The sequence below is a fragment of the Clostridium sardiniense genome, assembly GCF_016907995.1.
In the GTDB taxonomy this organism is placed as follows: Bacteria; Bacillota; Clostridia; order Clostridiales; family Clostridiaceae; genus Clostridium; species Clostridium sardiniense.
This window is the reverse complement of the sequence record NZ_JAFBDA010000017.1, coordinates 1-57,671: the sequence shown is the minus strand read 5'-3', so window position 1 is coordinate 57,671 and position 57,671 is coordinate 1. Positions and strand designations below refer to the sequence as shown.

50 protein-coding genes, 1 pseudogene and 2 riboswitches are annotated in these 57,671 nt (G+C 30.0%); of the genes and pseudogenes, 44 read left to right on the top strand and 7 right to left on the bottom strand.

Annotated features, from left to right (window positions below; translation table 11 throughout):
- The first annotated feature begins 1 nt into the window (after position 1).
- Positions 2 to 170, top strand: a riboswitch (SAM riboswitch).
- An 84-nt stretch (positions 171 to 254) separates the two neighbouring features.
- Positions 255 to 1,559, top strand: a complete 1,305-nt coding sequence (locus JOC62_RS13440) for a Na+/H+ antiporter NhaC family protein (RefSeq protein ID WP_204595793.1) — start codon at positions 255 to 257, stop codon at positions 1,557 to 1,559.
- A gap of 36 nt (positions 1,560 to 1,595) precedes the next feature.
- On the opposite strand, the gene ispF is transcribed toward JOC62_RS13440, so the two are convergent.
- A complete protein-coding gene (ispF, locus tag JOC62_RS13435) occupies positions 1,596 to 2,063 on the bottom strand; it encodes a 2-C-methyl-D-erythritol 2,4-cyclodiphosphate synthase (protein ID WP_204595792.1) in 468 nt (155 codons plus the stop codon).
- A 294-nt stretch (positions 2,064 to 2,357) separates the two neighbouring features.
- Between ispF and JOC62_RS13430 the strand changes: the two genes are divergently transcribed.
- The 4 genes from JOC62_RS13430 to JOC62_RS13415 all read left to right on the top strand — a co-directional run bounded on the left by JOC62_RS13430 (position 2,358) and on the right by JOC62_RS13415 (position 6,736).
- Positions 2,358 to 3,458: an anti-sigma factor domain-containing protein gene (locus tag JOC62_RS13430; RefSeq protein ID WP_204595791.1), complete on the top strand. Its 1,101-nt coding sequence runs from the start codon at positions 2,358 to 2,360 to the stop codon at positions 3,456 to 3,458.
- 26 nt (positions 3,459 to 3,484) lie between these two features.
- The gene (gene rluF / locus JOC62_RS13425; RefSeq protein ID WP_204595790.1) at positions 3,485 to 4,366 is read left to right on the top strand and encodes a 23S rRNA pseudouridine(2604) synthase RluF; all 882 of its coding nucleotides are present in this window, start codon (positions 3,485 to 3,487) and stop codon (positions 4,364 to 4,366) included.
- Positions 4,367 to 4,606: 240 nt separating this feature from the next.
- Complete coding sequence (locus JOC62_RS13420; protein WP_204595789.1) at positions 4,607 to 5,326, top strand: DUF3298 and DUF4163 domain-containing protein; 720 nt, start codon at positions 4,607 to 4,609, stop codon at positions 5,324 to 5,326.
- Positions 5,327 to 5,359: 33 nt separating this feature from the next.
- Entirely contained in the window at positions 5,360 to 6,736 is a 1,377-nt protein-coding gene (locus JOC62_RS13415; protein WP_204595788.1) for an aldehyde dehydrogenase, read from the top strand.
- 46 nt (positions 6,737 to 6,782) lie between these two features.
- On the opposite strand, the gene JOC62_RS13410 is transcribed toward JOC62_RS13415, so the two are convergent.
- Together JOC62_RS13410 and JOC62_RS13405 are read right to left on the bottom strand one after the other, a co-directional pair.
- Positions 6,783 to 9,422 carry a cation-translocating P-type ATPase gene (locus JOC62_RS13410; protein ID WP_204595787.1) on the bottom strand — a complete coding sequence of 880 codons (2,640 nt, stop codon included), beginning with the start codon at positions 9,420 to 9,422 and terminating at the stop codon, positions 6,783 to 6,785.
- Positions 9,423 to 9,898: 476 nt separating this feature from the next.
- The gene (locus tag JOC62_RS13405; RefSeq protein WP_204595786.1) at positions 9,899 to 10,351 is read right to left on the bottom strand and encodes a GlcG/HbpS family heme-binding protein; all 453 of its coding nucleotides are present in this window, start codon (positions 10,349 to 10,351) and stop codon (positions 9,899 to 9,901) included.
- A 500-nt stretch (positions 10,352 to 10,851) separates the two neighbouring features.
- Between JOC62_RS13405 and JOC62_RS13400 the strand changes: the two genes are divergently transcribed.
- The 20 genes from JOC62_RS13400 (at position 10,852) to JOC62_RS13305 (ending at position 32,659) form a co-directional block, all read left to right on the top strand.
- Positions 10,852 to 13,395, top strand: coding sequence for a glycyl radical protein (locus JOC62_RS13400; RefSeq protein WP_204595785.1), 2,544 nt, complete (start codon positions 10,852 to 10,854; stop codon positions 13,393 to 13,395).
- A gap of 64 nt (positions 13,396 to 13,459) precedes the next feature.
- Positions 13,460 to 14,380 (top strand): glycyl-radical enzyme activating protein, encoded by a 921-nt coding sequence (locus tag JOC62_RS13395; protein WP_341534812.1) that lies wholly within the window; start codon positions 13,460 to 13,462, stop codon positions 14,378 to 14,380.
- A gap of 29 nt (positions 14,381 to 14,409) precedes the next feature.
- Entirely contained in the window at positions 14,410 to 15,198 is a 789-nt protein-coding gene (gene pduB / locus JOC62_RS13390; RefSeq protein WP_204595784.1) for a propanediol utilization microcompartment protein PduB, read from the top strand.
- 49 nt (positions 15,199 to 15,247) lie between these two features.
- A complete protein-coding gene (pduA, locus tag JOC62_RS13385) occupies positions 15,248 to 15,526 on the top strand; it encodes a BMC domain-containing protein (protein ID WP_204595783.1) in 279 nt (92 codons plus the stop codon).
- Positions 15,527 to 15,660: 134 nt separating this feature from the next.
- The gene (locus JOC62_RS13380; RefSeq protein ID WP_204595782.1) at positions 15,661 to 16,416 is read left to right on the top strand and encodes a hypothetical protein; all 756 of its coding nucleotides are present in this window, start codon (positions 15,661 to 15,663) and stop codon (positions 16,414 to 16,416) included.
- An 80-nt stretch (positions 16,417 to 16,496) separates the two neighbouring features.
- On the top strand, positions 16,497 to 16,991 hold the full coding sequence (locus JOC62_RS13375; RefSeq protein WP_204595781.1) for a BMC domain-containing protein: 495 nt from the start codon (positions 16,497 to 16,499) through the stop codon (positions 16,989 to 16,991).
- 45 nt (positions 16,992 to 17,036) lie between these two features.
- Positions 17,037 to 17,300 (top strand): EutN/CcmL family microcompartment protein, encoded by a 264-nt coding sequence (locus tag JOC62_RS13370; protein ID WP_204595804.1) that lies wholly within the window; start codon positions 17,037 to 17,039, stop codon positions 17,298 to 17,300.
- A gap of 41 nt (positions 17,301 to 17,341) precedes the next feature.
- Positions 17,342 to 18,673 carry an aldehyde dehydrogenase family protein gene (locus JOC62_RS13365; protein ID WP_204595780.1) on the top strand — a complete coding sequence of 444 codons (1,332 nt, stop codon included), beginning with the start codon at positions 17,342 to 17,344 and terminating at the stop codon, positions 18,671 to 18,673.
- A gap of 19 nt (positions 18,674 to 18,692) precedes the next feature.
- A complete protein-coding gene (locus JOC62_RS13360) occupies positions 18,693 to 19,814 on the top strand; it encodes a 1-propanol dehydrogenase PduQ (RefSeq protein WP_243425076.1) in 1,122 nt (373 codons plus the stop codon).
- A gap of 63 nt (positions 19,815 to 19,877) precedes the next feature.
- Positions 19,878 to 21,173, top strand: a complete 1,296-nt coding sequence (locus JOC62_RS13355; RefSeq protein ID WP_204595778.1) for a sensor histidine kinase — start codon at positions 19,878 to 19,880, stop codon at positions 21,171 to 21,173.
- A gap of 4 nt (positions 21,174 to 21,177) precedes the next feature.
- Positions 21,178 to 22,197: a response regulator gene (locus JOC62_RS13350; protein ID WP_204595777.1), complete on the top strand. Its 1,020-nt coding sequence runs from the start codon at positions 21,178 to 21,180 to the stop codon at positions 22,195 to 22,197.
- Between the two features lie 31 nt (positions 22,198 to 22,228).
- Entirely contained in the window at positions 22,229 to 23,428 is a 1,200-nt protein-coding gene (gene metK / locus JOC62_RS13345; RefSeq protein WP_204595776.1) for a methionine adenosyltransferase, read from the top strand.
- Positions 23,429 to 23,466: 38 nt separating this feature from the next.
- Entirely contained in the window at positions 23,467 to 24,105 is a 639-nt protein-coding gene (locus JOC62_RS13340) for a phosphate propanoyltransferase (protein WP_204595775.1), read from the top strand.
- A gap of 12 nt (positions 24,106 to 24,117) precedes the next feature.
- On the top strand, positions 24,118 to 24,936 hold the full coding sequence (eutJ, locus tag JOC62_RS13335) for an ethanolamine utilization protein EutJ (RefSeq protein ID WP_204595774.1): 819 nt from the start codon (positions 24,118 to 24,120) through the stop codon (positions 24,934 to 24,936).
- A gap of 25 nt (positions 24,937 to 24,961) precedes the next feature.
- Positions 24,962 to 26,380: an aldehyde dehydrogenase family protein gene (locus JOC62_RS13330; RefSeq protein ID WP_204595773.1), complete on the top strand. Its 1,419-nt coding sequence runs from the start codon at positions 24,962 to 24,964 to the stop codon at positions 26,378 to 26,380.
- Positions 26,381 to 26,579: 199 nt separating this feature from the next.
- Positions 26,580 to 27,647, top strand: a complete 1,068-nt coding sequence (locus JOC62_RS13325) for a mannose-1-phosphate guanylyltransferase (RefSeq protein WP_204595772.1) — start codon at positions 26,580 to 26,582, stop codon at positions 27,645 to 27,647.
- A 224-nt stretch (positions 27,648 to 27,871) separates the two neighbouring features.
- On the top strand, positions 27,872 to 28,612 hold the full coding sequence (locus tag JOC62_RS13320) for a M15 family metallopeptidase (RefSeq protein ID WP_204595771.1): 741 nt from the start codon (positions 27,872 to 27,874) through the stop codon (positions 28,610 to 28,612).
- Between the two features lie 412 nt (positions 28,613 to 29,024).
- On the top strand, positions 29,025 to 29,603 hold the full coding sequence (locus JOC62_RS13315) for a zinc dependent phospholipase C family protein (RefSeq protein WP_243425075.1): 579 nt from the start codon (positions 29,025 to 29,027) through the stop codon (positions 29,601 to 29,603).
- A 467-nt stretch (positions 29,604 to 30,070) separates the two neighbouring features.
- Positions 30,071 to 30,430: an ArsR/SmtB family transcription factor gene (locus JOC62_RS13310; RefSeq protein WP_204595770.1), complete on the top strand. Its 360-nt coding sequence runs from the start codon at positions 30,071 to 30,073 to the stop codon at positions 30,428 to 30,430.
- 15 nt (positions 30,431 to 30,445) lie between these two features.
- Positions 30,446 to 32,659, top strand: coding sequence for a heavy metal translocating P-type ATPase (locus tag JOC62_RS13305; RefSeq protein ID WP_204595769.1), 2,214 nt, complete (start codon positions 30,446 to 30,448; stop codon positions 32,657 to 32,659).
- Positions 32,660 to 32,751: 92 nt separating this feature from the next.
- Here JOC62_RS13305 and JOC62_RS13300 read toward each other — a convergent pair whose 3' ends face one another.
- On the bottom strand, positions 32,752 to 33,594 hold the full coding sequence (locus tag JOC62_RS13300) for a phosphatase PAP2 family protein (protein ID WP_204595768.1): 843 nt from the start codon (positions 33,592 to 33,594) through the stop codon (positions 32,752 to 32,754).
- A 397-nt stretch (positions 33,595 to 33,991) separates the two neighbouring features.
- Between JOC62_RS13300 and JOC62_RS13295 the strand changes: the two genes are divergently transcribed.
- The 9 genes from JOC62_RS13295 to JOC62_RS13255 all read left to right on the top strand — a co-directional run bounded on the left by JOC62_RS13295 (position 33,992) and on the right by JOC62_RS13255 (position 42,540).
- Positions 33,992 to 34,636: a redox-sensing transcriptional repressor Rex gene (locus tag JOC62_RS13295; RefSeq protein ID WP_204595767.1), complete on the top strand. Its 645-nt coding sequence runs from the start codon at positions 33,992 to 33,994 to the stop codon at positions 34,634 to 34,636.
- A 270-nt stretch (positions 34,637 to 34,906) separates the two neighbouring features.
- Positions 34,907 to 35,689, top strand: a complete 783-nt coding sequence (locus JOC62_RS13290) for a short-chain-enoyl-CoA hydratase (protein WP_204595766.1) — start codon at positions 34,907 to 34,909, stop codon at positions 35,687 to 35,689.
- Between the two features lie 64 nt (positions 35,690 to 35,753).
- Positions 35,754 to 36,893 carry an acyl-CoA dehydrogenase gene (locus tag JOC62_RS13285; protein ID WP_204595765.1) on the top strand — a complete coding sequence of 380 codons (1,140 nt, stop codon included), beginning with the start codon at positions 35,754 to 35,756 and terminating at the stop codon, positions 36,891 to 36,893.
- Positions 36,894 to 36,909: 16 nt separating this feature from the next.
- Positions 36,910 to 37,692, top strand: coding sequence for an electron transfer flavoprotein subunit beta/FixA family protein (locus JOC62_RS13280; protein WP_204595764.1), 783 nt, complete (start codon positions 36,910 to 36,912; stop codon positions 37,690 to 37,692).
- 20 nt (positions 37,693 to 37,712) lie between these two features.
- A complete protein-coding gene (locus tag JOC62_RS13275) occupies positions 37,713 to 38,711 on the top strand; it encodes an electron transfer flavoprotein subunit alpha/FixB family protein (protein WP_204595763.1) in 999 nt (332 codons plus the stop codon).
- A gap of 33 nt (positions 38,712 to 38,744) precedes the next feature.
- The gene (locus JOC62_RS13270; RefSeq protein ID WP_204595762.1) at positions 38,745 to 39,593 is read left to right on the top strand and encodes a 3-hydroxybutyryl-CoA dehydrogenase; all 849 of its coding nucleotides are present in this window, start codon (positions 38,745 to 38,747) and stop codon (positions 39,591 to 39,593) included.
- A 147-nt stretch (positions 39,594 to 39,740) separates the two neighbouring features.
- Complete coding sequence (locus JOC62_RS13265) at positions 39,741 to 40,937, top strand: phospholipase C (RefSeq protein WP_204595761.1); 1,197 nt, start codon at positions 39,741 to 39,743, stop codon at positions 40,935 to 40,937.
- 272 nt (positions 40,938 to 41,209) lie between these two features.
- Positions 41,210 to 41,623, top strand: coding sequence for a C-GCAxxG-C-C family (seleno)protein (locus tag JOC62_RS13260; protein ID WP_204595760.1), 414 nt, complete (start codon positions 41,210 to 41,212; stop codon positions 41,621 to 41,623).
- A 17-nt stretch (positions 41,624 to 41,640) separates the two neighbouring features.
- Positions 41,641 to 42,540, top strand: a complete 900-nt coding sequence (locus JOC62_RS13255; RefSeq protein ID WP_204595759.1) for a DNA-3-methyladenine glycosylase family protein — start codon at positions 41,641 to 41,643, stop codon at positions 42,538 to 42,540.
- Between the two features lie 316 nt (positions 42,541 to 42,856).
- On the opposite strand, the gene JOC62_RS13250 is transcribed toward JOC62_RS13255, so the two are convergent.
- The gene (locus tag JOC62_RS13250) at positions 42,857 to 43,153 is read right to left on the bottom strand and encodes an HNH endonuclease (protein ID WP_204595758.1); all 297 of its coding nucleotides are present in this window, start codon (positions 43,151 to 43,153) and stop codon (positions 42,857 to 42,859) included.
- 156 nt (positions 43,154 to 43,309) lie between these two features.
- Here JOC62_RS13250 and JOC62_RS13245 point away from each other — a divergent pair, with 156 nt between their 5' ends.
- From JOC62_RS13245 to guaA, 7 genes are all read left to right on the top strand, one after another.
- A complete protein-coding gene (locus tag JOC62_RS13245; RefSeq protein WP_204595757.1) occupies positions 43,310 to 44,803 on the top strand; it encodes a 4Fe-4S dicluster domain-containing protein in 1,494 nt (497 codons plus the stop codon).
- Between the two features lie 219 nt (positions 44,804 to 45,022).
- Complete coding sequence (groES, locus tag JOC62_RS13240) at positions 45,023 to 45,307, top strand: co-chaperone GroES (protein WP_204595756.1); 285 nt, start codon at positions 45,023 to 45,025, stop codon at positions 45,305 to 45,307.
- Positions 45,308 to 45,319: 12 nt separating this feature from the next.
- Positions 45,320 to 46,945, top strand: coding sequence for a chaperonin GroEL (gene groL, locus JOC62_RS13235; protein WP_204595755.1), 1,626 nt, complete (start codon positions 45,320 to 45,322; stop codon positions 46,943 to 46,945).
- A 145-nt stretch (positions 46,946 to 47,090) separates the two neighbouring features.
- Entirely contained in the window at positions 47,091 to 47,528 is a 438-nt protein-coding gene (locus JOC62_RS13230) for a type IV pilin protein (protein ID WP_204595754.1), read from the top strand.
- A 98-nt stretch (positions 47,529 to 47,626) separates the two neighbouring features.
- A complete protein-coding gene (locus JOC62_RS13225) occupies positions 47,627 to 48,394 on the top strand; it encodes a prepilin peptidase (RefSeq protein WP_204595753.1) in 768 nt (255 codons plus the stop codon).
- Between the two features lie 316 nt (positions 48,395 to 48,710).
- Positions 48,711 to 48,808: riboswitch (purine riboswitch) on the top strand.
- 162 nt (positions 48,809 to 48,970) lie between these two features.
- Positions 48,971 to 50,425 (top strand): IMP dehydrogenase, encoded by a 1,455-nt coding sequence (guaB, locus tag JOC62_RS13220; RefSeq protein WP_204595752.1) that lies wholly within the window; start codon positions 48,971 to 48,973, stop codon positions 50,423 to 50,425.
- Between the two features lie 240 nt (positions 50,426 to 50,665).
- Positions 50,666 to 52,198 (top strand): glutamine-hydrolyzing GMP synthase, encoded by a 1,533-nt coding sequence (guaA, locus tag JOC62_RS13215; RefSeq protein WP_204595751.1) that lies wholly within the window; start codon positions 50,666 to 50,668, stop codon positions 52,196 to 52,198.
- Positions 52,199 to 52,271: 73 nt separating this feature from the next.
- Here the strand turns inward: guaA and JOC62_RS13210 are convergent, their stop codons facing one another.
- On the bottom strand, positions 52,272 to 53,951 hold the full coding sequence (locus JOC62_RS13210) for a hypothetical protein (RefSeq protein ID WP_204595750.1): 1,680 nt from the start codon (positions 53,949 to 53,951) through the stop codon (positions 52,272 to 52,274).
- Positions 53,948 to 54,973, bottom strand: a complete 1,026-nt coding sequence (locus tag JOC62_RS13205) for a dsDNA nuclease domain-containing protein (protein WP_204595749.1) — start codon at positions 54,971 to 54,973, stop codon at positions 53,948 to 53,950. Before JOC62_RS13205 ends, JOC62_RS13210 begins: the two co-directional genes overlap by 4 nt.
- A gap of 631 nt (positions 54,974 to 55,604) precedes the next feature.
- On the opposite strand from JOC62_RS13205, the gene JOC62_RS13200 reads away from it, so the two are divergent.
- From JOC62_RS13200 to JOC62_RS19380, 3 genes and pseudogenes are all read left to right on the top strand, one after another.
- On the top strand, positions 55,605 to 56,408 hold the full coding sequence (locus JOC62_RS13200; protein ID WP_204595748.1) for a DUF2971 domain-containing protein: 804 nt from the start codon (positions 55,605 to 55,607) through the stop codon (positions 56,406 to 56,408).
- Positions 56,409 to 56,484: 76 nt separating this feature from the next.
- Entirely contained in the window at positions 56,485 to 57,252 is a 768-nt protein-coding gene (locus JOC62_RS13195) for a hypothetical protein (protein ID WP_204595747.1), read from the top strand.
- A 180-nt stretch (positions 57,253 to 57,432) separates the two neighbouring features.
- Positions 57,433 to 57,519 (top strand): annotated as a pseudogene (locus JOC62_RS19380) (GMP synthase (glutamine-hydrolyzing)); the annotation flags it as partial.
- Positions 57,520 to 57,671 lie beyond the last annotated feature (152 nt).

The following is a 57,671-nucleotide window of genomic DNA, read 5'->3' as shown; positions in this document are numbered from 1 at the left end:
AGTCTTATCAAGAGTGGTGGAGGGACTGGCCCTATGAAACCCGGCAACCTACTAATAATTAAAGTGGGAATGACTGTAAGAGAATCAATGTATAACATGCATTGATTGTTTGTCATTTTTAATTATAGAGTGTGGTGCTAAATCCAGCAGTGAAAACTGATAGATAAGTAGTATTTATAGAGTGTGTATAAAGCTTCTGATTTCTATCAGAAGCTTTTTTATTTTGTGTATAGGAACTTTAGGGAGGGCAAAAAATGAACAAAGAGAATAAAGGGAATTGGTGGGCGCTTTTACCATTAATAGTGTTTGTGGTTGTATATGTTGGAATTGCAATAATTGCAAAGGATTTTTATGCAGTTTCTGTGATAATACCATTTTTAATTGCATCAGTTGTGGCTTTAGTTATGAATACTAAAGTTAGATTTGAAGAAAAATTACAGATTTTCTGCAAAGGAGCAGGAGATACTAATATAATCTTAATGATTTTAATATTTATATTAGCAGGAGCATTTGCAGCTGTTGCTAAATCTATGGGGGCAGTTGATTCAACTGTAAACTTAGGGCTTTCAGTATTACCACCAAATCTTTTGGTAACAGGAATATTTATAGTTGCATGCTTCATAGCATTATCAGTTGGAACATCAATGGGAACAATAGTTGCGCTTGTACCAATAGCACTTGGAGTATCTGAAAAGACTGGAATAGCTGTAGCCTTAGTAGTTGGAGCTGTTGTAAGCGGAGCAATGTTTGGGGACAACTTATCAATTATATCTGATACAACAATAGCAGCAACAAGAACACAGGGCTGTGATATGAGAGATAAGTTTAGAATGAACTTTAAAATAGTATTACCAGCTGCAATAATTACAGCAATTATTTTTATGGTTATAACTAGTGGAACGGAAGCTATTAGCTTAGGTAGTTATGATTATAGCTTAATAAAAATTGTTCCATACATAGGTGTTTTAGTTGCAGCACTTGCAGGAATAAATGTTATATTTGTTTTAGCATCTGGAATAATTTTAGCAGGGACTATCGGAATTGGGACTGGAAGTTTTGATATTATAGGACTTTTTAAAAGTATGGCAGAAGGTATAAATGGTATGAGTGAATTAATAATAATATCATTATTAATAGCTGGTATGGTTGCAATTATAAAATACAATGGAGGAATTGACTTTATACTTCATAAGGGATTAAAAAACTTTAAAACTAGAAGAGGTGCAGAGCTTGGAATTGGAGCTTTAGCAAGCTTAGTTGATATATGTACTGCAAATAATACAATAGCAATAGTTACAGTAGGACCAATTGCTAAAGACATATCAAATGAATTTGATTTAGAGCCAAAGAGAGTTGCAGGTATTATGGACATGTTCGCATGTGCATTCCAAGGGATAATACCTTATGGTGCTCAGCTTATATCAGCAGCAGGACTTGCGGCAATATCACCTATTGAAATAATGCAATATCTGTTCTACCCATATCTAATGGGTATATCAGCGGTAGTTGCTATAATATTTTACTGGAGTAGAAGAAAAGAAGAAAATAGAGTAAAATAAAAAAGCCCGAGTTTGGGCTTTTTTATTTTAGTACATCTAGTTTACTAGGCATATGCATTGGGATGAGATTCCAAGACCTTCTCCAGTAAATCCAAGACCTTCTTCTGTAGTAGCTTTAATGTTTATTTGATTAAACTCTATGTTTAATGCCGCTGCTACATTACGTCTCATTATCTCTATATAAGGAGCCATCTTTGGCTTTTGTGCAATTATTGTTGCATCTATATTACCTATCTTATAGCCATGAATTTCTAAAAGATTTCCAACTTCTTTAAGAAGAGCTATGCTTGATATTCCTTTATACTTTGGGTCAGTATCAGGGAAATGTGTACCTATATCACCTAATGCTGTAGCGCCAAGTAGTGAGTCCATAATTGCATGAAGAAGAACGTCGGCATCAGAGTGACCTAATAATCCAAGTTCATAGGGGATTGTAACGCCACCTAAAATCAAATCTCTACCTTGAACTAAACGATGTACATCATAACCTAAGCCAATACGCATATCTTTCACCTCTCTAATATTTCTTCTATAAGTTTAACATAAAAATATAGTATAAAGAAGTAAACGGTATTAACCTCGCGACGCTTATACTTAAAATCAACATAAATAACATTTGATTTCATAAAAAAATCACCGATACAATTAGTGCTTTTTATAATATATTACAAAAGTATTTAATAAATGATTATTAATTTGTAATTTCATTTAAAAAAAACAGGTATTTAGGTATAATTAAATATAAGAATAGATATTATTTGACAAAAATAATGTCGACATAGGGGGGAGCGTATAGATTTGGAGATATTCGATAGAAATAAATATAAATTTTCAGATATACCAAGTTTAGTAGAGATAAGTGATGAGGTAAATAAAGCTAGAGCGGAGCAGATATCTTTGATGGAGAAAGAACTTTATTCTTATAAAGTTCTAATACAAGATTTATTTGCGTACTCTCCAAGTGATAAGGATAGAAATACAATATTAAATATAGCTTTTTACATAATAGGGGAAGTAGAGTTATTAGAGTTTATACAAGATAAGAAAAAATTACCTCCTAATATATTATCTAAGAAGACTATGCAGCCAAGAAAGTTTATAGAGGAATGGAATGATTATATAATTACATACACTATTATATTTTCAAATCCTAATTATAAACTTATACAAGATTATATTAGGATTGAAGAGTCAAAAGATGAGGTAGAAATACCAAAGGAAAAGCAATCTAATAAGACTGTGATTAAGAAAGTAATAATAGAGAAAACTAATGAAGAAATTAGTGTAGATGAAAATGATAAAGAAGAAGAATCAAATGTAGTTTCAATAAACAAGAATTCAAAACCGGAGTTAAGAGGAGTAATAGTAAAATCCTTTAAACGTAGTGCATGTATACTAACTAGCAGAGGGGAATTTAAGAAGGTAAAGCTAGAAGGTGATATGAGTGTAGGTGAAGAGGTAACAGCTGCAGCAAAAAAAGGGATAAAAGATTATAAACTTCAAATAGGAATTATTGTGATTGCAATTGTTGTGGCTTGTGGTGCATTTTTATATAAATATTCAGAAATAGATAGAACTATATTAATTAACACAACATCGCAAGTAAAGGTAGATGTTAATTCATTTAATAAGATAATAAGTGCGTATTCTCCAACAAGTAAGGGAGAAGAGATGGTTAAGAGTTTAAAGTTAAACAATGTGAAATTAGATAAAGGTATAGAAGCAATATTAAACTATGCAAATAATAATTCAATGATACCATCTGGTAATATATTAATTACTGTAACTGGAGATCCTCTAGAGTATGGAACTTTAGAAAAAACAGGTGAATTTGCATCAAGTCATAAGATAAAGCTAATAATAAATAATGCTGGAAATGAGCAAAAATTATCTAAGTAAAAGATAGAATTAAAAGGAAGATAAGAATGAAAAAAAACTCAAATAGAGAAAATGATAGATTTAAAAATATCAAAAAAAAGAAAAGTAATAAAGATTATAAAAAGCCTAATTTAGATAAGGGAAAAAAGAAGAAAGAAGTATTAAATAATAATAGAAACATAATTAATCATGAAGATAGAGGCGATGAAACACGCCTAAATAAATATATTAGTGAAACTGGAATATGTTCTAGAAGAGAGGCTGATAAGCTTATAGAGTCTGGAAGGGTTACTATTAATGGAGTAACGGCTACAATGGGAACTAAGGTATCTAAAGGACAGGTAGTAAAAGTGGATGGAAAAAAGATATCTAAGGAAGAAGAGTTAGTTTATATAGGTTTAAATAAGCCTGTTGGTATTACATGTACTACTGAAAGTAAGATAAGAGGTAACATAGTTGATTTTGTAGGACATAGTAAGAGGATTTTTCCAATAGGGAGATTAGATAAAGATTCTCAAGGATTAATATTACTAACTAATGATGGAGATATAGTAAATAAGATTTTAAGAGCTGGAAATAACCATGAAAAAGAATATATAGTAACTGTAGATAAAAAGATAACTAATGAATTTATAAAAGGTATGAGTAGTGGTGTTAGAATACTTGGAACAATTACTAAAGAATGCTTTGTTAAAAAGGAAGATGATTATACATTTAGAATCATTTTAACCCAAGGGATGAATAGACAGATAAGAAGAATGAGTGAAGCCTTAGGATATGAGGTCAAGAAACTTAAGAGAATTAGAATAATGAATATTAATTTAGGAGATTTAAAGATAGGTAAGTGGAGAGATTTAACTAGAAAAGAACTTGTAGGTCTAAATGATTTAATTCAAAGTTCTAAGAAGACAAAAGAAATTGATGAATAGAAAATGAGTATTCGCAAACAAATTATTATTTGCGAATACTCATTTTTTTATTTATATTTACTAGAAATAAAATTAAAAATTTTCTAATATGTGAAATATTACTAACATAATCCACATGTCCCTGTGGATAACTTGTTATAAACTTGTTGATATAGCTGTAGATAATTTCTTGTATTTTGAAGAATACTATTAAAAAATGATATATTTTTTGAAAAAATGTTGGAAAAGGTAGGAAATGAAATGGCAAGAAGTAGTATTTTAAAGGGTTTAGGCCTATTGGGGATAACTTTCATAATTATAAGTTTTGCACATGGGGTGTGGATAAGTACAAAAGAGTATCAGGAGAAAAGTGGACTTACTGAAGGAGTAGAGATAAAACATAAGGATAAGTGCCTTGAGATTAATGTTAATTATCCTAAAATAATTGATAAAGAAAGTAAAAATATAAATAATGAAATAGTCACATGGACAAATTCCTGGATTAAAGAGGTGGAAGATGTACTTGAAGATTATAAAAAGAGTGGATACATATGCAACGTACCATATCAATTATTCTCAAATTACTATATAACAAAGGAAAGCAATGATATATTGAGCTTTTACATAGATTATTATCAATTTACTGGTGGTGCACATGGAAGTACTACAAGGAAAGGTTATGTTATAGATAGAAAGATAGGAAAAAAATTAGTTATCAAGGAATTATTTAAGAAAGGATATGATTATAAAACTGTTATAGATAAAGAGATAAAAAAACAAATAAGTGCAGATAAGGAAAGGTACTTTGATGAGGGAACTACATATAAAGGAATAGCAGATGATGTTAAATTCTATATAAAGGGAGAAAATTTAGTTGTATATTACGGTCAGTACGAAATAGCTCCATATGCCTCAGGGATACCTGAGTTTAATATACCTTTAAGTAAGTTTAATGGAAATCTAGTATATGATAAAATCTAAGTAGAGAATTAAAGTACTTAGAGGTGATAGAGGATGGGGAAGTTAGAAGAGGTATTAAAGAAACAAAAAGAGTTCTTTGCTACTAGAAAAACTAAAGATATTGATTTTAGAATAAGCAATTTAAAAAAATTAAAAGATATATTAAAAAAGAATGAGGATAGAATACTTGAGGCACTTAAAGATGATTTAAATAAATCATATTTTGAAGGATATTCAACAGAAGTTGGAATTGTATATGAAGAAATAAATATGCAAATAAAACATTTAAGAAAATGGGCTAGGAAAGAGAGTGTATCTAGTTCTATAGTATTTTTCCCAAGTAGAAGTTATATTTATAAAGAACCATATGGAGTATCATTAATTATTGGACCATTTAATTATCCATTTCAATTAGTAGTAGCACCATTAATAGGTGCAATAGCAGCCGGAAATTGTGCTGTAATGAAACCGTCAGAGTATTCAATAAATACTTCAAAGACATTAGAAGATATTATAAATAGCAATTTTGATGATGGATATATTAAAGTTGTTGAACCAGAGGGTGGCAGAGAGTCTGTAACAGAGTTGTTGACTTTAGATTTTGATTATATTTTCTTTACTGGAAGTGTAATGGTTGGGAAAATAGTTATGGAAGCTGCATCTAAAAAACTTATTCCTGTGACTTTAGAACTTGGTGGAAAGAGTCCCTGTATTATTGATGAAGATGCTAATTTAAAATTAAGTGCAAAAAGAATCGTATGGGGTAAACTTTTAAATGCAGGTCAAACTTGCGTGGCACCAGATTATTTAATGGTACACAAGAAAGTTAAAGAAGAGTTTTTAAAATTATTAGTTCAAGAGATTGAAGACCAATATGGAAAAGATATAGGAAAGAATGATGAATATCCAAGAATAATTAGAGAACGTGATGTAGAAAGATTAAGTACTTATTTAGATGATGGTAATGTATATTTTGGTGGTGATTATGATATTAAAGATAGATACATGATGCCAACTATACTTACAGAGGTTGATATAAATAGTGAAGTTATGACCAATGAAATATTTGGACCAATATTACCTGTATTGGAATTTGATGATACAGATAAAGTGATAAATTTTGTTAATAGTAGACCAAAACCATTAGCACTATATTATTTTTCAGAAAGTAAGAAGAATATAGAATATATATTAGAAAATACTAGCTCAGGTGGAGTTACAATAAATGATACTGTACTGCAAGCTGGATATAAAAATCTTCCTTTTGGTGGAGTTGGAAATAGTGGTATTGGAGAGTATCATGGTAAAGCAAGCTTTGATACATTTACTCATAGAAAGCCTGTTGTTAAAAGAGGCACATATATAGAGTTCCCATTCAGGTTTGCACCTTTTGGAGATAAGATTAAATTAATAAAAAAATTTATGAAATAATATTATAAAAACCTCCCTGTTTAGGGAGGTCTTTTAATAAAATTTATTATATTGCAGCCTTTTTATCTTCTTCTTGTGAATCTTTTACGAAGGCTTCTTTAAATACTTTAATACCTTGTATTATAACTGTTGGTAAGAAAGCTAATAAATAAATTAAGCCAACTTGAGTCCATGAAAGAGTAGCAACCTCAAATAATTTTTGTAATGGTGGTACAAATAAAACTAAGTTTAGGAGTATAGCACCAGTTAAAAATGCATATATTGAATACTTGTTAGAGCCTAAACCAAGTTTGAATATTGAAGCTTTACCACGACAGTTAAATCCATGGAACAGTCTTCCAAGACAAAGTGTTGAGAATGCCATTGTACTAGCAACAGCAGGGCCAGCTTCAAGTCCAATATGGAAAGCAACTATAGTAAATACTGCAATAATTAAACCCTCGATAGCAATATCTAAAATAAAATCTTTAGTTAAAATAGATTCTTTGCTATCTCTAGGTTTTTCTTTTAGAAGATCCTTAGTTGGATTTTCAACACCAATTGCTATAGCAGGTAAACTATCAGTTAAAAGGTTAATAAACAATAAGTGTACTGGCATAAATGGTACAGGTAGTGCCATTATTGAAGCATAAAGTACAGCAAGTATACCAGAAGTATTACCTGAAAGTAAGAATTTAATTGAGTTCTTTATGTTTGCATAAACATTTCTTCCATTAGTAACAGCTTTAACAATTGTTGCAAAGTTATCATCTGTAAGTATCATTGATGCAGCATCCTTTGAAACCTCTGTTCCAGTGATCCCCATAGCTATACCTATATCAGCTTGTTTAAGTGCAGGAGCATCATTAACACCATCACCAGTCATAGCAACAATTTTACCTTTGTTTTGCCATGCACTTACTATTCTAATTTTATGTTCAGGTGAAACTCTAGCGTAAACTGATATATGATCAAGCTTTCTCATAAGTTCTTCTTCACTCATCTTATCAAGTTCTAAACCAGTAACAGCCATATCTCCATCTTGAAGAATACCTATTTGTTTAGCAATAGCAGAAGCAGTGATTTTATGGTCACCAGTAATCATTATTGGTTTGATTCCAGCAGTTATACAATCTCTAACAGCTTCAGCTGATTCAACTCTTGGAGGATCAATCATTGAAACTAATCCAAGGAAAGTATATTCATTTTCATCTTCTAAAGTTAAATCACGAATTTCTGGAAGTTCTTTATAAGCAAAAGCTAAAACTCTTAAGCCATTTTGAGAAAGTTCCATATTAGTATCTATAATTTTTTGTTTATCATCTTCAGTTATAGGTCTTACACCATTTGAAGTTTTAATAGAAGTAACTCTGTTTAAAAGTACATCAAAAGCACCTTTTGTGAACATTATGTTTTTGCCATCAATCTGATGAACTGTACTCATAAGCTTTCTATCTGAATCAAAAGGAATTTCTTTTAATCTTTCAAATTCTTTTCTTATGGCATCTTCTTTTAAGTTATAAATATGAGCAAGATTTACTAAAGCAACTTCTGTTGGATCACCTATTTCTTGTCCATCAATTGAAGTTGAGTCATTACATAAAACTGCACTATTTAATAAGTACTGCTCAGCTTCATTAGTTAAATCTAACTTTTCAGAAGCTATAAGTTTTCCGTCAACGTATATTTGCTTAGTTGTCATTTTATTTTGAGTAAGTGTACCAGTTTTATCTGAACAGATTATTGATACAGAACCTAAACCTTCAACAGCTTTAAGGGATTTAATTATTGCATGTTCTTTTGCCATTTTTTGAGTTCCTATAGCAAGAACAATTGTAACAATAGAACTTAAAGCTTCAGGAATAGCAGCAACAGCAAGGGCAACAGCAAACATTAATGAATCAAGTATTGGGGTATTTCTATAAACACTTAAACCAAATACAATAGCACAAATTACTAGAATTACTATAGCAAGCTTTTTAGAAAAATCATCTAAACTTATTTGTAGTGGAGTTTTCTTTTCTTGTGTTTGATCCATAAGTGTAGCGATTTTACCAAGTTCAGTATCCATACCAGTAGCAGTAACAATAACTAAAGCACGTCCATAAGTAACAAGGGAACTAGAAAATACCATATTTTTTTGATCGCCTAATGCTATTTCATCTTTAGCTATAACATCAGAAGTTTTAGTAACACTTTCAGATTCACCAGTTAAAGAGCTTTCATTAACTTGAAGAGAGTAATTTTCGATAATTCTACCATCAGCTACAACTAAATCTCCAGCTTCAAGGACTAATATATCACCAGGAACAATATCCTTTGAAGGAACTTCAGTTTTGACACCGTTTCTAAGAACCTTAGCATTAGGTGCGGATAGTGCTTTTAAACTGTTTAGTGATTGTTCAGCTTTAACGTGTTGAACAGTACCTAGTATTGCATTTAAGATTATAACTGCAAATATTACAATTGTACTTTCAACATTTCCAGTAGCGATAGATACAATACCTGCAATAATAAGGATAATAACTAATAAATCCTTAAATTGCTCAAAGAATACTTGTATAGTGCTCTTTTTTTTCTTTTCGCTTAGTACATTTTCACCATACTTTTCTCTGTATAGATCTACTTCAGTATCTTTAAGACCTTCCTTGGTGGTGCCAAAGTTATGAAGTACATCTTCAGTAGTTTTGTTAAAAAAGTTTTTCATTTAAATAGGACCCCTTTCATACTTTAATATCTTATATTTTTTAATAAAAAAAGACTCTTAATATAAACTACGAATTTAAAAAATCATAATCTATATTAAAAGTCTCGTAACCGCTAGGGTATATAACACCAGACATGAAATCATGCCGAGAATGTTGACGTTATATTTAAAACTACTCCCTCTTAAGTTATTTAGTTGTTAATACAAGAATATATCTATGAGATTAGAAAGTCAATAGATAATAATACATTATATTATTATTTAACATAGAATGAACATAAATCTTACATAGAATTTATAAACATAATGGTATATTTATAAAATAGTATATCAAGCTATTTGATTTTAGGTCTAAATAAGTTACTTGATTATAGATATAAATACAGAAAATAAAATAGTCTGTTCAAACTCCATTATATGGTAAATTATCATAGTGAAGATTGAGCAGACTATATTTTAGAATTAAAATATTTTTGTTATTTTAAAGCTGTTTTAGCTATAAGCACATCTTCATCTATACTACCTCCGCTAACACCAATAGCGCCGATGAATTTGCCATGATTTATTATTGGTATTCCACCACCCAAAGTACAAAGTTTGCCAGGATGTATATTTTCTAAACCATAAAATGGGCCACTGGGAAGTATTAGCTCATGAACTTTTTCTGTATCCATTTTTAGGGCAATAGCAGTATATGCTTTATTTAGAGCGGCAGTAATACTTATTAGCAAAGCATTGTCCATTTTATGTTGAGCAATAAGATTTCCGCCTTCATCAACTATTGCAATAGTTACGGAGATATTAATTTCTTTAGCCTTAGCCTCAGCTTTATTAAGGATTTCCTTAGCTTTATTTAAAGTAATAGTGTTATCTTTCAAAGATGTTATTATATTTTCTGTAATTTTATGGGCTATATCATTATCTATCATTTTTAATCACCTCATTAAACTTATGATAATAAAAATTAATTTATAATATAGAAATAGTATATTGTCTTATCTCAATCAATACTTGTAAATTACAATTAGCGATTATGTAAATTTAAAACTAGAGTTACGGTAATAATAATTTACTTAAGGTTAGTATTATTATTTTAAATGAAGTTTGGATTTTACAAGAATTATTAAAATGACAACATAAAGGTTTTAATTTTACCTTTTGTAATGACGCTATTTAATATAGAAAATATTTATGTAGAAATAGAATATTTTTAAGGTTATTAGGTTGTAGTTTTTAGATATAAAAGTAAATTGAACTTTAAATATTACTTTTATATCTTTTTTTAATTTAAATCAATTTAATATACAGCCCGATATGGTTTTAATATTACTTTAATTAAGTTTGAAAAGTATTATAAGAAATTTATGTAGCTAATTTATAATAAAGCTACAGCAAATAAATTTAAACGATTTCTTAAGGGGGAATAAAAATGATAGCCAAAGGTTTTTCAGAACCAACTGAAAGAGTTAAAAGATTAAAAAAAATGATTGTTGATGCAATTCCATACGTTGAATCAGAAAGAGCAGTTCTTGTAACAGAATCATATAAAGAGACAGAAGGTTTATCTCCAATACTAAGACGTGCTAAGGCTGTAGAAAAAATATTTAATAATTTACCTATAACTATTCGTGAAGATGAGTTAATAGTAGGGGCAATAACTAAAAATCCTCGTTCTACTGAAATTTGTCCTGAATTTTCTTATGATTGGGTTGCTAAAGAGTTTGAGACTATGGGAACAAGAATTGCAGATCCATTTCAAATTCCAAAGGAAACAGCAAAAGAATTAGAAGAAGCTTTTAAATATTGGGAAGGCAAAACTACAAGTTCACTTGCTGACTCTTATATGTCTAAAGAAGCGAAGGATTCTATAGCAAATGGAGTCTTTACAGTAGGAAATTATTTTTATGGTGGAGTAGGACATGTTTGCGTAGATTATGGGAAGATATTAAAAAAAGGATTTAAAGGAGTTATTGCGGAAGTTGTTGAAGCTATGAGCAAGATGGATAAGAAAGATCCAGACTATATAAAGAAACAACAATTTTATAATGCTGTAATTATTTCATATACTGCTGCAATTAACTTTGCACATAGATATGCAAATAAAGCAAGAGCTATGGCCGAAGTTGAGACTAATAATATAAGAAAAGAAGAATTATTACAAATTGCAGCTAATTGTGATAGAGTTCCAGAGAATGGGGCTACTAATTTTTATGAAGCTTGTCAAGCTTTCTGGTTTGTTCAAATAATGGTTCAAATTGAATCAAGTGGACACTCAATATCTCCAGGGCGTTTTGACCAATATATGTATCCTTACTTAAGAGATGATAAGAAAATTTCAAAAGAATTCGCTCAGGAGTTAGTAGATTGTATTTGGGTTAAACTTAATGATATTAATAAGACACGTGATGAGGTGTCAGCTCAAGCGTTTGCAGGATATGCTGTTTTTCAAAACCTTTGTGTTGGAGGACAAAATGAAGAGGGAATTGATGCTACAAATGAGGTTTCATATATGTGTATGGAGGCAACAGCACATGTTAAACTACCAGCACCTTCTTTCTCAATTCGTGTATGGCAAGGAACTCCAGATGAGTTTTTATTAAGGGCGTGTGAGCTTGCAAGATTAGGTCTAGGTGTTCCAGCTATGTATAATGATGAAGTTATAATTCCAGCATTAATTAATAGGGGTCTTACACTTAGAGATGCTCGTAATTATTGTATTATTGGTTGTGTTGAACCTCAATGTCCTCATAAAACAGAAGGATGGCATGATGCAGCATTCTTTAATGTAGCGAAGGTGTTAGAGATTACATTAAACAATGGTAAGGTGAATGGAAAGCAACTAGGTCCTGTTACAGGAGATGTAACAACTTTTAAGACAATAGAAGAATTATATGATGCATTTAAGAAGCAAATGGAATATTTTGTGCAATATCTTGTTGAAGCAGATAATTGTGTTGATTATGCGCATGCGGAGAGAGCGCCACTTCCATTCTTATCAGCTTTAGTTGATGATTGTATAGGAAGAGGTAAATCAGTTCAAGAGGGTGGAGCAATTTATAACTTTACAGGACCTCAAGCTTTTGGTGTTGCTGATACAGGAGATTCAGTATATGCAATACAAAAACATGTATTCGAAGATAATACAATTTCTATGAAGCAATTAAAAGAAGCATTAGATGCGAACTTTGGACATTCTGCAGAAGGCAATAATGCATCTTGTAATAATACAAGTAGCTCAGAAATTAGTGAAATGCAAATTTATGAAGCGGTGAAGAAAATATTAATTAATTCAGGTTCCATAGATCTTGCAGACATTCAAAATAAAATTGTATCTGAATTACAACCATCTAATAATACAGTAGCTTCAGGTGATTTTGAAAACATAAGAAGGATTTTAGATAATACACCGGCTTTTGGTAATGATATTGATGAAGTGGATATGGTTGCTCGTAAATGTGCACAAATTTATTGCTTTGAAGTAGAAAAATATACTAATCCACGTGGAGGACAATTCCAAGCAGGTGTTTATCCAGTTTCTGCAAACGTTTTATTTGGTAAGGATGTTTCAGCACTACCTGATGGTAGACTAGCTAAGACACCACTTGCAGATGGAGTTTCACCAAGAGCTGGTAAAGATGTTAATGGTCCAACTGCTGCAGCAAATTCTGTAGCTAAATTAGATCATTTTATAGCATCAAATGGAACTCTTTATAATCAAAAATTCTTACCATCTGCTGTATCAGGAGATAATGGACTGCAAAACTTTGCTTCCGTAGTAAGAAGTTATTTTGACCATAAAGGTATGCATGTTCAATTTAATGTAATAGATAAGCAAACTTTAATAAATGCACAAAAAAATCCAGAAGAGTATAAAGACCTTGTTGTTCGTGTTGCTGGTTATAGCGCTCAATTCGTTGTTCTTGCAAAAGAAGTACAAGATAATATTATAGATCGTACTGAACATTCAATGTAGTTTTTAATATTCCGATTATAATCATACTAAATTAATAATTATAAATGAAGGTAGGGAATTATGGATGATGGATACTATTAATTATGGTATGGAGGGACTTGTGTTTGATATACAAAGATATTCTATACATGATGGGCCAGGAATTCGTACAATAGTTTTTTTAAAAGGATGTCCTCTATCATGCAGATGGTGTAGTAATCCTGAGTCTCAAGAACTAAAGCCATCTATAATGTATCAAAAAAGTAATTGCATTCATTGTGGAAAGTGTATTTCTGCATGTAAAAGAGGTGCTATAAATCCTGATAATAAGGAATTTATTAATAGGGAACTTTGCACAGCCTGTGGTGAATGTGTAAATGTATGTTTAGCTAGTGCATTAACCTTAAAAGGAAAGAAAATGACTGTTGAACAAATTATAAAAGAACTTAAAAAGGATTCAATTAATTACAGAAGGTCAGGGGGAGGGGTAACTTTATCAGGAGGAGAGCCACTAGTACAGTCTGTATTTGCAAAGGAAATTTTTAAGGCTTGCAAAGCACAAGGATGGCATACAGCAATTGAAACTACTGGGTATGCAAGACAGGAGGTTATTGATATGGTATTTCCTTATGTTGATTTAGTACTTATGGATATAAAGAATATAAGTTCAGATATTCATAAAGAAGGGACTGGAGTATCAAATGAAATTATCCTTAAAAATGCGAAAAGAATTTCTGAAATAACTAAAATGGTTGTTAGAGTGCCTGTAATACCTAGATTTAATTCTAGTCGGGAAAATATTTTAGAGATAAGTAAGTTTGCGAAAACTTTAAATAGAATAGATACAGTCCACTTATTACCATATCATACTTATGGTGAAAATAAATATGAGCTTCTTGGAAAGAATTATCTTATGAAAGAATTTCAATCATTAAATGAAGATGAAATTGATAGTTTAAAGGATATAGTTCAAGGACAAGGGCTTAAATGTGTTATTGGTGGATAAAAATTAGATATTAGAATGGAGGTTTTAGAATGGATCAAGAATTAATTGAAAAAGTAATGAGACAAGTCTCTAATGAATTGGGTATTTCAACTCAAAATAAAAAAGATGAATGTAAAGAGAGATGCACGCAAAGTATAGGGGTTACTGAATTTGTAGGTACTGCAATAGGAGATACAATAGGACTAGTTATTGCAAGTGTAGATCCAATGCTAACAGAAATCATGAAACTAGGCAAGTATCGTTCAATTGGTATTATTGGCGCTAGAACTGGAGCAGGTCCACAGATAATGGCTGTTGATGATGCTGTTAAAGCTACAAATACAGAAATTATATCAGTTGAATTACCTAGAGATACTAAAGGTGGAGCAGGTCATGGAAGCTTAATTTATATAGGTGCTGATGATGTATCTGATGCTAGACGTGCAGTTGAAATTGCACTATCAAGTGTTGAAAAATATTTTGGAGATGTCTATGGAAATGATGCAGGTCATTTAGAATTTCAATATACAGCTAGAGCAAGCTATTGCTTAGAAAAAGCTTTTGGAACACCACTTGGTAAAGCTTTTGGAATGGTTTGTGCAGGACCTGCTGCAATTGGAACTGTATTAGCAGATAGTGCTGTAAAAGCAGCAAATGTTAATGTGGTTAGTTATGCTTCTCCAGGAAGTGGGACTAGTCACTCAAATGAAGTGATTTTAACATTTAGTGGAGATTCGGGCGCAGTTAGACAAGCTGTGAAATCAGCTATTGAAGTCGGTACAAAGTTATTGGGGGCATTAGGTGATGAGCCTAAGTCAACGACTACACCTTATATTTAGAATTTTAAGTATAAATGAAAATATTATAAGAAATTAGGAGGTTTTTAATATGAATTCAGAAGCGTTAGGAATGATTGAAACTAAAGGGTTAGTTGCTGCAATAGAGGCGGCAGATGCTATGGTTAAGGCAGCAAATGTTAATTTAATAGGATATGAGAAGATTGGGTCAGGTCTTGTTACAGTTATGGTAAGAGGTGATGTTGGCGCAGTTAAGGCAGCAACTGATGCAGGGGCTGCTTCAGCAAAACAAGTTGGAGATGTTGTTTCTATACATGTTATTCCACGTCCACATACAGACACAGAAAAGATTCTTCCTAAATTTGTATAAGGAATATTAAAAGCAGTCAATGGGTGATGTACACTGTTAATTTAAATCACAATTAATAATCTATTTTTGTTAGTTTTAAGGTTTTGATAATTAATGGGGTTCTAGCCCATTGAAAATTTAACAGGAGGGATAATGTGGAGATAGATGATAAGGTAATTAGAGAATTAGTAATTAAAGCTATAAAATTGATACAGTCAGAAAACTCTACGAAAAGTTTATCTATTCCTAAGAAGAAGCTTTATGTAATTTTTACTGAAGAATGGAACAGTAAGTATTGGGGATTTTTTGAAAGCTTAAATAAAATAAATAAATATGATGTTTATGCTGTTATACCATCTCGGATAACTAATAATATTCATGTTAATAATCTAAAAAAATTTCAGGTATGCAAAGGCATAATTGAGGAAAAGGATGTAAAGTTTGATGATTTAGAAGATTATATAACTGTATTTCCTATAATACCAAGAAGCCTCGTAGCTAAAGTAGCATTATGTATAGATGATACATTTGAGGCAAAGTGGATATTTAAAAATATGGAAAAAGGGCAAAGAACTATTCTATGTAGATCGGGTCTTGCCAAAATGACTGGCAAAGAGCCATCAAGTTATGTAAATAAGATATTAGGTTATTACAGAACCTTATTAGAGTTTAATATAGAAATATCTGATGAATTTTTTGATATGAATAAAGAGATTTTATCTATAGATATTGATGAACCATTAGATAAATTAAATGAAAAATATAAACAGAGCTCTAAAAAAGTCATAACTGAGATTGATATAGAAAAATATGTACAGGATAGAAAAATAATTTTAAATAAGGGAGATATTATAACAGAATTAGCTAAAGATAGGGCACGTAGTTTAAATATCTCTATATTAAAAATGTAGTTTATATAATACATTTAATACCAATTAATTATTATTACTTTTTAAAATTTTAGTTTATAAAGTAAAAGTGAGGTGACAGGATGGGAGAATCATTAGGATTAATAGAAGTAAGTGGATTGACAACAGCTATTTTAGTGGCAGATACAATGGCTAAAACAGCTAATATTAAAATATTAGATATTGAAAATACAAAGGGGCTTGGATATATGACAATAAAAGTATGTGGAGATGTTGGAGCAGTAAATTCTGCAGTTGCATCTGGAAAGCAAATTGCTATAGAGAAGGGTGTTCTTGTTTCTTCAAAGGTTATTCCAAGATGTTCTAAGGAGGTAGAGTTAGCCTTTTATCCACATGAAGAGAAAAAAGATGATGTAATTAATAAAAAAGAAAAGGAACAAAATATTGAAAGTATTCCTGTAGAAACACTAAAGGAAGTTAATCATAAACAAGAAAAAAATACAAAAAAACTTATAGATGATAAGGTTATTGATAAAAATTTGAAGATAGATGATTTTAAGCCTAAGGAGAAGAAAACAAGAAAAAACAGCAAAAAATCTGAAACTAAAAAAGAATAAATACATCTAGAGAAGCTATTAAAGCAAGAAAGGACTGTGATTAAGATGTATATGGCTAAGGTTATTGGTAATGTTGTAGCAACAAGAAAAGATGAATCGTTAGTAGGATATAAATTAATGGTTGTAAGGCGAATAGATGATAACTATGAATTTATTGGACATGAAGAGGTTGCAGCAGACTATACTGGAGCAGGTATAGGTGACTACGTTTTATTATGTAAGGGATCAGCTGTTAGGGTTGAAGAGAGAAAAAAGAATGTTGCTATAGATATGGCTATTATCGGAATTATAGATACTATTGATGTTTAATGATATCTTAGTATTTTTCTAGATAAAGAAAGGAGGAGAGAATGAACAAAGGTTATAGGTTAAAAAGCGGTATTTTTCCTTCAGTAAATGATGCAGTTCTATCTGCATTAGGTGCATATAATCAATATGCCAAACTTAATTTAAATGAGCGTAGAGAAGTTATTGAAGTTATAAAGAGACGACTTTTAGCAAATGTTGAGGAAATTGCAAATATGGTTGTTGAAGAAACTGGGATGGGAAATGTACATGATAAAATAATAAAACTTGTTTTATCTATAAATAAAACTCCAGGAATTGAGGATTTAATTACTGAAGTAAAAACAGGTGATAATGGAATGACATTATATGAATTATCTTCTTATGGTGTTATTTGTGCTATTCATCCATGTACTAATCCATGTGCAACATTAATTAGCAATACAATTGGTATGTTAGCAGCGGGAAATGCAATTGTTCATTGTCCACATCCAAGAGCAATAGAGGTATCAAAATATGTCACTGAAATAATTAATAGGTCAATAGTAGAAATATGTGGTATTGATAATTTAGTTGTAACACTAAATGAAAGCTCAATGGCTTCTACTAGTGAAATTATGAGCCATCCTGATATTTCTATGATTGTAACAACAGGAGGAATCAACGTTTTAAGACGTGCAATGATTTCAGGAAAAAAAGTTATTGGCGCAGGACCTGCAAATCCTACTGTAATTGTTGATGAGACAGCTAATCTTGAAAAAGCTGCGAGAGATATAGTTAATGGTGCTTCCTTTGATAATAATGTTATGTGCATATCAGAGAAAAGCATAGTTGCAGTATCATCAATAGCAGAGAAATTAATAGAAGAACTTATTAAAAATGATGTTTACTATGTAAATAGTGATGAGGAAATGTTAAGACTTACAGTTGCGACAGTAACGAATGATATGACGATAAATAAAGCACTTGAAGGAAAAAGCGCAAATGAGATTTTATCAGCAGCCGGAATTCAATGTGATAGGAAGATTAGGCTTATTGTAGTTGATACAATAAAGCAACATCCTTTTACAACACTAGAAATGCTTATGCCTTTAATACCTTTAATAAGAGTAGAGAATTTTGAAAAATCCTTAGAGACAGCTTTAGAAATAGAACAAGGATTTAAGCATACGGCAATAATTCACTCTCAATCAATTGAAAGACTAAATATTGCAGCAAAAGAGATGCAAACATCAGTATTTGTTAAAAATGGTGCTTCATTAGTTGGAATTGGTGTAAATGGGGAAGGAGACACTAGCTTTACCATTGCTACTGCAACTGGAGAAGGAACAACTACTGCAAGACACTTTACTAGAAGAAGACGTTGTTCACTTACAAGTGGTTTTTCAATTCGCTAGTGCGACAAGGAGGTTAAAGTTGTTACATGAAGTTTATATAAAAACAAAGATTTATTTTGGAGAAAACTCATTAAGTAGGTTAGAGAAATTTAAAAATGAAAACATATGGATAATATGTGATGGGTTTCTTGTTAGAAGTGGAATAGTTAAAGGTATATTAAAGTTTATAGATAGTAGCAATAATGTTTCTATTTTTGATAAAGTTATTCCTGATCCACCCTTAACAGTTATAGGAAGTGGTGTTGCTATTATTAAAAAAATTAACCCAAGTGTTGTTATAGCATATGGTGGGGGATCGGCAATTGATACTGCAAAAGGTATTCTTTACTTTGCGAGAGAAAAAAATATAATTGATAAAGTTAATTTTATTGCAATTCCAACAACAAGTGGAACAGGTTCAGAGGTTACAAATGCAACTATCATAACCGATACAGAAACTAAAATTAAACATGCTATATTTGATGATAGTCTTTTACCAGATGAAGCAATTTTAGATTCTAATTTAACTCTATCTGTGCCAGCAGATATAACTGCTAATACAGGAATAGATGTTTTAACTCATGCATTGGAAGCTTATGTTTCTAATAAAGCTAATTCTTATTCAGATGCTTTAGCAGAAAAAGCAGTTGAACTTGTTATAGAATCATTAGTTAAGTGCTATCACAACGGGAAAGATATTGAAGCAAGAAGTAAGATGCATGAAGCCTCTAACTTAGCTGGTATAGCATTTAATATTTCTGGATTAGGCATAAATCATAGCCTTGCGCATCAGTTAGGTGGCAGATTTAAGATTCCACATGGCTTAGCCAATGGATTACTTTTAACTAATGTAATTGATTATAACAGTCATGGTATTAATACTCTTAAAAAATATGCAAAGCTTGTATATAAAACTGGAATGGTAGATAAAACAAAGGGAGATGAATTTGCAGTAAAAGTATTAAAAGAGTACATTAACTCAATAATGAAAATTATGAAAATGCCAATGAAATTAAAAGAACTAAATATAGATAAGGATGATTTTCATAAAGTAAAAGCATTAATGGCACAAAATGCATTAAAAGATGGGTGTACTGAATTAAATCCAAGAAAGGTTAATACAATTGAGCTAGAGAATTTAATAGGGAAAATATACCAATAAAGTGCTTTATATGGTAAAATACATTAAGAAATGTATTCTATAGTATATAAAGGAGTGGAATAAATGAATAAGTTCCATGGAAATAATGGTATTAAAATAATTGATGATAACTTAATAAATAAATTTAATATCACTAGTTTATTTGGCAAGAAGACATTAGAAAGCATTCAAGAAAAAATAGCAAAGGCTACAGGGCTTGCGTTTGTTACAGTTGATTTTAAAGGTGAACCAATAACTGAAATGACATCGTTTACTAAGTTTTGTGTAGAAAGAAGAAAGCGAATGGATACCGCATGCAATTGTAAGGCCTCAGATGCTTTTGGAGGGATTCAGGCAGCAGTAACACAAAAGAATTGCGTATATCTTTGCCCTTGTGGTTTGTTAGAGATAGCTATGCCAATTATAGTGAGGGGACATTATTTAGGAGCGTTTATTGGTGGACAAGTAAGGTGTATAGATACACCAAATCATATTAGTAGACTAGAGAATTTAATTACTGATTCAAAGGACTATAAAAAAGAAAAATACATGAAAGAATTATTTAATGATATACCTATATACAAATATGAAAAGTTTGTAAGTGTGGCTGAATTAATTTCACTTATTATAAATCAAATGGGTGAAAAAGAGGCTTATGAAATAATAAAAAATGATACATTAAAAAAAGAACTAGAAGAAATTAATAATGAGAAAAAGAAACTAAAGTTAGAGAATGATTTAAAAAATATTGAGATTTCTAATTTAAAAGCAAAAATTAATCCATATTCTTTGATTAATATACTAAATTCAATTTCAAGTTTAGCTATAATTGAAGACTCACCAAGAACTAATGATATGATCATACTGTTCTCTGAATATCTAAAACAGAATTTTAGTAGTGAAAAAAGTTACAAAAGTTTAAATGATGAATTTGATAGAATAAATACTTATTTAATGATGCAAAAGATTAAGTATGGAGAGTTATTAAATTATACAATTGATATTTCTGAAATAATCAGTATACAAAGGATTCCTTGTGATATTATTATGCCATTTGTTGAAAATTCCGTTTTCTATGGGATAACAACAAATAATATAGATTGGAAAATAGAAATAGATGCACATTATGAAAATAATGATGTTGTTATTTGTATCCGTGATAATGGGTTAGGTCTTAGTGATAAAGAAATATCAAAGAAGTTTAAAATATTTAAAGATAATTATGAAGGGCATTCTATAAAGGTTGGTATTAGAAATGCAAGAGAAAAACTTGTAATGCTATTTGGGAAAAAATACGATGTTTTTATTGAAAACATTCATGAAAAAGGAACAACAAGTATCATTAGGTATCCAAGAAATTTTGATGAAAGGAATGTTTAGGTAGATGTATCGTATATTAGTTGTAGATGATGATCCACTTATGAGACAAGCTCTTAACTTAATAATATCAAAAGTAGATGGGTTTGAAGTTGCCTTTTCAGTTGGATCAGGAGAAGAAGCGGTAGAATTATGTAAAAACAATAAAATTGATATAGTGTTTATAGATATTATGTTACCTGGTGAGTCAGGAATTGAATCCAGTAAAAAAATTTATTCATACAATCCTAAAACTACAATCTATATAATGTCGTCATATAGTAGCTTTGATTTTGCAATAGAAGCTTTGAAAATTAAAGTTAAAGCTTATATTTCAAAACCTATTTCTTCCTCAAAAATAAGAGATTTATTAGATGATTATTTACTTGAAAATAAAGAAGTAGGTGAAAGTAATTTTATTAGTGAAGAGCCTGAACTAGAAGAACTTTTTAAAATAATAAGTGAAAAAGATTTCAAAAATGCATATTACAATATACCTAAAATTATTAATAAAATTTATGAGAAAGAAGATGTAGATGAAATATATTTTCAAAAGTATTTTAATGATTTAGGTAATAAATTAGTTGCTCCAATAGAAATATTAAAAAATGAAAACATTGATATTAATAAGATATTTCCAATTACTAATTTCTTTATTTTAAATAAAAAGAGTTTTGAATTGTGGTTATTTAATGTTGTGAACTATATATTTAAAGAGCAAAGTATAAAAAAATATAATTTACTAGAAAATGTTTTTGACTATATTGAAGAAAATATAGAAGAAGAAATCGGATTAAATGATGTAATAAAAAATTGTACAATAAGTCAAGGATATTTAAGCCGTATATTTAAGAGACAATTTAATGTAAGTATTATGGAGTACATACATATGAGAAAAATATATATGGCAAAATACTATTTTTCTTTTACGGATTTAAATGTTACAGATATTGCATTTAAGCTTGGATATAATGAAAGTGGATATTTTAGTAAAGTATTTAAGAGATATGAAAATATAACAATTCATCAATATAAAAAGATGCTATAAGGTTTCTAATTAGAAGTAGGTGATTAAAAATATGAATGAATATTTTGTTACATCAGAATCTGTTACGGAAGGACATCCAGATAAGATTTGTGACCAAATATCAGATGGAATTTTAGATGCATATTTAGCAGATGATAAATATTCGAGAGTGGCAATTGAAACAATGGTATCTAAAAATACAATTATGATTGCTGGAGAAGTTAGGTCAAAAGCAAAGATAAATATTGTAGATATAGCAAGAGAAGTTGTAAAAGATATTGGATATACAAAGGAATCTATTGGGTTTGATTATAAGAATTGTTTAATACTTACTAATATAAATGAACAATCAACAGATATTGCGTTAGGTGTTGATAAGCTAACACAAAATGAGAAAAAATATAAAGAAATAATTGGCGCCGGAGATCAAGGCATAATGTATGGATATGCTTGTGATGAGAGTGAGAATTATATGCCGTTAACATGTGATTTGGCAAATAAATTAACAATGAAATTATCAGAAATCAGAAAAAAAAGAGGGGCCTTTTGGTTACTTCCTGATGGAAAAGCACAGGTTACTATGAAATATGATAAGAATGGGAATCCACTTAATATTACTAGTATAGTAATTTCAGCACAACATGAAGCCAATATTGAGTATGACTATATCAAAAGTGTTATTGACTATGATGTTATTAGAACTGTTGTTGATGATAAGTGGATAAATTATGATACAAAAATATATATAAATCCTACTGGAAGATTTGTAATAGGTGGACCAGCTGGGGACACAGGGTTAACAGGGAGAAAAATAATGGTAGATAGCTATGGGGGTATAGCTAAGCATGGTGGAGGAGCATTTTCAGGTAAGGATCCAACTAAAGTAGATCGTTCTGGAGCCTATATGGCAAGATATGTAGCAAAAAATATTGTAGCTGCTAAATTGGCTAAGAGAGCTGAAGTTGCCTTATGTTATGTTATTGGATCTGAAGAACCAGAAGCTATAAATATTAATACATTTGGAACAGCAAAAATTAGAGAGGAATATATATCTGAAATTGTAAAGAAAATATTTTCGTTTTCTGTTGCTGATATTTTAGAAGAACTAGATTTAAGAAAACCTCAGTTTCTAAAAAGTGCAGCTTATGGGCACTTTGGAAGAGAAAATGAGAATTTTAAATGGGAAGAATTGGATAAGGTGAAAATTTTAAAAGAAGAGGCTATGAGATATATTTGTGAAAGTTTTAAATAATATTTTTCTTTAATATAGTTAGAAGGTGAATAAGGTAAATGCAGACAGAAGAAACAATAAAATTGGTTACTAAGTTAGTTATGGATAAATTAAATGACTTAGAAAAATATAAGATACCAGTAGGTATATCTAATAGACATGTTCATGTTAGCCAAGAGGATTTAGAGGAATTGTTTGGAAAGGGATATAGCTTAACTAAAAAAAGCGACTTAAAGCAACCAGGACAATTCGCTACTAATGAAACTGTAACTGTAAGAGGTCCAAAAGGTGAATTTGAAAAGGTGCGTATACTTGGACCTGTTAGAGAGAAGAGCCAGGTTGAGATTTCTTTAACAGATAGTTTTCGGTTAGGAGTAAAAGCTCCAATAAAAGAGTCTGGGCATTTAGAGAATACTCCAGGAGTTGAGTTAATAGGACCTAAAGGAAAAGTGAAAATTGAACAAGGAACAATTGTAGCTTTAAGACATATTCATATGACTCCAGAATATGCTAAGAAAATAGGTGTTAAAGATAAGGAAATCGTTGAAGTTGAAACCTTGGGTGAAAGGGAAGGCATTTTAGGGAATGTTCTAGTTCGTATTTCTGATAAGTTTTCTCTTGAAATGCATGTTGATATTGATGAAGCTAACGCATGTGCTTTAAAAAATAATGATTTTGTAATCTTACGTAAAATTTAAGGAGATACAAAAATGGTAATACACAATGAGAGTTTAGAGAAGTTTTCTAAATTAATTGCTAATAATCAGTGTAATAAGTGCGATGGCGAGCTAAAGATAGGAGTAGATTTAGGTACAGCGAATATAGTTATCTCTGTTACTGATGAAAATAATATTCCTGTTGCAGGTGCTACATTTCCATCAACAGTTGTTAAAGATGGGGTTGTTGTAGACTTTGTTGGTGCCATAAACATCTTAAAAAAGTTGAAATCTGATATTGAAAAAGCTATTGGAAGAGAATTAAGGTATGCAGCTACAGCTGTCCCTCCAGGGATAATTTCAGGAAATGTTAAGTGTATAGCGAATGTTATAGAAGCGGCCGGTTTTGATGTAATAAATGTTGTGGATGAACCGACAGCAGCGGCTACTTTACTTGGGATTAAAGATGGAGCTGTTGTTGATGTTGGCGGAGGAACAACAGGGATTAGTCTTTTAAAAGATGGAAAGGTTATATTAACTGCTGATGAAGCAACTGGTGGAAGCCATATGACATTAGTAATTGCAGGTTATTATAGAATTTCTATTGAAGAGGCTGAAAAATTAAAGAAGGATCCTAAAAAAGATAAAGAGATTTTTCCGATTATTAAGCCTGTAGTAGAAAAAATGGCTTCAATAGTAAAAAGTTATTTGAAAGGCTATGATATACCACAGATTTATGTTGTTGGTGGTGCATGTTGCTTTGAAGAGTTTAATGATATTTTTGAAAAAGAAATTGGTATAAAGACAATAAAAACTAATGAATCTTTACTTGTAACACCATTAGGTATTGCAATGAATTGTAATAGAGAGTAAAAAATGAGATGAGGTGCAATTTAAAATGAGTATAGATGCTATGTTGGTAGAAAAAATAGTTAGACAAGCAATTGAAGAAGTAAAAAAGGAGAGAATTGTAGACTTTAACAAACTAAGTAATGAAAAAAAATATGGTGTTTTTGATACAATGGAAGCAGCAGTTGAAGCATCAGATATTGCACAAAAGCAATTACTAAAGTCTTCAATGGCTCAAAGACAGAAATATGTTAATACAATAAAGGCTGTTATTTTGAAAAGAGAAAACTTAGAGTTAATTTCTAGAATGTCTGTTGAAGAAACTGAAATTGGTAAGTATGAACATAAGCTAATTAAAAATAGAGTTGCAGCAGAAAAAACTTTAGGAACAGAGGATCTAACAACAGAAGCAATAACAGGAGATAATGGAATTACTTTAGTTGAGTATTGCCCATTTGGAGTAATTGGAGCTATTACACCTACTACAAATCCAACGGAAACAGTTATTTGTAATTCAATCTCAATGATTGCAGGAGGTAATACAGTAGTATTTAGTCCTCATCCAAGGGCAAAAGGTGTCACTATAAAATTAATTACAATGATAAATAAGGCTTTAGAAGAGGCAGGAGCTCCAGAAAATCTAATTACTACTGTTAAGGAACCATCAATTGAGAATACAAATATTATGATGGAGCATCCTAAAGTTCGAGTATTAGTTGCTACTGGAGGGCCTACTATAGTAAAAAAAGTTATGTCCACTGGAAAAAAAGCAATTGGGGCAGGGGCTGGTAATCCTCCAGTAGTTGTTGATGAAACCGCAGATATTAAAAAGGCGGCAAAGGACATAGTAGATGGATGTAGCTTTGATAATAATGTTCCGTGTATTGCAGAAAAAGAAGTTTTTGCAGTTGATGAAATATTTGAGCATTTAGTTCATAACATGAAGTTAAATGGCGCTTATGAAATAAGAGATAGAAAATTAATAGAAGAACTTTTGCAATTGGTTACTAATGGAAAAGGTGGCCCGAAAGTTGAATTTGTAGGTAAAAGTGCACAATATATCTTAAATAAGCTTGGGATCAATGTTAATGAGGATATAAAGGCAATAATTATGGAAGTTGATAGAAATCATCATTTTGTTTTAGAGGAAATGATGATGCCGATATTACCAGTTGTAAGAGTTAATAACGTGGATGAAGCCATTGAATGTGCTTATGTTGCTGAACAGGGAAATAGGCATACAGCTATAATGCATTCAAAAAATGTTGAAAAGCTTACAAAAATGGCTAGGCTTCTTGAAACAACAATATTTGTTAAAAATGCACCATCTTATGCAGGAATAGGTGTAGGAGGAGAAGGATATACAACATTTACTATAGCAGGTCCTACCGGTGAAGGTTTAACTTCTGCTAAATCTTTCTGTAGGAAGCGTAGATGTAGTATGGTAGATGCATTTCATATAAGATAAAATGAATGTATTTTATTAAGATAAAAGCTATTAATTGAAGAAGAGAAATAATTTCATATCATAGATGATATTTGTAGAAATAAAAGTAATATTTAGGATTTAAAGTCGCGCCGTATAAATAGGTACGGCTTTTTTTATTGCACAAAGTTCTAAAAATTAACATAGAATACACTAAAGTATTACATGGAGTTGAAAAGATGTGATATACGGGCTTATTTTAGCTGGTGGTAAAGGAAGTAGATTGTATCCTTTGTCTAGAGCAGAAAAACCTAAGCAATTTCTAAAAATCATTAATGATAAAAGTTTTTTAGTAAATACTGTAGACAGAATAGCTCCTTTAATAGACAAGAAAAACATCTACGTAGTTACAAACCAAAATTATAGAGAAAAGATAGAAGAAGAACTTAGTGATATCGAAAAGGATAATATTATTACAGAACCTATGAACAAAGAAACTGCAACATGCATAGGTCTTTCAGCAGTTAGACTTTTAAAGAAAGATAGAGATGCGGTAATGATAGTGCTACCATCAGATCACTATATAGAAAATGAAAAGGAATATATAGAAACTCTGGCCCAAGCCGTAGAATTGGCAAATAGGAGAAGATGTATAGTAACCTTAGGGATAGATCCTACAAGACCAGAAACTGGTTATGGATATATTGAGATGGGCGACAGGATTAGCGGAAATAGACCAGCTTATAGGGTAGCAAGATTTACTGAAAAACCTAATCTTGAAGTAGCAAAAGATTTCATTTATAAAGGGACTTATTTATGGAATTCGGGCATGTTTGTATTTAGAGCAGATGTAATACTAAGAGAAATTGAAAAATATCTTCCATTAATGCACAAGCCACTTATGGAGATATATAAGCATATAGGCGGAGATGATGAAGAGAAAGTAATAGAGGAACAATATAAATTAATAGATGGAATATCTATAGATTTTGGAGTAATGCAAAAAACCAGAAAAGCGTATGTTATTAAATGCGATTTCTCCTGGGATGATATTGGAAGCTTTAATGCACTTAGTAGATTCTTAGATGCCAGTAGAAGTAATGCAGTATCTAAAAATGTTTATTTAGAAGAGTGTGAAAACTGTTCAGTATTTGGAGGGAAAAATCTTATAATAGGCTTAGGCGTTAAGGATCTAGTAATAGTAGATGCAGGAGATGTACTTCTTGTAATGGATAGAGATAAAGATCAGGAAATAAAGCACTTATTAAATGATTTGGATAGAGCAAATGATTATAAAAAATATTTGTAGTTATAAAAAGCAAGCTTAATTTTAAATTAGGCTTGCTTTAATTTTTTTATAACTGGATATACTTTCAAATATACATATCAAATTATAGTTTTTATAAGACAAACAAAACTTTACTAATAATATGTTATTTAAGTATTATATTAACTTACAACTTTGAAGCGATAAGTTTATAACTAATAGAACTTATTAAGTTACATTAAGGTTATAGAAGGGAGAACTTTAATATGAAATTTTATAATAAAGAAAGAAGAAAAATAAATAGGAAAAAATATAGAACTACAACAGTTATTTTAATATCAATTATATTGCCATTAATCTTTTTTGTATGTATAGAAAAGATTAATACTAATATAAAATCTGATGAAAAATATATAGAGTCAGGTATAAAAGATGAAAAAACTGAGACTGTGGCAAATGTATATAAAAATCAAATTTTGCTTGTAAATAAAGAGAAAGGATTAGAATCAGAGTATAAACCAGGTAACTTAGTAAATGTAAATACTAAAACAAATCAAAAGATACTTATGGAAAAAGAGGCAGCAGAAAAATTACAAGAAATGTTTAAAGCAGCAGAAAATGATGGAATTGAATTAATACCAGTTTCGGCTTATAGAACTTATGAATATCAGAAGAATGTATTTGATCAAAGTGTAAAAAGTCAAGGAATAGAGTATACAAAAAGGTATGTTGCAGTTCCAGGTTATAGTGAGCATCAAACAGGTTTAGCTATAGATGTTGGATCTCCTGAAGATACAACGTTAACAGATAATTTTGAGAATACTAATGCATTTATATGGTTACAGAAAAATATGCATGATTATGGTTTTATACTTAGATATCCAAAAGGAAAAGAGAATATAACAGGCTATAAGTATGAACCATGGCATATAAGATATGTAGGTAAAGATGTTGCAAAAAAAATACAGGAAACAGGATTAACTTTAGAGGAATTTATGAAAAAATAAGAAGATATAATTATATAAAGATTAAACTCAATAAACATAAGGGGCAAGGAATTAGTCAGAGTAAATGAAGGTATATAAAAAATACCTTCATTTATTTTTTGTATATAATTACCAGTGATATTATTTCTAAGAAGTATATATAAATATTGTTAATATATATAGCTCAAATATATTAATTTTAGATTACTATTTCAATTTTTTGTAATAAAAGCATTTAAAAGTGGTACAATAAAACAGTGGACTAAGGTAATCTTAAAATAAAAGTAATTAAAGAAATAATTACCTTAGATTGAAATAGTAAAACCTTTTCTGAAATAATTAGCAACTTGTCCAGAAGTATAACATATATTTTATATGATGATTATAGTAAGATGAAATTAAGGTTTAAATTTGATAAGGAAGTGATGTTTAAATGATGATGAACACTCACATGATGATAGCTGATTATATATTAGACAATATTAGAGAAGATAGATCACATTTAATAAATAGAAAAAGATTTATATGGGGAAACATAAAGCCAGATTGTGCTTCAAGATATAAATTTAAAAAGCATTATTATACAGAAAGTATAGATATGATAGTTGATATGATAGATAGATTATCATCTCTTTCTATAACTGAGATAAATAACGAAAGTAGTATAGGAAAGTTTAGTGGAGAACTAGGGGTTATCTGTCACTTCTTGACTGACTATTATTGCTTGCCTCATTTTCAAAGATGGGAATTTAAAAATGCAATAAAACCTCATATTCTTTATGAAAGAGAACTTTCAAAAGTTGCAAAAACTTATAAGATAAATGTTATAAAGAATAATAGGGTGCAAATAGATAATGTAAGAGAATTTATAGATAAGACGTTAGAGTTATATCAATTAGAAGAAGGCTTTACAAATGATTTGAATTTTGCTTACTATGTATGTAGTAATGTTTTTAATATGATTATTGAATCAATAGTTGCAAATGAAAAAGAAAATAGAGTGGCTATATAAGGGTTTTAATATATCTAGAGAATATTTAGTTATATTGAAAATTTACTTGTAATAAGGAATGAAATATAAAAAATAGGTCAAATTGAGGGTTAAATTGCAAAACGATTCACAATTTTAAATTATATAATTATGATATAATTTAAATATATTTGGAGGATGAGTGGAGTGATGTAATGAAGTTAGAAGCAAAGTATCTGAATGATATACTACTTCTAGTGTGGGCAGTTTTATTTATAACCATTCCTTTGCTTGTGAATAATGAAAAAAAGGTAATTTGGCAAATCATCATAACTGCAATTATGTTAGCACTAAGTCTTATTATTGAAAATTTGAAAAAACATGAAAGTGTATGAGCATAAAATAGTTTTTACTATTTTATGCTTTTTTTATTTTTTAATGTTGACCTTTTTAGTAAGAAAGCATATAATGAACATATGAACAATCATTCATATGAAAGGAAGATTTTTATGAGTAATAATTCAATAGATAAGTGTAATTGTAATATAATACATCAAGATAGAGTTGATTATACAAAAGAGAGATTACCAAAAGAAGAAACTTTATATGATTTAGCAGAATTATTTAAAGTATTCGGGGATACAACAAGAATAAAAATAATATGTGCGCTTTATGAAAGTGAAATGTGTGTATGTGATATAGCGGCTCTTCTAAACATGACTCAATCAGCAGTATCTCACCAATTAAGAACATTAAAAAATGCAAGATTAGTTAAGTTTAGAAGACAAGGGAAAGTTGTTTATTACTCATTAGATGATGAGCATATTATGAGAATATTTAATGAAGGATTAAATCACGTAAATGAATAAAAGGAGGAAATTTTTATGGAAAGCAAGAAGTTAAAACTATCATTAAATGGATTAGATTGTGCTAATTGTGCTGGTAAGATTGAAAGTATTGTTAGTAAATTTCCAGAGGCGGAAGAAGTAACTTTAAATTTTTCATTTAAACTTTTAATAATTAAATATGATGCAAACATTGATGAGAAAGATATGATCGATAAAGTTACTAAAGTAGTTAAGGATTTAGAACCTGATGTTGATGTAGAAAAATATTCATTAGCATCAAAACCTGTAAAGAATAGCGAATCACATTGTAGTGGTGGAGTTTGTACTGGGCACAATCATGATGGGCATGACCATCATGAACATGGACATGCTAATAAAGTTAAAGAAAATAACCAAATTAATGATAGTAAGTTTATTGGTTTTATAAAGGAAAACATTAGACTTATTGTTGGTATTATACTATTTATAGTAGGAATGATACTAAATGAGAATGCAATAATATTAATAATTTCATACTTCTTTGTTGGAGGAGAAGTGCTTCTAAGTGCTTTAAGAAATATCCTTAAGGGAAAAGTATTTGATGAGAACTTCCTTATGAGTATAGCAACTATTGGAGCTATAGCAATTGGTCAATATCCAGAAGGGGTAGCAGTTATGTTATTCTATGAAATAGGGGAATTATTCCAAGGTTATGCAGTTAATAGGTCAAGAAATTCAATATCAGAACTTATGGATATAAAGGCTGAATATGCAAATCTAGAAAAAGATAATAAAATGATTAAGGTTTCACCAGAGGAAGTTAAAATAGATGATATAATCATAATAAAGCCAGGTGAAAGAGTACCTCTAGACGGAATGATAATATCAGGTAATACTTCAATAGATTCATCAGCATTAACTGGAGAGTCTATGCCAGTAAGTAAGACAAGTGGAGATGAAATACTTGCTGGATGCATAAATAGTACTAGTACTATAAAGGTTAAAGTGACAAGCGAGTTTGAAAATTCAACAGTTGCTAGAATTTTAGAATTGGTACAAAATGCAAGTAGCAAAAAAGCTTCAACAGAAAAGTTTATAACTAAATTTGCAAGATACTACACACCAATTGTAGTAATATGTGCATTATTACTAGCAGTAGTACCTCCTTTAGTAACAGGAGATGGTAACTTTAGCGAATGGATATATAGAGCATTAATTTTCTTAGTTGTTTCTTGTCCATGTGCATTAGTAGTATCAGTACCTTTAGGATTATTTGCTGGAATTGGAGGAGCATCTAAAAAAGGTATATTAGTTAAAGGTGGAAACTATTTAGAATCTTTAAAAGATATTGACACAGTAGTATTTGATAAAACAGGAACACTAACTAAGGGTGTATTTAAGGTCAATAAGATAAATAATATAGATATTTCAAAAAGTGAACTTTTAAAATATGCAGCTATTTGTGAAAGTTATTCTAATCATCCAATCGCAAAATCAATAGTTGAAGAATATAAAGTGTCAACTAATAAAGATTTAAGTGATATAGTGATTGATAGTAATGAAGAAATATCAGGAAAAGGTGTTGTAGCTAAAGCGTTAGGACATGTAATACTTGCAGGAAATGAAAAATTAATGAAAGCTAACGATATAGAAGTTACTAAGGAAGATAATATTGGAACTATAGTATATATAGCTGTTGATAATGAATATAAAGGAAATATAATAATATCTGATCAAATCAAAAATGATACAAAAGATGCAATTAGGGAATTAAAAGAGATTGGCGTTAAAAATATAGTAATGCTAACTGGAGATAGTAAAAAGGTTGCAGAATCAGTTGGCAAAGAAATTGGAATAGACAACATTTATTCAGAGCTTTTACCAAATAATAAGGTCGAAAAGGTAGAAGAACTTTTAAACCAAGAAAGAAATGGTAAGCTTGCTTTTGTTGGAGATGGTATAAATGATGCTCCAGTACTTGCAAGAGCAGATGTTGGTGTTGCAATGGGTGGAATAGGATCAGATGCAGCGATAGAAGCAGCAGATGTTGTATTAATGAAAGATGAGCCATCAGCATTAGTAGATGCTATTAAGATAGGCAGAAAAACTAATAAGATACTATGGCAAAATATAATATTCTCATTAGGAATAAAAGTATTAGTATTAATACTAGCGACTATAGGAGATGCAAATATGTGGGAAGCAGTATTTGCAGATGTAGGAGTTACTTTAATTGCTGTTTTAAATTCAATGAGAGCACTTAAAAACTAGAATATAATATCTTAATAGAATTAGTTGTTAAGATAAAAAAGATCCCAAGTAATTGGGACCTTTTTTTATTCCTAATAATATAAAAGATTATATTAAATAGACGTTGTATTACATAATTTAAACTTAACAAATATATATGGAGAGATGGAGACAACCCACATTGTTATTGAGAAGTATTTTAGTATTGTAAAATAATCAGATGGTAGTAGCTTTGAGAATATAAGATAAATTATTAGTGCGCCACTTATTCCAATTAAACACTTTATCAAATGATTAATAAAGCTTCCTTTAGGATCAAAATTAATATATTTTCTTTCTATTATCAATGAAGCAATAAATCCTATAAATGCTCCAAGTGCTTTACTTAAATCGTTGCTTGGAACAAATATTCCTATAACTATAAAAAGTATTAAAGAATAAATCATTAATTTTGCTAATTTATCAAAGGATGAATTAAATATTTTATTTGATATAGAAACAGATAGTATTCCTATAAATGTCCCAGCTATTACATCCTTTGGCCAATGAACACCTAAATATAGTCTAGATAAAGGAACCATAATAAGCATAAAGATGCCAAGTATCCATACATATATATTTCTATATTGATTCATTATAAAAGCAAAGGTAGTTGCATTTGCCTGAGAGTGACCTGAAGGAAATGAACTTCCGGTTGCAGTAGAAATTTCGTTACTTAGTATACCATCTTGTCCTATTGGACGAGGTGAGTTAAAGAACCCTTTAAGAATATTATTAAGGGAAAATGAAAATATTATAGCATATAAAAACTTATAGCCTAAACGTTTATTAACACACCAAAACAATAAAACAGAAAAAGTTATTCCGATTACTGGACCACCAACATGAGTTATAGTACTAAAGAAGAAATCAAGAAAAGGATTTGCAAATCCTTGTATATATTGTATTATTTCCATAAGTTAAATCCTCGCTATTATAAATATTAAAATAAATATCATTATATCCTATGAAAGCCTTATAATACAAGTAATTCCATTGACAAAGAGTATAAAGCTAAGTATAATTTACTACGGTAAATCTTTCAGGCAGAACAGATGGGTAGCATACAGGATGATTAATCCTGTTATAAAGTCATATATAGACTTTATATCTGAAGCAAAGTTTATATATAAGTCTATACTTATATATAAACTTTATTTTTTATAACGAAAAATAGATTATTTTTATTGTTTTTATGATAATATAATAATGTTAGTTAAAAAATTTTACTCTAGATTTAGAGTTTTTAAACAAAAGTTGTTAATAATATATATGAACATTGTTAAAAAAAAGATTAATTAAGGAGAATACAGTATGGAAAAAAAGAAAAATATTTCTATGGCTGTTATCAAGAGATTGCCTAAATATCATAGATATTTAAATGAGTTATTAAATAACGACGTTGATAGAATATCTTCAAAGGAACTTGGAGAAAAGATAGGCTTCACTGCTTCACAAATACGTCAGGACTTAAATTGTTTTGGTGATTTTGGGCAGCAAGGATACGGCTATAATGTAAGAGAACTTACAAATCAAATAAGCACTATACTTGGATTAGATAAAGAGTATAATGCAATAATTATAGGTGCTGGTAATATAGGTCAGGCAATTGCTAATTACACTAGATTTGGGAAGATGAGCTTCAATCTAAAGGCTATATTCGATGCAAATCCTAAGCTTTTAGGAATGAGAATAAGAGATGTTGAAATACAGGATATAGATAATTTAGAAAGCTTCTTAAGTAATAATAGTGTAGATGTAGGTGTTATATGTGTACCTAGAATAAATGCACAAAAAGTTTGTGATACTTTAGTCCATGGTGGTGTGAAAGGAATATGGAATTTTGCGCCAGTTGATCTTGCAGTACCAGATGAGGTAACTGTAGAAAATGTACATCTTAGTGAGAGTTTATTAACATTAATATACCTACTGCATGATAAAAATGACAAAATGAAATAGTAAATAAAAGGATTTTGTTAAAAATTTTTCATCAATTCACAGAATTATATTGCAAAAAATTTAACAAAGTATTATAATTATAATTGAAGTTGAAAGGCTTCAATTATTTTTTAACATCATTTGTTATAATATTAACAAACATCAAATTTCTTGATGATTTTATTAAGTTTTGACAAATGAAATTGATGGTATAGGATATCGTTTGTATCATGAAGTTTAATTTAATTATGAAAATATAAATAACGTAATTATAAAGGGAGGGCTTTATTAATGGAATTAAAAAATGTGCTTCTTGAAAAAGAAGGAAATTTAGCTATCGTAACAATTAATAGACCAAAGGCATTAAATGCTCTAAACTCAGAAACTTTAAAGGATCTTGACAATGTAGTTACTGATCTAGAAAAAGACAATAACATAACATGCGTTATCCTAACTGGAGCAGGAGAAAAATCTTTTGTTGCAGGAGCAGATATTTCAGAAATGAAAGATTTAAATGAAGAGCAAGGAAGAGAATTCGGAGTTTTAGGAAACAAAGTATTCAGAAGATTAGAAAAATTAGATAAGCCAGTTATAGCTGCAATCTCAGGATTTGCGCTAGGTGGTGGATGTGAGCTTTCAATGGCATGTGATATAAGAATAGCTTCAGAAAAAGCTAAGTTTGGTCAACCAGAAGCAGGTCTTGGAATAACTCCTGGATTTGGTGGAACTCAAAGACTAGCAAGAATAGTTGGAGAAGGAAAAGCAAAAGAACTTATTTATACATGTGACATAATTAAAGCTGATGAAGCTTTAAGAATTGGATTAGTAAATAAAGTAGTTCCTCTAGAAAACTTAATAGAAGAGGCAAGAGCTATGGCAACTAAGATTATGGCTAATGCACCAATTGCTGTTAAGTTATGTAAAGATGCAATAGGAAGAGGAATGCAAGTTGATATAGATGAAGCAATCATGATAGAAGCAGAAGATTTTGGTAAATGTTTTAGCACAGAAGACCAAGTTGAAGGAATGACTGCTTTCATGGAAAGAAGAGAAAAAAACTTCCAAAATAAATAAATTTAAATAATAATTATAAATCACTAAAAAGAATCAAGGTGTATTGATTAGGAGGGTAATTTAAATGAATTTCCAATTAACTAGAGAACAAGAATTAGTAAGACAAATGGTTAGAGAATTCGCTATAAACGAAGTAAAACCGATTGCAGCTGAAATCGACGAAACAGAAAGATTCCCAATGGAAAACGTAGAAAAAATGGCTAAGATAGGTATGATGGGAATACCTTTTGCTAAAGAATTAGGCGGAGCTGGTGGAGATGTCCTTTCATACATACTAGCAGTTGAAGAATTATCAAAAGTATGTGGAACAACTGGAGTTATACTTTCAGCTCATACTTCACTTTGTGCTTCATTAATAAATGAATTTGGTAAGCCAGCACAAAAAGAAAAATATTTAGTTCCACTTGCAAAGGGAGAAAAAATCGGAGCATTTGGTTTAACTGAACCAGGAGCAGGAACAGATGCAGCAGGACAACAAACTACTGCAGTTTTAGATGGAGATAACTACATCTTAAATGGTTCAAAGATATTCATAACAAATGGTGGAGTTGCTGAAACTTTCATAATATTTGCTATGACAGATAAGAGCAAGGGTACAAAGGGAATATCAGCATTTATAGTTGAAAAAGACTTCCCAGGATTCTCAATTGGTAAGCTTGAAGATAAGATGGGAATTAGAGCATCATCAACTACTGAGTTAATCATGGAAAACTGTATTGTTCCAAAGGAAAATTTAATTGGACAAGAAGGTAAAGGATTCGGAATAGCTATGAAAACTCTAGATGGTGGTAGAATTGGTATAGCTGCTCAAGCATTAGGTATTGCAGGTGGCGCTTTAGACGAAGCTGTTAACTACATGAAAGAAAGAAAACAATTCGGTAGACCACTTTCAGCATTCCAAGGATTACAATGGATGATAGCTGAAATGGATACAAAAGTTGAAGCTGCAAGACATTTAGTATATAAGGCAGCATGCTTAAAGCAAGCTGGACTTCCATATTCAGTTGAAGCTGCAAGAGCAAAATTATTTGCTGCAGATGTTGCAATGGAAGTTACAACTAAGGCAGTACAAATCTTCGGTGGATATGGATACACTAAAGAATATCCAGTAGAAAGAATGATGAGAGATGCTAAGATAACAGAAATCTATGAAGGAACTTCAGAAGTTCAAAAGATGGTTATCGCAGGAAGCAAGTTAAGATAGGGGAGGCCTTTTAAGAATGAATATATTAGTTTGTTTAAAACAAGTTCCAGATACAACAGCAGTTAAAATAGATCCTAAGACAGGTACACTTATAAGAGATGGAGTACCATCAATCATAAATCCAGAAGATAAGCATGCTTTAGAAGCAGCACTTCAAATAAAAGATAAATCAGGGGCAAAGGTTACTGTAATTAGTATGGGACCTCCTCAAGCTCAAAGTGCTTTAAGAGAAGCATTATGCATGGGAGCTGATGAAGCAGTTCTTATAACAGATAGAGCATTTGCTGGAGCAGATACACTTGCTACTTCAAAAGCATTAGCTGGAGCAATTAAGAAATTAGAATATGATATTATATTCGCTGGAAGACAAGCTATCGATGGAGATACAGCTCAAGTTGGACCAGAAATAGCAGAACATTTAAATATCCCTCAAGTAACTTACGTTCAAGGAGTTACAGTTGAAGGAGATAAAGAATTATTAGTAAACAGAGCATTAGAAGATGGATATGAATTAATAAAGGTTCAAACACCATGTCTTTTAACTGCAATTGAAGAATTAAATCATCCAAGATATATGAATGTTGGATTAATATTCGATACAGTTGATAAAGAAATAACTATATGGTCAGCAGATGATATAGATGTAGATAAGGCTGAACTAGGGCTTAAGGGTTCACCTACAAAGGTTAAGAAGTCAATGACTAAAGAAGTTAAGGGTGCTGGAGAATTAGTAAAAGAAGGACCTAAAGACTCAGTTAAATATGTTATCGGAAAATTAAAAGAAAAACACTACATCTAAATTTTGGGAGGTAATTGAAAATGAATATAGCAGATTACAATGGCGTATGGGTATTTGCTGAACAAAGAGAAGGCGAATTACAAAAAGTATCATTAGAATTATTAGGCGAAGGTAGAAAAATTGCAGATAAACTAGGAGTTAAGCTTACAGCTTTATTACTAGGTAAAGATATAAAAGGATTAGCTAATACATTAGGAGAAAATGGTGCTGATGAAGTTATCGTTGCAGATCATGATGAATTAGAACATTACACAACTGATGGTTACACAAAGGTTATTTGTGATTTAGCTTCAGAAAGAAAGCCTGGAATATTATTCATAGGAGCTACTTTCATAGGAAGAGATTTAGGACCAAGAGTTGCAGCTAGATTATCAACAGGATTAACAGCTGACTGTACTCAATTAGATGTTGTAGTTGAAAATGGAGACCTTTTAGCTACAAGACCTGCATTTGGTGGTAACTTAATGGCAACAATCGCTTGTCCAGATCATAGACCTCAAATGGCTACAGTAAGACCTGGAGTTTTCTCAAAGGTTGAAGAAAAGAACACTAACTTTGAAATAGAAGAAGTAGAAGTTAACTTAACTAGTTCAGATATAAGAACTAAAGTTGTTGAAATAGTAAAAGAAGCTAAAGAAGTAGAAGATATAAGCGAAGCTAACTTCATAGTAGCTGGTGGTAGAGGACTTGGAAGTAAAGAAAACTTTGAAAAACTTTACGAATTAGCAGAAGTTGTAGAAGGATCAGTTGCAGCTTCAAGAGGTGCTATTGATAAAGGATGGATAGAAAGAGATTATCAAGTTGGTCAAACAGGAAAAACTGTAAGACCTAGCATATATATTGCATGTGGTATCTCAGGAGCAATTCAACATGCTGCTGGTATGCAAGATTCAGATATGATCATCGCTATCAATAAGGATGAAACAGCTCCAATCATGAAGATGGCTGACTATGCTATCGTTGGAGATATAAATAAGGTTTTACCAGAACTTATCGCTCAATTCAAAGAAGCAAAATAAGATTTTCAACTTGAATTTTAGGAGGGTATTAATATGAAAAAGATATTTGTTTTAGGTGCAGGAACTATGGGAGCTGGAATCGTTCAAGCTTTCGCACAAAAAGGTCACGAAGTAATAGTTAGAGATATTAAAGATGAATTTGTTGAAAGAGGAATCGCAGGAATCAACAAAGGTCTTACAAGATTAGTTACTAAAGGAAAAATGACAGAAGAAGTTAAAGAAGAAATCTTAGGAAGAATTTCAGGAACAACTGACATGACTTTAGCTGCAGATTGCGACTTAGTTGTAGAAGCTGCTATAGAAAACATGAAAATCAAAAAAGAAATCTTTGCTGAGTTAGATGAAATCTGTAAACCAGAAACAATCTTAGCTTCAAACACTTCATCATTATCAATAACAGAAGTTGCATCAGCTACAAAGAGACCAGATAAAGTTATCGGAATGCACTTCTTCAACCCAGCTCCAGTAATGAAGCTAGTTGAAATTATTAGAGGAATAGCTACAAGCCAAGAAACTTTTGATGCTGTTAAAGAGTTATCAATAGCAATCGGAAAAGAACCTGTAGAAGTTGCAGAAGCTCCAGGATTCGTAGTAAACAGAATATTAATTCCAATGATAAATGAAGCATCATTTATTCTTCAAGAAGGAATAGCTTCACCAGAAGACATAGATACAGCTATGAAATATGGTGCAAATCACCCAATGGGACCTTTAGCTTTAGGAGATTTAATAGGATTAGATGTTTGCTTAGCAATCATGGATGTTTTATATACTGAAACAGGAGATACTAAGTATAGAGCATCAAATATCTTAAGAAAGTATGTAAGAGCTGGATGGCTTGGAAGAAAGACTGGAAAAGGATTCTTTGATTATAGCAAATAAGAAAAATTACTAAACTACACTACACAAATATAATAAAAGTGACTTTTTTATGAATTGTAAAAAAGTCACTTTTTTTCTATATATTTATATATTATAATTATTATGATAAATGCTTTACACAAAAGATAAAAAATAGGGGGACTACAAATGAATAAAAAGATTTTAAAGATTTTATCTTGTACTTTACTGACGGGACTTATATGTATCGGATATACAACTAAGGCCTATGCTTGGGATGGAAAAGAGGATGGAACAGGGACTCATTCTGTAATCGTTACCCAAGCTATTGAAGTGCTTAAACACGATTTAGCAAAGGATGAACCAGAAGCTATAAGGAATAATTTAAGTATTTTAGAGGAAAACTTACATAAGTTTCAATTAGGATCAACATTCCCAGATTATGATCCGAATGCTTATAGCTTATATCAAGACCATTTCTGGGATCCAGATACTGACCATAATTTCACTCAGGATAATAAATGGTATCTTTCATATGCTGTACCAGATAATGCAGAATCACAAACTAGAAAGTTTGCAGCACTTGCAAAGAATGAATGGGCTAAAGGTAATTACGAAAAAGCCGTTTGGTATCTTGGACAAGGCATGCACTATTTTGGTGATTTAAACACTCCATATCATGCAGCTAACGTAACAGCAGTTGATAGCCCAGGTCATGTTAAGTTTGAAACATATGCAGAAGAAAGAAAAGATACATACAGATTAGATACAACAGGATATAATACAGATGATGCATTCTATAAAGATACATTAAAAAATGATAACTTTAATGAATGGTCAAAAGGATATTGTAAGTATTGGGCAAAGCAAGCTAAAGATTTATATTACAGCCATGCAACTATGAGTAATAGTTGGGATGATTGGGAATATGCAGCCTCTCATGGAGTTGGAAACGCACAAAAGGGTGTTGCAGGATATTTATACAGATTCTTAAATGATGTATCAAATAAGGATGCAGTAGATAAAGATTATAATCTTAACGAAATAGTAGTTATGATAAAGACAGCTGATGTACAAGATGCTGGAACTGATAATTATATTTATTTTGGAATTGAAACTAAAGATGGAGTAAAAGAGGAATGGGCTTTAGATAACCCGGGGAATGATTTTACAAGAAATCAAGAGGGTACATACACATTAAAATTGAAGAATAAGAATATTAAGTATAGTGATATAAAGAATATGTGGATAAGAGATGAGAAACTTACTGTTGCTACAGATGGGTGGAAACCAAGTTATGTGAAAGTTATAGCTGGTGATAAGGTTAGACTTGAAAAAAATATTAATGAATGGATTTCAGGTGGTACAACATATCCTTTAAATTAAAAATATTTTAAATAATAGAAAGAGATAACATAGGTGTTATCTCTTTTTATATATTCTAATAAAATGCTTAAAGCATTAAGATATGTATTTAATGTAAGGTAAGTATGAGTGTAAGGATTAGAAAATAGAAAAATTTTATTTTTATAATAGTTAGAAATTAAAAAAAGAAATAGAATATTAACAACTAGGAAAAGATAAAAGGAATGATAAATTCTAAAAATATGATATAATTAACAAAAGTAATTAATTGATAATAATTAGTAGGTGGAAGAATGTTAATTGATAGTGCAATAAAATTTTGGGATAAGAAATATGATTTAAATTGTGCAGAATGTATTTTGTATGCGGCAAATGATGAATATGATTTAAATCTTTCAAAGGATGCTCTAAAAATAATGGCATCATTTGGTGGTGGAATGAGTATAGAAGGAACATGTGGTGCAGCAACAGGTTCATTAGCTGTAATAGGAGTAATGTTCACAAATGAAAGAGGTCATGAAAGTCCAATAGTTAGAGCATTGTCATCAGAATTTCTTAGAAGGTTTGATGAAGAATTAGAAACTTTAAACTGTAGTGAGCTTAAGGAAAAGTTTAACGATACTGATAGAAGGTGTACTACTATGATTAAAACTGCAGCTTCAGTATTAGGCGAAATAATAGAGAGAGAAAGAAATAATAAACAGTAGAAAAGGTGAGGAGATATATGGATTACAAAAAGGCTATATATGAAGATAATAAAGTTATATTAGAAGGTGTTAAGAACTTCAATATAAAACAAATATTAGAGTGTGGTCAATGTTTTAGATGGGAAAAGAAAGCAGAGCTTGATTACATAGTAATTGCATATGGAAGAGTAATCGAAGTAGTGCAAGAAGATGATAAAGTTACAATTTTAAATTCAAACGAAGAAGATTTTAAAAATATATGGTTTGAATACTTTGATTTAGAAAGAGACTATTCAAAAATTAAAGAAGAGCTTTCAAAAGATGAGATACTAAAAAAGTCTGTTGATTATGGATATGGAATAAGAATATTAAATCAAGAACCATTTGAGCTTGTTATAAGCTTCATAGTATCAGCAAGAAATAGTATACCTTCAATTAAAAAGACAATCAAAAAGATTAGTGAAAGATGGGGAACTGAAATAGAGTATAAAGGTGAGAAGTTCTATACTTTCCCAACTCCAGAAATGCTAAAGGATGCCACTGAAGATGAGATAAGAGAAACAGGAGCCTCATTTAGAAGTAAATATATTGTAGATACAGTAGCTAACATAAATAAGGATTTAGATAATTTAGAAGGCGTATATAACCTTGAAAGAATAACTTCTTTAACTGATGATGAGTGTCATACAGCACTTCAAGAATTTAAAGGGGTAGGTGCCAAAGTTGCAGATTGTATAATGTTATTCTCAATGAGTAAGTATTCAGCATTCCCAGTTGATGTATGGGTAAAGAGAGCTATGATGCATTTCTATAATGCTGAAGAAGGTTCACTAAATAAGATAAGAATATTTGCTAGAAATGAGTTTAAAGATTTATCAGGTTTTGCACAACAATATCTTTTTTATTATGCTAGAGAAAATAATATAAAGATAGATTAACATAATATAAAAATATATTAATAGAGTATAATAGAATGAGTTTAATTTAAGTATATAGCCATACTTAGATTAAGCTCTTTTTTATTGTAGAAATATAGATAGATAAATATGGTTATAATACTTCTAGGATTATTAAATTATGGCGTAGAAGGCATAATTTTTGGAATTGTATTTACAATAATTCAATCTTACATTTTAAAATACTTATTAAATAGAGATAATGTTAATGGTGAAGTAGTAGAAATCTTAGAGTAGAAGATAAAGTTATAGCTATATAGATGAGTTCATTTTATCTATATAGCTAATTAAAAGCTTATTATCTTCTCTTTTTTCTATTTTTAGTCTTTTTTATGGGAATTATAGTTTCTCCAGGCATTTTTACTATAAAATTTAGATATTTCTTTATATTATCATCATTCTTAAGTCTTGCAATCGAAAATAATCTTGCTGCAAGTTCTTTGTTAGTATAAAGAGCATGAATTTGAGTATGACACATTCTACAAAGCATAGCAGTTGAGTAATGTTTTCCACCCTTTTCTTTAGGTATAAGATGGTGTTCTGTTATTTCAGGAACTTGTCTATTACACAATTGGCATATCTGTTTTTCTGTCAAATAAATTCCCCCTTTTAAGAAATTTACAATAGTATTATATCAATAAATATATTCATAATCAAAAGAATAAATTAGAAGAAAACACAATTTATACACATAATTAATAGGAGTTAAATGTAAAATTTATAGAGGAACAATTAATGTTTAGGAGGGATTATGTTTCAATTTGAAACTCAGCTAAATAAATTAAAACATGAGGTTTTAACAGAGGTTGCAAAGCTAGCCAAAGAAGATAAATTAACTAAAGAGGAAATTGAAAAGATACCTTATAGAATTATAAAAGGTGACAAAGCTCTTTATAGATGTTGTGTGTATAAGGAAAGGGCAATAGTTCATGAAAGGGCAAAGCTTGCATCAGGATTTCTTTCAAATGGAGATTTGGAAGAGGATGATCTTATAGATATAAGACCAGATGAGCAGATTATATATGTAATTGAGGCTGCTTGCGATAGATGTCCAATAAACAAATATACAGTAACAGATTCTTGTAGGAATTGTCTTGCACATAAATGTCAAGAAGCATGTAAATTTGGAGCAATTACTAATATAGGTGGAAGAGCGTATATAAATCAAGAGATGTGTAAAGAGTGTGGAATGTGTAAAAAAGCTTGCCCGTATGATGCTATATCTGAGGTTATGAGACCATGCAAGAGAGCATGCCCTACTGGTGCTATAGAATTTGGTGTAGAAGATAGGAGGGCTGTTATAAAGGAAGAAACTTGTGTCAATTGTGGAGCTTGTATGCTTGCATGTCCTTTTGGTGCAATATCAGACAAAAGTTTAATAGTTCCAGTTGCAAAAAGGCTTGCAAGAAAGAGAAAGATGTATGCAGTAGTTGCCCCTGCAATAACAGGGCAGTTTGGAATGAAAATTACTTATGGAAAGATAAAGAATGCAATTAAAAAATTAGGATTTGTAGATATGATTGAAGCTGCATGTGGTGCTGATGGAGTAACAATGCATGAATGCAAGGAATTTAAAGATAGAATGGATGATGGAGATAAATATATGACTAATTCCTGCTGTCCAGCATTTTTAACATATATAGAAAATTTATATGGAGATCAGGTGAAGAATATATCAAATACAGTATCTCCAATGATTGCAACAGGAAGACTAATTAAAAAAAGAGAGCCTGATGCAAAAGTTGTATTTATAGGACCTTGTACAGCTAAAAAGAGTGAAGCGGTAAAGAAAGGGATAAGTGATGCAATTGATTATGTAGTTACATTTGAAGAATTAACAGCACTTCTTGAAGCTTTTAATATTAATCTATGGGAATGTGATGATGAAGTGGTTAATGATGCTTCTATCTTTGGAAGAGGATTCGGTGCCCATGGAGGATTAACTGCGTCTATTGAGAGTTTTATTAGAGAAAATAATATTGATACAGAATTTAAGCCTGTTAAAGTATCAGGTGGAAATGAAATCAAAAAGGCTATGGCCATGGCTAGAATAGGAAGACTAAATGGTAATTTTATTGAAGGAATGATGTGTGAAGGTGGCTGCATTAATGGTGCAGGAACTATAGTGCCAGCACTTAGAGCGAAAGCTACGTTTAATAAAATAAATAATCTAGGAGAGAAGAAATTAATATCTGAAAATGAAACTCTTGAAGAATTTGAAGATATTAACTTAGAGAGAAAATAAAATACAAAGAAAATAGTTATAAATTAAAGAGAATTAGAGTAATATAGAAATATATTACTCTAATTTGTTATAAATAATATATTTTGGGCAAAAATATTTTAATAAGTATTTGAATTTATTGGATAAAAAAGATATTATTATATTAGAATTAGCACTCGGCTGATGAGAGTGCTAATAAAAAGAGTTTTAAATAGAAATATTTTAAGGAGGGGTTTTAAAATGGCTATTAAACCATTAGGAGACAGAGTTGTCATTAAAAATTTAGAAGCAGAAGAAAAAACTAAAAGTGGAATACTTTTAGCAGGATCAGCTAAAGAGAAGCCACAAGAAGCGGAAGTAATAGCAGTTGGACCTGGAGCTATTTCAGACGGAAAGAGAATAGATATGGAAGTTAAGGTAGGGGATAAAGTCCTTTACTCAAAATATGCAGGAACAGAAGTTAAAGTAGATGGAGAAGAATATATGATATTAAAGCAAGAAGATATACTTGCAATAGTGGAGTAGGAGGTTTTTGTTATGGCTAAAATGATTAAATTTGGTGAAGATTCAAGAAGATCAATGCAAATAGGTGTTGATAAGTTAGCGGATACAGTAAAGGTTACTCTTGGACCTAAAGGAAGAAACGTAGTTTTAGATAAAAAGTTTGGAGCACCTCTTATAACTAATGATGGTGTTTCAATTGCAAGAGAAATAGAATTTGAAGATCCATATGAAAATATGGGAGCACAACTTGTAAAAGAGGTTGCCACAAAGACTAATGATGTTGCAGGAGATGGTACAACAACAGCAACTCTTTTAGCACAAGCAATTATAAGAGAAGGACTTAAAAATGTAACTGCTGGTGCAAATCCAATGTTAATTAGACAAGGAATAAATATGGCAGTTGAAAAAGCTGTAGGAGAAATAAAAGATATATCAAAGCCTGTAAATGGAAAAGAAGATATAGCAAGAGTTGCTTCAATTTCAGCATCTGATGAAACAATAGGTAAACTTATTGCAGATGCTATGGAAAAGGTAGGTAACGAAGGTGTTATAACTGTTGAAGAATCAAAATCAATGGGTACAGAACTTAATATAGTTGAAGGTATGCAATTTGATAGAGGATATGTATCAGCTTACATGGTAACAGATACAGAAAAAATGGAAGCGCTTCTTGAAAATCCATATGTATTAATTACAGACAAGAAGATTACTAACATACAAGAAATACTTCCTATATTAGAACAAATAGTTCAAACTGGAAGAAAGCTTTTAATAATAGCTGATGATATAGAAGGAGAAGCTGTGGCAACATTAGTTGTTAATAAGCTAAGAGGAACATTTACTTGTGTAGGAGTTAAGGCTCCAGGATTTGGAGATAGAAGAAAAGAAATGCTTCAAGATATAGCAATCCTTACAGGTGGAGAAGTTATTTCAGAAGAACTTGGAAGAGATCTTAAAGAAGTAACATTAGACATGCTTGGAGAAGCTGAGAGCATAAAGGTAACAAAAGAAAGCACAACTATAGTAAATGGAAAAGGAAGTTCAGATGAAATTAAAGCTAGAATAGGTCAAATAAAAATTCAACTTGAAGAGACATCTTCAGAATTTGATAAAGAAAAATTACAAGAAAGACTTGCTAAATTAGCAGGTGGAGTAGCGGTAATTAGAGTTGGTGCTGCAACTGAAACAGAACTTAGAGAAAGAAAGCTTAGAATTGAAGACGCTTTAGCTGCAACAAAGGCTGCAGTAGAAGAAGGTATAGTACCAGGTGGTGGAACTGCTTATGTTAATGTATTAAACAAAGTAGCAGAATTAACATCAGATGTTTATGATACTAAAGTTGGTATTGATATAATAGTTAGATCACTTGAGGAACCAATGAGACAAATAGCAACAAATGCTGGTGTTGAAGGTTCAGTAATTATAGAAAAAGTAAGACATAGTGAAGATGGTGTAGGATATGATGCATTAAGAGGAGAATACAAGAACATGATAAAAGCTGGTATTGTAGATCCAACAAAGGTTACAAGATCAGCACTTCAAAATGCAGCATCAGTTGCATCAACATTCTTAACTACAGAAGCTGCAGTTGTTGATATTCCTAAGAAAGAAGAACCAATGGCAGCTCCAGGTGGAATGGGCATGGACGGAATGTACTAAACTTAGAAGTGATAAAAAGAGGTTTAAATAATTTAGACTTCTTTTTTTTATTGTTCTTTATGATATAATTTTGTAAGAAAAAGGCAATGATTAAAATGGGAGTGGCTAATATGCTACTTTACAGTAATTCTAAGGAGTTTGATTTATGAAAGAAATATTAAAAAAGAAGAAAAAAGGCTTTACATTAATAGAGCTAATAGCTGTTGTAGCTATTATAGGAATATTAGCTAGTGTTTTAGTACCGAAGATTAATGGATATATGCAAGAGGCTAAAAAAACAAAGGTTATGGATCAATCAAGAAAGGTCTTATTAGCTGTAGAGAGTTATAACATGAAAAATGATAAGCCTGTTGATATTAACAATACAAATACTGTTGATACTGCACTTAGTAAAGCTTCAATTATAGAGTTCATTGACCCAGGTAAAGATAAAACAACTGTTTTATCAAGTACACTAGATAAGTTACCGCAAGATATGAAATTAAAAGAGTGTAAATTAATTGTTGAAGATAGAAAAGATTTTACATTGAAGAATGAAGAAAATGGTAAAAAAGATATATTTGATTCAATGTTGAATAATTAAGCATATTAATGATGATGAAAATTTAAATTAGTAAGATGAAGGAAATAAGAACCTGTTTAAGAAATTAACAGGTTTTTATTAAAGGATAGAGGAATATAATGGATTTAGTTATAGAATTAATAATATTCTTATTTGGATCAATAATAGGAAGCTTTTTAAATGTATGCATATTTAGGATACCAAAAGAAGAATCAATAGTATTTCCAGCATCATATTGTGGAAGTTGCAATACGAAACTTAAAGGAAAAGATTTAGTACCTATAATAAGCTTTTTAGCTTTAAAAGGAAAGTGTAGGTATTGTGATGATAAGGTATCTATTCAATATCCATTAATAGAAGTAGCAACTGGAATTCTTTTTATAATCGTGTATTTAAAGTTTGGATTAAGTATAGAATTTTTTAAATTTGTAACCTTAACATCAGTCCTTTTAGTAATTGGAATTATAGATTATAAAACTCAATATGTATACTCTTCAGTAATAATGACAGGAATAATTTTGGGGATTATATTTTTAACAATAACTCTTATTACAAGTGAAAAGTTAAATTTAATAAATGCAGCTATAGGTGCACTTATACCAGCGGGGATATTAGGAATAATTGTTTGGACGACTAATGGTATGGGTTGGGGAGACGTAGAGATTATATTTATGATTGGTATATTTTTAGGGTTAAAACTAAATTTGTTAAATTTATTTATCTCCATAATTTTAGGTGGTGTATATGCAATTTACTTAATTATCTTTAAGAAAAGGAATGGAAAAGAAGCCATAGCTTTTGGACCATATATTGTAGCTGCTACATTTATAACTTTTATATGTGGAAATCAAATTTTAGATTGGTATTTAGGAAGCTTTTTTTATTAGTAAGCATTAGATTAGATATTCTGGGGAACTTTAATAATTTCAGATATAAATTAATAAATTATAATAAAAAAGCTAGAATAACATAAAAAAGAAATGACTAAATTATAAGATTTTAAGTTATTTTTTTAATTTAAAATAAAATCAAGAAGAAATTATGGTGTATGAGATATTTTAATCATGAAAGGTTTATTTCATATATAATAAAGTTAGTGTAAAGATATGTTGGTGTTTCATTTTATTAATAATTGCAATAATTCATTCAAAAAATATATTGACTTTAATTAAGATGTAATTTATAATTAGTTTAATTTTAAAAACGAAATGCACATTTAAAACTCGTATATCCCCTGAATATGGCAGGGAGTATCTACCGGGAACCTTAAATTTCCGACTATGAGTGGATTTAATATACCAAGGGGTCATACTAACCCTTATTGCATGAAAGCATATGGCATATTAACTTCACTTAGGAAGTTAATGTGCTTTTTTTATACATAAATTTAGGCGGAAAATGCAAGTTATCTTGCAAAAATTATTTTGTTATGAAAGTATTAGGTAAAATAGGGAGGATATAAAATGGCTAGAATTTTAAAACAAGCATACACTTTTGATGATGTATTATTAGTTCCAAATAAATCAGAGGTATTACCAAATCAGGTATCATTAAAGACAAATGTAACAAAGAAGATTGCGTTAAATATACCTTTAATAAGTGCTAGTATGGATACAGTAACTGAATCAAAGATGGCAATAGCAATGGCTAGAGAAGGCGGTCTTGGAATAATCCATAAGAATATGAGCATAGAAGCACAAGCTAAAGAAGTTGATAAGGTAAAGAGACAAGAAAATGGAGTAATTACAGATCCAATATTCTTATCACCAGAGAATACTCTACAAGATGCAGAAGAATTAATGGGACAATATAGAATATCAGGTGTTCCAATAACAGTTGAAGGAAAGCTAGTTGGAATACTTACAAATAGAGATGTAACTTTTGAAGAAGATTACTCAAAAAAAATCTCAGAAGTAATGACAAGTGAAAATTTAATAACAGCGCCAGAAGGAACTACTATAGATGAAGCGAAAAAACTTTTAAAGAAGCATAAAATAGAAAAGCTTCCTTTAGTAGATGAAAATGGAATGTTAAAAGGACTTATAACAATAAAGGATATAGAAAAAACTAAGATATTCCCAAATGCAGCTAAAGATAGTAAAGGTAGATTATTATGTGGAGCCGCAGTTGGAGTAACAAAAGATATGATGGAGAGAGTTGATGCTTTAGTTAAAGCTAAAGTTGATATCATAACTATAGATACTGCACACGGACACTCAAAAGGAGTTTTAGAGGGAGTTAAGAAAGTTAAAGATAAGTATCCAGAACTTCAAATAATAGCAGGAAATATTGCAACAGCAGAAGCTACAGAAGATTTAATAAAAGCTGGAGCAGATTGTGTTAAAGTTGGTATAGGACCTGGATCAATCTGTACAACAAGAGTTGTTGCAGGGGTTGGAGTACCTCAACTTACAGCAGTTATGGATTGCGTTGAAATTGGTAAGAAATATGGAATTCCTGTAATTGCAGATGGAGGAATCAAGTATTCAGGAGATGTTGTTAAAGCATTAGCAGCTGGTGCATGTGCAGCAATGATGGGATCATTATTTGCAGGATGTGAAGAAGCTCCAGGAGAAGTTGAAATATTCCAAGGTAGAAGCTACAAAGTTTACAGAGGAATGGGATCTTTAGGGGCTATGGCTTGTGGATCAAAGGATAGATATTTCCAAGATGGAAATAAGAAGTTAGTTCCAGAAGGTATTGAAGGAAGAATTGCTTATAAAGGATCAGTTTCAGATACAATATTCCAAATGCTTGGAGGAATTAGAGCTGGAATGGGATACTTAGGGTCACAAGATTTAGATACTTTATATAACACAGCAACATTTGTTGTTCAAACATCAGCAGGACTTAGAGAAAGCCATCCTCATGATATTAATATGACAAAAGAAGCACCAAATTATAGCGTAATGAAATAGTAATATTATAATTTGAGTATTGAAATAACAAAATAAGTAAACTATAACTATGTATATAATAAATAACACGGAAATTTAAAGAAAAAGTATAGAGAAATTATAATTAAAACGAAAAATAAAGATAAATATGTAAAAAACATTCGTATTAGGAGGGATTTTTCTCTCCTAATATGTTATAATTAGTTATCAATAAAATGTAAAAATAGTAATATTTTAATTTAACATATCTAGGAGGAGCGCATGAAGAAAGATTTAGTTTTAGTTGTTGACTTTGGTGGACAATATAATCAACTTATAGCAAGAAGAGTAAGAGAATGTGGAGTTTATTGTGAAATAATTCCATATAGCTATACAATAGAAAAAATAAAAGAAAAGAATCCTAAGGGAATAATATTTACAGGTGGACCAAACAGTGTATATGGCGAAGGTGCACCAAGAGTGAACGAAGAGGTATTCAATTTAGGAATTCCTGTACTTGGAATTTGTTATGGAGACCAACTTATGGCTCACACTTTAGGTGGAAAAGTTGCTACAGCTCCAGTTAGAGAATATGGAAAGACTGAAATAAACTTAGACAATTCATCAAGATTATTTAAAGGAATAGACTCAAAAGATATCTGTTGGATGAGTCATACTGATTACATAAGTGAAGCACCAGAAGGCTTCAAAATAATTGCGCATACAGAAGTATGTCCAGTAGCTGCAATGGAAAATGAAGAAAGAAATCTTTATGGAGTTCAATTCCATCCAGAAGTAGAACATACTCCATTTGGACAAAAGATGATTCAAAATTTCTTACATGAAATTTGTGGATTAGAAAGTCTTTGGACAATGGCTTCATTTGCAGAAGATAAAATAAAAGAAATCAAAGAATTAGTTGGAGATAAGAAAGTTTTATGTGCATTATCAGGTGGTGTTGATTCATCAGTTGCTGCTATGATAGTTCATAAAGCTATAGGTCATAACTTAACTTGTATCTTCGTAGACCACGGTCTTTTAAGAAAAGATGAAGGAGATACTGTTGAGAGAGTATTTAAGAAAGAATTTGATATGAACATTATAAGAGTTAATGCACAAGACAGATTCTTAGGAAAGCTTAAAGGAGTTTCAGATCCAGAAACTAAGAGAAAGATTATTGGAGAAGAATTCATAAGAGTATTTGAAGAAGAAGCTAAGAAAGTTGGAGATATAGACTACTTAGTTCAAGGAACAATCTATCCAGATATCGTTGAAAGTGGAACTGATACATCAGCTGTTATTAAGTCTCACCATAACGTTGGAGGACTTCCAGAAGATATGGAATTTGATCTAATAGAGCCTTTAAGAGAATTATTTAAAGATGAAGTTAGAGCTGTTGGAGAAGAGCTTGGAATACCTCATAAATTAGTATGGAGACAGCCATTCCCAGGTCCAGGACTTGCAATAAGAGTACTTGGAGATATAACAGAAGAAAAGCTTGAAATAGTTAGAGAAGCAGATGCAATTTTCAGAGAAGAAATAGCTAATGCAAATCTTGATGAAACTATATGGCAATACTTCGCTTGTCTTCCAAACATAAAATCAGTTGGAGTTATGGGAGATGAAAGAACTTACTGCCATACAATAGCACTTAGAGCTGTTACTTCAAGTGATGCTATGACTTCAGAGTGGGCAAGAATACCATATGAATTATTAGATTTAGTATCAAGAAGAATAGTTAATGAAGTTAAAGGAGTAAACAGAATTGTTTATGATATAACTTCAAAGCCACCAGCAACTATTGAGTGGGAATAAAAGTAAAAATAAATTACTTGTTTTCACAACAAAAAACCCATCAGAAATTTTCTGGTGGGTTTTTTTAGATATATTACTCTAAAAATTTCTTATACTCTGAGTAGATGGTCATATAATCCTTAGTAAATAATTGCTTCTCACTTTCAAGTTCTATTTTTTTATATTTATAACTGTAATTTTCTATTCTAGCTAGAGTATCACTATTATTCGAAATGTATATAAAGGCTTGATGACTTTCACTCAATTTTCTGAAAACAAAGTCTGTAGTTTTATTTATTTCATTGTGATTAAGATCATCTTTTAAATAAGTATCAATAAACATTGGGATATTAACACTTTCTGAATTCAATAAAGTTAACTTAAAAATAGACAGATATTGAGCTAGAAAAGCTTGCACTTTTGATGCACCGGACAAGTTGATATTTACAGATTCTAAATTACTGGTGTAATAATTTTTGTAAGAAAAACTAATATTTAAATCCTTATAAGCTTCAATCATCAACTTCTGATATTTTTTAGTAACATCATTATCATTTAGCTTGTTCAGCTGCAATTCAACATTTTTATGATCTCTTTTTTTAGTTTCTTTCTGTAGAATCAATTTGTCGATTTCTTTGTATAAGTTATCATTTATTTTAGAAAATGCATAACTTTCTGCTCGTTCTGCCAAAGACACCATACTTTCATCAGCATTTAGTTTACTTTCAATTTCAGTTCCCTTTGAGTTTATTTCCCTAATTTGAGTATTCGTTATAGAAATTTTCTCTTCAATATCTTTTAGCTGCATCTGAATTTTTTCACGTTCATTGATTAAATTCTCTTTTGAAATAAGTAATTTGTAATTTTCATCTAGTTGCTTATAAATTATTTGTTCACAGTTAGGGCAATGCTCCTCAAGTTCATCAGGTATAATTGTTTCAATTGTTAAATTTAGACGCTTATATTGTTTTATTAATGAATTTTTTTCATAAATTAACTCGTTATATTTATTTTTTAGTTGATGTTCAGTTTTGATAATATTATTATAGATATTTAGTACTACTTTATACTTTTCTTTAAAATTCTCGATATCTACATCTTCAATAATTTTCATGTTATTTATATTTTCTTGATATATCATTTGTTTACTGTCTATCAAAGCTTCTAACTTTTGATATTCTTTGATTAACTCATTTTTCTTTAATAATAATTCATAATATTGATTAGAACGCATTCCACTGTAATATTCTAAGATTATTTTTCTATAATTATATATAAAGTTCAGACCGGAAAATGTAGATTTTAAATAGCTTTGCCAGCTATAATCTTGGTCGATAAAAAATGGTAAAAATATATGATTAGGATAAAGATAAGTCCTTTCATTAGCTTTATTTAACATAATAATGTTTATTTTCAAAAGACTGTTCAATCGTTCAGCAAATGTTTTTGTATCAAAAAATATTTCTTCTTCATCATTATAGATAAGCTTGAAGTAGTTCTTCCCCCTGCCTCTAGTAGTTAATTGTTTTCTTACCAATGTATATTTTTGATTATCTAATGAAAACTCTAAGATGAAAACTATATCAGGAATTCTACTTTTTAAATCAAAGTTATTAACATCACACCCTAGGGTAAACATTATAGCTCTAGCTAATGATGTTTTTCCAGAATCTTTTTCACCTACTATTAAGTTAATTCCTTCTTCAAAAGTCTCGCTAAACGATTTATTCAAGTTCTTAGATAGTATTGAAAATTTATTTATACAGAAATTCACGTAAGTCCCTCCTCTTTACATATAACAAGTAATATCAAAGCTATTAGTTCAAACTGATTTAATCTGTTTAATAAATCTACACATAAAATATTAGATTTTAGTTCTTCTAAAAATTCGTATATATCATTAAAGTTAGTGTTATATATGCTTGAAATTAGATTAAAATCATTATTTACTGGATGATTAGTTATACTATAAGAATTTTTGAATTCTTCGAAATTCCTTATTATTCTTAAGTTTCTTTGATCTTTTGAATCTAATAAAAATTTTATATTATCAAATTTAATATCAGATTCTAAAGTAAGGAATCCAGATAAACTATTATCTAAAGATTCATTCGAAATAAAACTCTTATTCTTTCTTATATTATTAATCTCATATACTAAAGCCCCATATAGTGCTTTACTATTAATCTTATTTTCACCTTTTTTTTCAGTTATAACATCTTCAATGAACATTCTCGTCACTTCTTCATGTCGAAGTTTGGGAATTAGTCTTCTTGCCTTTATATTAGACCACTCATATTCTTGATGCCTTGTACCATTTAAAATATGATTTTTACATGTTTCCCCCAAATTGTCAAAAGAAACACTTTTTATTTCTTTGTCATAAGCTTCTGATGTATCCCATAGTTCTTTAGAAAATGTTTTAGTTTCACATATTATTAAATTAGTTTCGACTTCAATATTTTCAATTGCTTCTTTTACTTGTAAATAATTATCATACATTTTCTCAATAATAGATTCATGTTCTGTAGTTTTACTTCGATTCACAATTAGTTGATGGGGGGTAATGTTAAAGTTTACTCCCTTAGCTTGATATAAATTGATTTTATCATTAATTATTATAAAGTCTTCCAATTTTTCATACATCAACGCAAAATCACAATCTTCCTTGTATTGTTCAAAAGCTAAGTAAATAGCCGATGAAACTTGGAATTCGAAACCATTAAGAGCATTATCGCCACCATTTTCTTTATCAGACATTTCTGAAATAAGTCCAACAAGTTGTTTTATATCCACCTTTTATATCACCACCTTGTTAATTGTAGATGTATAGCATTATATCCTCTTTAAGTTAGTTGTTGCTAATGCAAATGATTATTTTAGACATTTCTTACTTTAAAATATAGGGAATATCTAAGTTTTATTGTCATACTTATAAGAAAAATATATATTTTTAATTATAGCTACGTCTATTACTTTTCTCCTATACCCAATAAATATTTTTACTTTTTTCTTAATATTTTTTAGTGAAAGTTTTCTAAAATAATTAAAGCTAGAAATTTTTTGATATTTTATCATTAGTTTTTTAGGTGCATGTTTTAATGATTTTATAAATTAATTATATGCATACAGTATAGTCAGAGTCTATAGAATTATTTAAATATTAAGGTTAGGAGCTATGTTTTTTGATAATAAAATTAAATAAACTTTTAAGTGTTGATTATATAGTTGAAAAAAACAACAAATTACTTGGAATAGTGGTAGAAGTGTTATTGGATAAATATTAAAAAATAAAAGTATCAATTAAGTCAATAAATTTTTGATTTAATTAAGTGTAATGTTATTATCAAGATGAGAAATATAAAAGAATAAAGAGTATAGTAAACATAGTATTGAGTAATGTATAATAAAAATGGGGTGGAAAGTTATGGATAATAAAGATGATATTAAATATTTGTTACACTTTACAACGGTTGACAGTTTGATGAAAATTCTTGTTACAGATGAATTTAGATTTAGCAATGTGCTTTATATGAATGACATAAATGAATCAATTCCAATACATAAAAGGTATTACAATGATAGTAAAAGATATATGTTTAATAATGAGCTTGTAGAGGATGAAATAAAGCTAAGAAGTAAAACATTTTTAGGTTGTTTTAACATTTTTGAGAATGAAGGCGATATTAGAAATAAGCCATCAATGTGGGGTCATTATGGAGATAGAGGTGAGGGCGTTTGCTTAAAAATAAATAAAGATATATTAGACTCTATTGTTGAAAATGTTAATAATGATGACGATTTGATGAAGCCTTCGTATAATGGGCATATAAGGAAATTTAGAATAAATTATAAAAGTAATGAAGAGATAGAACAGGATAACAATATTTACATTAAATCTATAGAAAGAAAAAAATATGTAGCACCAATGCCAGACGTATATTGGGCCAAACGAATGTTTAGTATTAAATCTAAAGATTGGGAAATAGAGAATGAATTTAGATATTTATTTTATTTTTGGGATAATGAACAAAAATATTTCTATTTAGATGATTTTAAAAAATGCATTGATAGTATATATATAGGAGATAAACATGATAGAGATAGTCTAAAGTTACTATTAAAAATTAAAGAAAAGCTTGCAGGAGATATTAGATTCTATATAAGAAATGGATATTTGCAAGAGAAGATATTTGATAAAGAATATTATTATACTTATATAAATGGATAATAATATTCTCTAAATCTACTCATGATTATAATTGATATTAGTCAGTGTCTATAAAAGAGTAATAGTAGGGGGAAGTATGAAACAAACCATATATAAACCAAAACATATTGATAAGAATTTTTTATTTGGAATGTTAGTAAAGGTGTGTAAAAAGCAAGAGCATTTAGAAGATTTCATAAACGGTAAGTTATTTATGAATACTAATTTTAAGTTTTCTCAAATAGAACAACAAGAAGAACTTTCAGAAGGTCAATATGATAGTTATGAGGGAACACAAGTGGTATTAAATCCTACTGATAATATTGAAACTGTTATAGATTATTCAGATGGTGAACCAAAGATATATCAAGGTAAAAGAGGTGAGTTTGAACATAAAGGTATTCCAGTATGGAATGTACAATTAGGAAGAGGTAAAAATATTGAAAATGTATTTTGTATGTATAGTATATGGGTTGATTTAGAAAATAACTTAGTAACTAAAATTGATGACAGAATGATTTCAGAATTTGGGGATTATTGTGCAATAGTTTTAAATAAAGAGGAATTTATCAATAGGGTTGAAAGAGCAGTTAATAAATTAGAGTACAACATAACTAAAGAGTTAAGATATGGTTATGTGGAGTATGTTGAAATTAATGGTGCATATGTTGAACTAGGAACATTCAGAAAGAGAAAAAAATATAAATATCAAAGCGAATTTAGAATTGCATTAGGGGTTGATAGAGAGCCACGACCATTAGTTCTTGATGTTGGAAACTTAGCAGATATAGTTGCATTTGGAAGAACAGATATTATATTACAAACTAGAGTTGAGGATAAGAGTATTGTAATGGGTAAAACTTAGGATACCTATATTAACAAAGGATGACTAAAAGGATAAGAAAATCGCTAATTATAAATGTTAACTTTTATAATATAAATTTATATAAATGAGATTGACAAAACTATATTATATAGGGAACTTATACCTAGTTTATAAATAAGTAGATTTTATAATTAGGTAAACTGTTATAAATGAACGGACAGAAGAATAGTTAATGAAGTTAAAGGAGTAAACAGAATTGTTTATGATATAACTTCTAAGCCACCAGCAACTATTGAGTGGGAATAAGATTAAACACATTTAGGGATAAAATAATTAAAAGGAGCTATAGTTATATAGCTCCTTTCAGAGTGTCGACAAAGTCGACACTCTTTTGTTTTTCAAGTAAAATAAGTTTGGGTGATATAAATGTTAACTAAAAGAGAAATGAATTCAAGAGA

Coding starts and splice junctions, on each gene's coding strand:
- JOC62_RS13440 (WP_204595793.1), top strand. CDS start 255: ATGAACAAAGAGAATAAAGGGAATTGGTGGGCGCTTTTACCATTAATA.
- ispF (WP_204595792.1), bottom strand. CDS start 2,063: ATGCGTATTGGCTTAGGTTATGATGTACATCGTTTAGTTCAAGGTAGA.
- rluF (WP_204595790.1), top strand. CDS start 3,485: ATGAAAAAAAACTCAAATAGAGAAAATGATAGATTTAAAAATATCAAA.
- JOC62_RS13420 (WP_204595789.1), top strand. CDS start 4,607: ATGGCAAGAAGTAGTATTTTAAAGGGTTTAGGCCTATTGGGGATAACT.
- JOC62_RS13415 (WP_204595788.1), top strand. CDS start 5,360: ATGGGGAAGTTAGAAGAGGTATTAAAGAAACAAAAAGAGTTCTTTGCT.
- JOC62_RS13410 (WP_204595787.1), bottom strand. CDS start 9,422: ATGAAAAACTTTTTTAACAAAACTACTGAAGATGTACTTCATAACTTT.
- JOC62_RS13405 (WP_204595786.1), bottom strand. CDS start 10,351: ATGATAGATAATGATATAGCCCATAAAATTACAGAAAATATAATAACA.
- JOC62_RS13400 (WP_204595785.1), top strand. CDS start 10,852: ATGATAGCCAAAGGTTTTTCAGAACCAACTGAAAGAGTTAAAAGATTA.
- JOC62_RS13395 (WP_341534812.1), top strand. CDS start 13,460: ATGATGGATACTATTAATTATGGTATGGAGGGACTTGTGTTTGATATA.
- pduB (WP_204595784.1), top strand. CDS start 14,410: ATGGATCAAGAATTAATTGAAAAAGTAATGAGACAAGTCTCTAATGAA.
- pduA (WP_204595783.1), top strand. CDS start 15,248: ATGAATTCAGAAGCGTTAGGAATGATTGAAACTAAAGGGTTAGTTGCT.
- JOC62_RS13375 (WP_204595781.1), top strand. CDS start 16,497: ATGGGAGAATCATTAGGATTAATAGAAGTAAGTGGATTGACAACAGCT.
- JOC62_RS13370 (WP_204595804.1), top strand. CDS start 17,037: ATGTATATGGCTAAGGTTATTGGTAATGTTGTAGCAACAAGAAAAGAT.
- JOC62_RS13365 (WP_204595780.1), top strand. CDS start 17,342: ATGAACAAAGGTTATAGGTTAAAAAGCGGTATTTTTCCTTCAGTAAAT.
- JOC62_RS13355 (WP_204595778.1), top strand. CDS start 19,878: ATGAATAAGTTCCATGGAAATAATGGTATTAAAATAATTGATGATAAC.
- JOC62_RS13350 (WP_204595777.1), top strand. CDS start 21,178: ATGTATCGTATATTAGTTGTAGATGATGATCCACTTATGAGACAAGCT.
- metK (WP_204595776.1), top strand. CDS start 22,229: ATGAATGAATATTTTGTTACATCAGAATCTGTTACGGAAGGACATCCA.
- JOC62_RS13340 (WP_204595775.1), top strand. CDS start 23,467: ATGCAGACAGAAGAAACAATAAAATTGGTTACTAAGTTAGTTATGGAT.
- eutJ (WP_204595774.1), top strand. CDS start 24,118: ATGGTAATACACAATGAGAGTTTAGAGAAGTTTTCTAAATTAATTGCT.
- JOC62_RS13330 (WP_204595773.1), top strand. CDS start 24,962: ATGAGTATAGATGCTATGTTGGTAGAAAAAATAGTTAGACAAGCAATT.
- JOC62_RS13320 (WP_204595771.1), top strand. CDS start 27,872: ATGAAATTTTATAATAAAGAAAGAAGAAAAATAAATAGGAAAAAATAT.
- JOC62_RS13315 (WP_243425075.1), top strand. CDS start 29,025: ATGATGATGAACACTCACATGATGATAGCTGATTATATATTAGACAAT.
- JOC62_RS13310 (WP_204595770.1), top strand. CDS start 30,071: ATGAGTAATAATTCAATAGATAAGTGTAATTGTAATATAATACATCAA.
- JOC62_RS13305 (WP_204595769.1), top strand. CDS start 30,446: ATGGAAAGCAAGAAGTTAAAACTATCATTAAATGGATTAGATTGTGCT.
- JOC62_RS13300 (WP_204595768.1), bottom strand. CDS start 33,594: ATGGAAATAATACAATATATACAAGGATTTGCAAATCCTTTTCTTGAT.
- JOC62_RS13295 (WP_204595767.1), top strand. CDS start 33,992: ATGGAAAAAAAGAAAAATATTTCTATGGCTGTTATCAAGAGATTGCCT.
- JOC62_RS13290 (WP_204595766.1), top strand. CDS start 34,907: ATGGAATTAAAAAATGTGCTTCTTGAAAAAGAAGGAAATTTAGCTATC.
- JOC62_RS13285 (WP_204595765.1), top strand. CDS start 35,754: ATGAATTTCCAATTAACTAGAGAACAAGAATTAGTAAGACAAATGGTT.
- JOC62_RS13280 (WP_204595764.1), top strand. CDS start 36,910: ATGAATATATTAGTTTGTTTAAAACAAGTTCCAGATACAACAGCAGTT.
- JOC62_RS13275 (WP_204595763.1), top strand. CDS start 37,713: ATGAATATAGCAGATTACAATGGCGTATGGGTATTTGCTGAACAAAGA.
- JOC62_RS13270 (WP_204595762.1), top strand. CDS start 38,745: ATGAAAAAGATATTTGTTTTAGGTGCAGGAACTATGGGAGCTGGAATC.
- JOC62_RS13265 (WP_204595761.1), top strand. CDS start 39,741: ATGAATAAAAAGATTTTAAAGATTTTATCTTGTACTTTACTGACGGGA.
- JOC62_RS13260 (WP_204595760.1), top strand. CDS start 41,210: ATGTTAATTGATAGTGCAATAAAATTTTGGGATAAGAAATATGATTTA.
- JOC62_RS13255 (WP_204595759.1), top strand. CDS start 41,641: ATGGATTACAAAAAGGCTATATATGAAGATAATAAAGTTATATTAGAA.
- JOC62_RS13245 (WP_204595757.1), top strand. CDS start 43,310: ATGTTTCAATTTGAAACTCAGCTAAATAAATTAAAACATGAGGTTTTA.
- groES (WP_204595756.1), top strand. CDS start 45,023: ATGGCTATTAAACCATTAGGAGACAGAGTTGTCATTAAAAATTTAGAA.
- groL (WP_204595755.1), top strand. CDS start 45,320: ATGGCTAAAATGATTAAATTTGGTGAAGATTCAAGAAGATCAATGCAA.
- JOC62_RS13230 (WP_204595754.1), top strand. CDS start 47,091: ATGAAAGAAATATTAAAAAAGAAGAAAAAAGGCTTTACATTAATAGAG.
- JOC62_RS13225 (WP_204595753.1), top strand. CDS start 47,627: ATGGATTTAGTTATAGAATTAATAATATTCTTATTTGGATCAATAATA.
- guaB (WP_204595752.1), top strand. CDS start 48,971: ATGGCTAGAATTTTAAAACAAGCATACACTTTTGATGATGTATTATTA.
- guaA (WP_204595751.1), top strand. CDS start 50,666: ATGAAGAAAGATTTAGTTTTAGTTGTTGACTTTGGTGGACAATATAAT.
- JOC62_RS13200 (WP_204595748.1), top strand. CDS start 55,605: ATGGATAATAAAGATGATATTAAATATTTGTTACACTTTACAACGGTT.
- JOC62_RS13195 (WP_204595747.1), top strand. CDS start 56,485: ATGAAACAAACCATATATAAACCAAAACATATTGATAAGAATTTTTTA.